Below are 57,671 nucleotides of genomic sequence, written 5' to 3' on the forward strand. Positions count from 1 at the left end.
CTGGGGGTCGCCCGGCATCGCCCGGCTGATCCAGGCGATCGACGAGCGGTTCGCCAACGGGCGGGGCTCGCCCGGCCTCACCGCGGTGCTGCGCCGCATCGGCGTCACCCACCTGCTCATCCGCAACGACATCGACCGCGAGAAGATCGGCACCGCCTGGCCGGCCCGGATCCACCAGGCGCTCGAGGACTCCGGCCTGACCCGGACCGCCGAGTTCGGGCCGCTGGTCGGGCAGCTCAGCAGCGTCACCGCCTCCGGCTGGCTCGACCAGCCCTACCCGGCGCTCGAGGTCTACCGGGTCCCCGGCGCCGCCCCGGTCGCCGGCACGGTCCCCCGCGAGGACGCGCTCCACGTGGAGGGCGCGCCCGAGGCCGTGCTCGCCATGGCCGAGCAAGGGCTGCTCACCGACGACCGGCCGATCCTCCTGGGCGACGAGCCGGGCGCCGAGAAGATCTCCAGCGCGGACACCGTGCTCACCGACACCCTGCGCAAGCGGGACCTGATCTTCGGGGACGTGCGGCGCAGCACGTCGGCCACGCTCACCGACGAGGAGCGGCCGAAGACCACCGACCTGCTCGACCCGAAGTGGACCGGGGCCATGTCGACCGCGCGGTACCTCGACGTCAAGGAGGTGATCGCCTCCTCCTCGGACGGCTCCATCGACGCGAGCGCGTCCGCGCGGGACCCGGGGCGCCTGCCGTACGCGGCGCTCGACGGGGACCTGCGCACCGGGTGGCGCTCCGACGGGTGGAAGGGCGCCGTGGGGGAGTGGCTCGAGGTCCGCTTCACCGGGCCCGTCGACCTGCACGAGTTCGAGGTGGCGTTCGAGATGTCCGCGATCGGCCCGCCCGTGGCCGAGGTCGCGGTGGAGACCGAGCGCGGCACCCGGCGCGCGGCCGTGCAGCAGACCGACGCCCTGCAGCGGCTGCGCCCGGTCACCGGCCCCACCTCCTGGCTGCGCATCCGGATCACCAAGCTCGCGTACGCGCCGAAGTCGAGCTTCGGCACCCGCGTCGGGATCCTGGAGGTCCGGGTCCCGGGCGTCTCGGCGGTGCGGACCATCGCGCTGCCCGCGTCGGCCAAGGACTCGCCGGGGACCGTGCTCCTCACCAAGCAGGGCCACGCCGCCGCCTGCATGCGCGGCTCGGCGACCTGGACCTGCAACGCCCAGCTCCAGATCCACGGTGAGGACCGCTACGGCTTCGACCGGCTCTTCCCGGTCACCCGGGACGAGGTCCGCACGGTGAGCGGCAAGGCCGTCCTCACCGACCCGCGCTCCGCCGACCTGCTCACCTCGCTGCCGTCGCTCTTCCCCCACGTCGGCGGGTCGTCCACGGTCACCGACCACCCGGCCGTGCTGGGCCGCCAGGCGATGGACGGCGACGTGAAGACCCTCTGGTACGCCCAGCCGTTCGACCGGCGCCCCACGCTCTACATCGACCTGGGGAAGGTCCACCGGTTCGACCAGATCCAGGTGCTGTTCCCGGACACCTTCCTCGGCCAGCCGCCGGTCAAGGTCACCGTGCGCGCGGGGACGCGGACCGTGCAGGGCTGGGTGGGCAAGGACGGCAGGGTCCGGTTCCCGGCGATGCGGGCGAGGCGGCTGGCGATCGAGTTCACCGCGCCGGCGTCCCGGTCGCTCCAGGTGGCCGAGCTCCGCATCCCCGGGGTCAAGCCGCTCGGCGCGCTCGGCGGCTTCCCGCTGCGGCTCCCGTGCGGGTACGGGCCGACCCTGTGGGTGGACGGCAACGCGGTGCCGACCAGGATCGTGGACGGCACCCTCAACGACGTGCTCAACGGCCGCCCGCTGACCTTCGCCGGGTGCGCGCCCATCCGGCTCTCCGAGGGCCGGACCAGGGTGAGCGTGGCGGCGACCGACGCCTTCCGGGTCGAGTCGGTCGCGCTGCGGACCGACGACGCCGCGGCCGAGCGGACCGGCCGGGTGAAGATGACCCCGGCGAAGGTGCTCTCCTGGGGCCCGGACGAGCGCCGGCTGCGCGTCACGGCGGACGAGCCCGCCTACCTCGTGGTGAACGAGAACGCCAACGCCGGGTGGCAGGCCTACCTCAACGGCGAGCGGCTCACCCCGGTGCGGCTCGACGGGTGGCGGCAGGCGTGGGAGCTGCCCGCGGGCGGCGGCGAGGTCGTGCTGCGCTACGAACCCGACGCGCCGTACCGGGCCGCGTTCGCCGGCGGGGCCGCGGCCGCGCTCCTCGTGCTCGCCCTCGCCCTGATCCCCGCGCGCCGGCGGCCGTCCCCCGGCGCGGTGGGCCCGGGCCGGGCGTCCACGGTGCTGATGTGGGCGGCGGCGGTGGCCGCCGGCCTGTGGAGCGCGTGGCTCGCCGGCGCGGCCGTGGCGGTCGCCGTGCTCCTGCTGGTCCGGTGGCAGCGGCGGATCCTCGACGCCCGGCACGCCGGCCCGACGCGGCTGCGGTGGATCGCCCGGCGCGTCTCCTCGGCCTGGCTGCTCGCCGTGCTGCTCGCCGCGGCGGGCGTGGCCCAGGCGCTCGGGCACGGCATGGCCGCGCAGCTCCTCTGCGCCGGGACGCTCGCCGTGCTCGCCGCCGTGCTGGGCGACCGGGAGGAGGCGCGATGGTCCGGCTGAACCGGGTGGTGCGCGACCTGCTCATCGTCACCGCGATCGCGTTCATGATCACGGCGGCCGTGCTGCTGCGCTACTACGTCTACCCGGCGACCCTGGTGCTCCCGCTCGAGCAGAACCGGACCTACCGGCTCGAGGCGTCCTCGGCCGTCTACCTCGACACCACCACGTACGAGCTGCGGGCCGGCGTGCCCGTGGTGCAGACGGTCACCCTCCTCGGCGACCCCGCCGCCGGCGACGACCGGGTGGCCGTGTGGACGGAGGCCTCCTCCCTGGAGACCGAGCAGGGGGAGCGCATCGACTACCACGAGCGCCGCACCGCCTTCGACCGGCGGACCGGGATGATCGTCGACTGCTGCGAGGGCTACGTCGACTCCGACCCGGCGGCGGCGCAGCGCGGGCTCGCGTTCCGCCTGCCCTTCGGCGCCCGGCCCCAGGGGTACCCGATGTACGAGCCCCTGGTGAAGCAGGAGGTGCGGCTGCGCTTCGACGGGACGGAGACCGTCGCCGGCGTGGAGACCTACCGGTACACCTACCGGGTGGGCCCGGTGAAGATCGAGGACCTGCCCGACCCGGTCCCCGGGCGGTCGGTCGGGCTGCCGTCCTGGCGGAGGATCACCGTGGCCAGGTACACCGAGGTCGACCGGACCCTGTGGGTGGAGCCGGAGAGCGGCCTGATCGTGAAGACGCTGCTGCGCCGCCACGACACGCTGCGCACCCCCGACCAGGTGGAGCGGCAGACCAGCCTCCAGGCGGAGCTCGTCACCTCCGAGGGGGACGTGCGCGCCCTGGCCGAGGAGGCGCTGCGGTGGCGGCGGTGGGCGCAGCTCGTGCGCGACGTGGTCCCGGCGCTGTGCCTCGGGATCGGCGGCCTGCTCGCCGCGGTGCTGGTGGGGCTGCGCGCCGCCCGCGCGGTACGGCGGTCAGCGGCGGCGCAGCACGAGCAGCAGGTTCCAGGTCACGAACTCGCGGACGCCGGGTAGATGGACCACCGCGGTCGCCCAACGAGGGTGGTAGCGCGGCCGGGCGTCGATCAGCTCCACGTCCGGCCGGCGCCTCGCCCATGCCAGGGCCTTGGACACCGAGACCGGGAACAGCGTCGTGCCGTACAGGTTCTTGGGCGGCCTGCCGTACCGGCGCTCATACCGGCGCGCGGCGAAGCGGCCGCCGAGGTAGTGCCAAGGGGAGGTCTCGTGCCCGCCCCAGGGCGAGAGCCAATTGGTGAACGACAGGTAGATGATCCCGCCCGGCTTGGTCACCCGGACCATCTCCTCCGCCATGCGCCACGGGTCGGGCACGTGCTCGAGCACGTTGGAGGAGAAGCACACGTCGACCGACCCGGTCCGCAGCGGCAGGTCCAGGGCGCTGCCGAGCACGGAGCCGTCCGGGATGACACCGGTGCGCGCGCTCATCTCCCCGGCGTCGCAGTCGATGCAGATCGCGCGGGCGCCGGCGGCGCGCAGCACCTCGGTGAAGTACCCGGGGCCGCCGCCGACGTCGGCGACGAGCGCCCCGTTCAGGTCGGTGTACGTGCCGAGCTGGGCCACCGTGTCCCTGGCGAGCAGGCCGTAGAAGTAGTCCGGATCGGTCTGCTCCTTGCGGAACGCGCGGAACAGCCGGATCGAGCGAGCCAGATCTGCGCGGAAGGGCTCGGTCTGCACGGCGACTCCCTTCGTCCGGGTGCGCCGTACCTTAACACTTCGTCCAATAAACGTGGAGGCCGTGCACAGCCCACGACGATCGGCGTAGGGAGGTCGGCATGACACAGGTCGCGGAGAACCGGGGTGCGGAAGGGACCACCCTCACCATCACCCTGCCCCGATGGCTCGCCGGCCTCGCGCACCCCGTCATCGCCGTGGCGGTGCTGCTCATCCTGCTCGCGCTCGGGCTGCGGATCCCCATCCTGCTCGGCTCGTACTTCGTCGAGGACGACTTCCTGTTCCAGGGCGACGCGTACGAGAGCGGGCTCACCTTCGACTTCATGTTCCGGGTGCACAAGGGCCACCTCATGCCCGGCGCGCTCGCGCTCACCTGGGTGCTCGCCCGGATCTCCGCGTACAACTGGGCGCTGGTCGCCTCGGTGACCTTCGCCGCGCAGGTCCTCGTCTCGGTGATGACGCTGCGGCTGCTGGTCCGGCTCTTCGGCGTGCGGCCCGGCATCCTCATCCCGCTCGCGATCGCCCTGTTCTCGCCGCTCACCTTCCCCGCGTTCGGCTGGTGGTCGGCGGCGATCAACGCGGTGCCGCTCCAGCTCGGCATGGTCATGGCGCTCAGCGCGCAGGTCCGGTACGTCCGGGAGGGCCAGGCCAAGTACGCCCGCCGGGCCTTCCTGTGGGTGCTCTTCGCGATGGCGTTCAGCACCAAGGGGGTGTTCGTCCCGTTCGTGCTGTTCGCCGTGACCACCGGGTTCCTCCGCCGCTGGGCGGGCGGCTGGATCGGGCTCATGCTCCGGGAGGCCCGGCAGCACTGGCGGCTCTGGGGCGCGTACCTGCTGCTCATCGCCGGGTACACCGCCCTCTACCTCTCCCGGCGGGACACCGCCCCCGGCGAGGGCGCCACGATCCCCGACCCGGGCGACGCGTTCGACCTCGTCACCAAGCTGCTCGGCTCGACCTTCCCCGCCGGCATCGTGGGCGGGCCGCTCTCCTGGGGCCCGGTGCCGCCCACCGGCGGCATGGCCAACCCGAGCGGCCTCCTCATCGCGGTGGCGTGGACGGTGATCGCCGCGCTCGTGATCGGCTCGCTGATCCACCGGCGGCGGGCCGGGCGGGCGTGGGTGCTCATGGCCGGGTACCTGATCGCGGTGGACGCCATCCCCACCGCGATCGCCCGCGGGACCGGTCTCGCCCAGATCGTCGGCGCCGAGACCCGGTACGTGGCCGACGCGGTGATCGTGTTCGCGCTCTGCCTCGCGCTCGCCTACCTGCCGCAGCCGGGCGAGCCCGAGCCGTACCGCAGGCCGCTCCCCACGGGGAGCGGGGTGGCGGCCGCGGCCGGGGTGGTCGCCGGGGTGTACCTGGTCACCGCCACGGTGTCGATCCAGAACTACCGCGACACCCTCTCCGGGGACCGGGTCCGCGCCTACCTCGCCAACGTCCGCGCGGCCCTGGCCAAGGCCCCCGACGACACCCCGATCTACTCGAGCCCGCTCCCCGAGGACATCGTGCTGCCGTGGAACGGCAACCGCCGCTACAGCCACCGGCTGCTCGCCCCGCTCGCCCGGCCCACCCTGCGGGAGCGGATGCGCGCGCCGGAGCCGTCCGAGGACGCGGTGGTCTTCGACGAGAAGGGGAGGCTGGTGCCGGTGAGCGTGCAGCCGGTGATCGCCCGGGTGCCCCCGCCGGGCCGCACCTGCTTCCCGCTGCTCGGCGACGCCATCTTCTTCCCCGACGTCCCCTCCTTCGGCGGCATCGGGCCGATCGCGGGCCTGGCGTACTCGGCGAAGCGGCCGGTGACCGGCAGCTACGAGATCGGGGAGTACCGCGGCCGGCTCACGTTCCGGGCCACCGAGAGCGGGCTGCTCCACTTCCCGGTCACCGCGCCGGGCAAGGGCCTGCTGATCCGGCTCGACGACCCGGCGGCGCCGATCTGCCTCAAGGGGTTCGCCTTCGGGGACCCGGTGCCGATGAAGCCGCCCGCCGGGCAGGACCAGGGGAAGGCCCAGGGGCAGCCGGCCCCCACGGCGGAGCCGTCCCCGGCGGCCTCCCCGGCGGCGTCCCCATCGGAGCGCCGCTCGCCCGCTACCGGGCGGCGGTCCCCGCAGGCGTCTGCGCAGACCGTTCCGGCCGCTTCGTGAAGAAGCGGACCAGCCCGCGGGCCGGCTCCTCGACGTACCGGTAGGTGAGGTCGGCGAGCAGCACCGTGATCGCGGTGATCGCGATGAGGTTGCCCACGAAGTTGCCGCTCCACGGCTGCTGCTCGGTGAACTCGTACCAGAGGTAGAGGACGACGAACTGCCAGAGGAAGACGCCGTAGGAGATCCGGCCGAAGTACCGCATCACCCGGCTGGAGAGGAACCGCTCGACCACCCGCGCCACGCCTTCGGTGGGCGAGGTGAGCAGGGCGGCCGGGGCGACCAGGCCGACCGCGATGGTGGCGTAGAGCAGGAGCTCGGCGATGTCGGCCCAGACGCTGTCCACGCCGGTGAACCGGGTCCCGGTGAGCGGCGAGGCGGCCACGGCGTAGGCGAGCGCGGCGACCGCCAGGAAGGAGCCGGCGGAGGCGTTGGCCGCGCGGATGAACCGCCGGGCCGGGCCGTCCTCGTCCGGGTCCTCCCGCGCCCAGGCGAGCACCACGGCGATCGCCATGCCGCAGGCGAAGTACACCATCGACCGGGGGAGCCACATGTTGAGGTTCGGCCGGTAGACCGGGTAGTAGGTGAAGATCGCCCAGAGCAGCGAGATGGAGGCGAGCCCGGCCAGCCCGATGAGCAGCCGCCTCGCCCGGCCGCCCACGTCGTCGCCGGCCCGCCGCGCGTACGCGGCGAGCGCCGCGGCGAGCAGCGGCAGCACCAGGTAGAACGCCATCTCCACGCAGAGGCTCCACATCTGGGCGAGCCCGCGCGGGCCCAGGCCGTACCACCAGGGGTCGGGCTCGTAGTTCTGCACGAGCAGGAGGAGCTCGGCCCACGTCTTGAGGTCGCCGAGGTGCTCGTCCGCCCAGAGCAGCATGGCGACGACCACGACGATCCAGTAGGCGGGGAGGATGCGCAGGCACCGCTTGATCAGGTAGAGCCGGGTGTCCGGCGGCGGGGAGCCGCGCAGCGTGGCCTGGGCGTACGGGCGGTAGAGCAGGAGGCCGGAGAGCACGAAGAAGACCGGCACGGCCACGTCGCCCCGGGCGAGCAGGGCGCTGAAGAAGTGGTCCCGCAGCCCGGCGGCCGACTCGATGGCGACGTGGAACGCGAGGACGGCGAACGCGGCGATGGCCCGCATCCCGTCGAGCGCGTCCAGGTGGCCGGTGACCGTGGGGAGCGTCACGCCCCCGGGCGGCAGGCTCTGGCTCGGGCGGAGGACCTCCACCGGAACGGCGGCGTGCGGCGGCATGGCACCATTACCGGAGGGTTGACTCGGGGGCCCGACCTCACCCTGGTCCGCCCACGAGCTAGAACCTGTTTCGGTCACTTTTCTGCATCCCTCGTGACGTAGGTCACTGCCGTCGTTAACATATCGCGAAATAGAACTTTGTTTCAGGGCAATTAAGTTGTAAACCCCCAGCCCTTCGGGAGGAGCTATGCGCCGCGGTGTGGGACTGGTCCTCTTAGCGATCGGGGCGTTCCTCGTCGTACTCGCGCCGTTGCTCAGGTTCCCCGTCGCCGGCCGGCTCGTGCAGGCGCCGTCGGATCAGTACAACATCATCAAACTGACCGCGGAGAACGCGCAGTACTTCAGCATCGCCGACCTGAAGGTGCTCAACGCCAACCTCGACGTGACGGTCACCGTACGGGGGGACGTGTCCCAGGCCAAGGACGACCACGTGGTCTGGGACCAGTTCCAGGCCACCAACGACGTGACCAACAACCGGCCGGGCATCGACTTCTTCGAGTTCCGCAGCGCGTTCAACAAGTACGACGGGACCGGGGTCACCTGCTGCGGCGTGAACGTGAACAAGACCCCCGTCACCATCGAGGGCCAGGTCTTCCTGTTCCCCTTCGGCGTGGAGAAGAAGACCTACAAGGTCTTCAACCCGGTGACCAAGCAGGCGTACGACGCCGAGTTCGCGGGCGAGGAGGTCATCGAAGGGCTGGACGTCTACAAGTTCCGGGTGAAGGTCCCGCCGACGGTCACCGAGACCCTCACCGCGCCGGCCTCGGTGCTCGGCATGGACGAGCCCGGTGACATCCAGGTCAGCCGGGTGTACGAGGCGACGATCACGTACTGGGTGGACCCGATCACCGGCCTGCCGGTCAAGCAGCAGCAGGAGCGGCGGGAGATGCTCCGGACCGCGGACGGGGTGGACCGCATGCCGGCCCTGATCGGCACCTTCACCTACACCCCGGAGACCGTGCGCGACCTCGTCAGCACCGCCCGGACGAACGCGGACCAGATCCGGCTGATCACGACCACCCTGCCGCTCAGCTCGCTGATCCTCGGCCTGATCGCGCTCGTCGCGGGTTTCGTCTTCCTGCGGGGCGCGTCGCGGGGCGCACGCTGACGGAGGACGCGCTGAGCACGGAGGGCGCCGGGGTGCACCTGGCCTCGGGGACCAGACCCCCGGGTGAGACGGCCCGGGCCGGAGGCGGCTTCGGCGCGGTGGCCGCCGGGCTGCTGCGCGCCTGCCGCCCCCGGCAGTGGCTGAAGAACGGGTTCGTGCTGGCCGCGCCGGCTGCCGCGGGGGTGCTCACCACCGCCGACGGCCTGCGCGGCTCGCTCATCGCCGTCGCCGCGTTCTGCTGCGCGGCGAGCGGCACGTACCTGTTCAACGACGCGGCCGACGTGGCCGCCGACCGGCTCCACCCCCGCAAGCGGCTGCGGCCGATCGCGGCGGGGATCGTGCCGGTCCGGCTCGCCAGGATCGCCGGGACCGTCCTGCTCGTGCTCGGCGTGCTCATCGCGCTCGCCGCGGGCTGGCGGCTCGCCCTGGTGGTCGCCTGCTACCTGGCGCTCACCTTCGCCTACACCCACTGGCTCAAGCACCAGCCGGTCGTCGACCTCGTCGCCGTCGCCGCCTGCCAGGTGGTCCGCGCCTTCGCGGGAGCGGTCGCGGTCGGCGTCCCGGTGACCGGGTGGTTCCTCGTGGTGGTGTCGCTGGGGTCGCTCCTCCTGGTCGCCGGGAAGCGCGACGCCGAGCTCCGCGCGCAGAACGGCGGCGAGGTCACCCGGGCCACGCTCGCCGTCTACACCCCGGGCTACCTCGCCCACGTCCGCGCCATGTCCGCCGGCGCGGTGATCGTCACCTACGGCCTGTGGGCCCTCCAGGAGCACACCGGCACCGCGCAGGCGTTCCTCGCGGCGAGCCTCGTGCCCTTCGTCCTCATGGTCCTGCGGCATGCTCTTCTGGTGGAACGGGGCCAGGGCGAGGAACCGGAGGAGCTCGTCCTCCGGGACCGCCCGCTCCAGGTCTTCACCGCCATGACCCTGCTCCTGCTCGTTCTCGGGATCTATCTGCCATGACGCTGCTCACCGGGTGGGGACGGACCGCGCCGACGCCGGCCACGGTGCGGCGGCCGCGCTCGGCCGAGGAGGTCGCCGAGCAGCTCCGGGCGGCCGGGCCGCGCGGCGTGGTCGCGCGCGGCCTGGGCCGGGCGTACGGCGACGCGGCGCAGAACGCGGGCGGGCTGGTGCTCGACTGCACGGGGCTCGCGCCCACGTGGTCGCACGACCCCGCGACCGGCCTGGTGACCGCGTCGGCCGGGCTCAGCCTCCACGAGCTCATGCTGGAGCTGGTCCCGCGCGGCTGGTTCGTCCCGGTCACGCCCGGCACCCGGTACGTCACCGTGGGCGGGGCGATCGCCGCCGACGTCCACGGCAAGAACCACCACGTCGACTCGTCCTTCGGGGCCCACCTCCGCACGCTCACCCTGGTCACCGCGGACGGCACGCGGCACGTGCTCGGCCCGGGCGACGACCTGTTCTGGGCCACCGTGGGCGGGATGGGCCTCACCGGCGTGATCGTCGAGGCGTCGTTCCAGTGCATCCCCATCGAGACCGCGTGGATGGTGGTGGACGTGGAGCGGACGCGCGACCTCGACGAGACCCTCGAGGCGATGACGGCGCGGGACCGCGGCCACCGCTACACCGTGGCCTGGATCGACCTGCTCGCCCGGGGGCGCGCCATGGGCCGGAGCGTCATCACCAGCGGCGAGCACGCCCGGCTGGAGGACCTGCCCGCCCGGCTGCGCCGCGACCCGCTCGCCTTCCACCCCCGCCCCCGGCTCGCCGCGCCGGGCTGGGTGCCGGGCGGCCTGCTCAACCGTGCGACGATCCGCGCGTTCAACGCGGTCTGGTACGGCAAGGCGCCCGCCCGCCGCAAGCGCGTGGTGCAGGGGATCGCGTCCTTCTTCCACCCGCTCGACGGGGTGGAGGGCTGGAACCGGCTCTACGGCCCGCGCGGGTTCATCCAGTACCAGTTCGTGGTGCCGTTCGGCGCGGAGGAGACGCTGCGCCGGGTGGTGGCCGCCCTCTCCGCCGAGCGGGTGCCCTCGTTCCTCACCGTGCTCAAGCGGCTCGGCCCGGGGACGAATGGGATGCTCTCCTTCCCGATGCCGGGGTGGACGCTGGCGCTCGACATCCCGGCCGGGCTGCCCGGGCTCGCCGGGCTGCTGCGGAGGTTCGACACCTGGGTGGCCGAGGCGGGCGGCCGGCTCTACCTGGCGAAGGACTCCCGCATGCCGGCCGAGATGCTGGCCGCCACCTACCCGCGGCTGGGGGAGTGGTTGGCGATCAAGCGGCGGGTGGACCCGGAGGGCCGGTTCACCTCCGATCTGGCCCGGAGGCTCGGGCTCTGCGACGGCACGGCGGCGGAAAGGTCATGAGGAACGCACTCGGCTCGGTGGACTCGGTGCTCCTGCTCGGCGGGCGGAGCGAGATCGGCCTCGCCATCGTCGAGCGGCTGGTCAGGAACGGGGCCCGGAAGGTCATGCTCGCGGCGCGCGGCGGCACGGCCCCGGCGGAGCGGCTGCGCGCGCTCGGCGCCGAGGTGCACGTCGCCGAGTTCGACGCGGCCCGGCCGGAGACCCACCCGGCCCTGATCGACGAGGCGGTCGCCAGGCTGGGCGACCTGGACGTGGTGATCCCGGCGTTCGGCGTGCTCGGCGACCAGGCCCGCTACGAGGAGGACCCGGTCGCCGCGGCCCGGGACGTCGCGGTCAACTTCGGCGGGCACGTCTCGGTCGGCCTCGCCGCCGCCCGGCGGCTGCGGGAGCAGGGCCACGGCACGCTCGTGGTGCTCTCCTCCGTGGCCGGCGTGCGGGTGCGCAAGGCGAACTTCGTGTACGGCTCGGCCAAGGCCGGGCTCGACGGGTTCGCCCGCGGGCTCGCCGACTCCCTGCACGGCACCGGGGTGCGGGTGCTCATCGTCCGGCCGGGGTTCGTGATCGGGCGGATGACCCAGGGCATGACGCCGGCGCCGTTCAGCGTGACCGTGGACACCGTGGCCGACGCCGTGGTCGGCGCGATCGCCTCCGGCCGGCGGACGGTGTGGGTGCCGGCCGTGCTCGGCCCGATCTTCACGGTGATGCGGCACCTGCCGGGATGGGCCTGGCGCCGCCTGCCCCGGTGACGGACGGCCGCCGGCCGGGCCGGGAACCGGGGATCCCGGCCCGCGGGACCGGTGCGCCGCCTCCGTGACGCCTCATCCGGTGACCAGGGTGAGGCCGTAGGCGGAGAGGATCTCGTTCACCGGCTGGATGTAGGACGTCCCGCCGCGGACGCAGTCGCCCGACCCGCCGGAGAGGACCCCTTGGGCCTGATTGCCCGCGACGACCGGACCGCCGGAGTCCCCGGGCTCGGCGCAGATGTCGGTCCTGATCAGCTCGTGCACGGTGCCCTGCGAGTAGTGCACGCTCACGCCGAGCTGCCGGATCGTGCCGCAGCGCCAGCCGGAGGTCGCCCCGGCCCGGCAGACCGCGGCGCCCACGAGCGCGGGCCGCGACCCGCGCACGGTGAGCAGCCCGGTGCCCGTGACCACCCACGGCCGGGCCACCCAGTTCTCGTTCACCGCGACCCAGGCGTGGTCGTCGCCGGGGAACGACCAGCCCTGGAAGGTGCCCTGGCGCACGCGGTTGGGGCCGGTCGTGGTGGCGCCCGCCGTGGCGCAGTGGCCGGCGGTCACGAACCCGCTCGTGCCGCCGCGCCGTACCGAGAAGCCGACCGAGCAGCGGATCGAGCCGCCGCCGAGGTAGAAGGGGTCGCCTCCGCGCAGGTCGTACCGGAGGGGGAGCGGCCGTTCCCCAATGAGGGGGCGCGGCCGTTCGCCCGACCGCACCACCCGGACCGCCCGGGGGTCGGCGCCGCTGCGGGCGACGAACGCCTCGGCCCGCGCCGGGTCCGCGGCGTGCACCGTGACGAGGTTGCGCCGCACGTCCACGTACCAGAGGGGGGTGGCGGCCGGTGCGCGATCGGCCGCCGCCCGGTCGAGCGCCCGCTTGGCCGCGGTGAGCTCGGCGAGCGACCGGCGGACGATCACCGGGTGGGCGCCCTCGGCCCGGATCACGCCGGCCTGGCCGGCGTCGGTGGTGGCGACCATCAGGTGCTCCGCGGTGTCGCCGGTGACCCAGGCACCGGCGAACGCGCCTCCGAGCCGCGCGCGCAGCCTCGCCTCGATCTCGGCGGCCCGGGATTCGTTGGCGAGCCGTGCCGCGGCCTGCTCGGCCGTGAGGCCGAGATCACGCTGCATGGCCTCGACCACGGTGGCCGCCGGGTCGAGCCCGGGGACGGGCGCCGTCTCCGGGCCGGGGGCGGTGGGAAGCCCGGCCCGGGCCGGTACGGTGAACAGGGCGAGCGCGCACGCGGCGAGGCCACATGCGAAAGCGGCCGTGCGTCGGATGACCATCGACCTCCTTGCCGTCGGGTGCGGTCACCGTAACGGCCGCCCTCCGGCGGGCGGGGTGAGCCACCCGCCCACATCACGGAGTCATGACAGGGCGCCGACGCCGCCATTGGCCGCCGGTGACCCGGCGATGGCCATCGACCGCGGCCGTCCGCCCGCGCCGGCCGGGCCGGGGATCATTTGATTTGTGAAATCCGCGCGGCGCGGAAGGTGAATTCGATAAAGCGGCGGCCGGGCATTTCCGGGATCACGCGCGCGGGCCTACCCGCGGGTAGGGGTGGCCCGGGAAAACGCCAGGTTAGAACGTGTTGCAGTCAGCCGCCGAGGAGCGCGGTGAGCAACGCGGCGGTCGGCGGTGGATCGGGAGGCTCCCCGTACGTCGCGGCGAAGACCCGCCGGGTCGACCCGGGCAGCGGCACGGTGCGGATCCCGGGGTGGCGATGGGCGGTGAGGGCGAGCTCGGGCAGCACCGCCACCCCGAGCCCGGCGGCCACCATCGCCTGCACCGCGACGTAGTCGTCGGTGGTGAACGAGACGCGCGGCTCGAACCCCGCCTCCGCGCAGAGCCGGAGCAGGTGCGCGCGGCAGCGCTCGCAGCCGGCGATCCAGCGCGAGCCGGCGTGGCCCGCCAGGGTCTCGGCGCCGGGCTCCGCGGCGGGCAGCACGAGGAATCCCGGCTCGTCGAAGAGGTGGGTCAGCCGGACCCCCTCCTCGTCCGGCTCGGCCTCGCCGTACCGGAAGAGCACGGCGACGTCGACCTGCCCGGCCCGGAGCATGCGGAGCGCCTCCGGCGGCTCGGCCTCGGTGAAGCACAGCTCCAGCCCCGGGTGCCGCTCGGCGAGCCGGACCGCCGCGGTGGGCACGAACGTGCCGAGGGCGGAGGGGAACGCGGCGAGCCGGACCCGGCCGGAGCGCAGCCCGACGTACGCGGCGAGCTCGGCGGAGGCCGACTCGATCCGCCCGAGGATCTCCTCGGCCCGCTCGGCGAGCAGGCGGCCCGCCTCGGTGAGCCGGATGCCGCGGCCCACCCGCTGGATCAGCTTCGCCCCGGTCTCCGCCTCCAGCCGGGCGAGGTGGTGGCTCACCGCCGGCTGGGAGTAGTGCAGTTCCTGGGCCGCGGCCGTGACGGAGCCGGTCCGCGCCACGGCGACGAGCACGCGAAGCCGCATCGGGTCGAGCATGACCTCAACTTATCAACGCTATTTATGGGTTATCCGGAAAATTTCAGTTGGACCTATCATGATCCGGCGCGCCAGGCTGGGCGTATGGCGGATATCCAGGACATCCTGACGGCGCGGCGGCGGCTGATCGCCCGGCACCTGCCCGAGACCCCCATGTGGTCCTATCCGGTGCTCAACGCCACGGTGGGGGCGGAGGTCTACGTCAAGCACGAGAACGTCCAGCCCACCGGGGCCTTCAAGGTCCGGGGCGGGATCAACCTCCTCGCCCGGATGGACGACCGGTCCCGCGGGGTGCTCACCTACTCGACCGGCAACCACGCCCAGTCGATCGCGTACGCCGCCCGGCTGTACGGCGTGCCGTGCTCGATCGTGATGCCGGAGAACCCGAACCCGGTCAAGGTGGCGGCGCTCAAGGCCCTCGGCGCCACCGTGGAGATCGGCGGCGCGACCATGGTCGAGGCGGCGGAGCACGCCCGGGAGCTCGCCGGCCGGACCGGGATGCGCCTGATCAGCCCCGGGGACGAGCCCGAGCTCATCATGGGCGTGGCCACCCTCTACTTCGAGATCCTCACCGCGCAGCCCGACCTCGACGCGATCTTCGTGCCGGTGGGCAGCGGCAGCGGCGCGGCCGCCGCCTGCCTGGTCTCCCGGCTCCTCGCCCCGGCCTGCCGGGTGATCGCCGTGCAGTCGTCCGCCGCGCCGGCCGCCCACGACTCCTGGCGGCTCGGCGAGCTGGTGAGCCGGCCGATCAAGACCTGCGTGGAAGGGCTCGCCACCGGGTGCGGCTTCGAGCTGCCGCAGTCGATCATGCGCGACGGCCTCGCCGACTTCGTGCTCGTCACCGACGAGGAGATCGCCCGGGCCCAGCGGACGCTCCTGGAGGACGCGCACACCCTGGCGGAGGGGGCGGGTGCCGCGGCGCTCGCCGGCCTGCTCGCCCGGCGGGAGGAGTTCGCGGGCCGGAAGGTCGCGGTCGTCTGCACCGGTGGCAACGCCGGATCCGCCGAGCTCGGCCGCGTGCTCGCCGCCTGACCGCCGGCCGTTCCGCGGCCGCGCGTGCGCGGGCGGTGGCGGAGCAGGACGCCCCCGGGGCGGCTGAGGCTCGCGGCCGCGCGTGCGCGGGAACGGTGTGCGTGCGCTCCGCTCCCGGGCGCGGCGCGGGGAGCGGAGCGCAGGGGTCACGGGCCGAGCTCGCCGCGCGTGGCCTCCTCGATCTCGCGGAGGCTCTCCCGGGTGAGCTCCAGCTCGGTGGTGAGCTCGTCGAGCACCCGCAGGCCGTCCGTCTCGGCCGAGGTGGCCGCGAGCGCCGAGAGCTCCACCGCCCGGGCCACCAGCCCCTCCAGGGTGATCGCCCCCGACTCGAGCCGGGCGAGCAGCCGCTGCCGGGTCCCGGACAGCCGGTCATAGGCCTGCTGCTGGGCCTCGACCGCGGCGAGCGACCGGTCGAGCTCCGCCACCACCTCCGGACCGGCCGCCTCCCGGGCGGCGGTGAGCCGTTCCCGCTCGCGCCGGAGGAAGCCGGGGTCGAACCGGGCGAGCGCCGCGCCGGTGACCGAGGCGTGCCCGGCGAGCCGCCGGAGCGCCGCCACCGTGTCGTCCACCTGCGGGCGCATCGCCGCGATCCGGTCGAGCAGGAGCCGCCCGCGCATCGACTCGGTGAGCTCGGCGAACGAGGCGGCGGCCCGTTCGGCGCGGCGCAGCCACGCCTCCTCGGCGCTGCCCTTGGCCACCTGCGGCCCCGCGGCCCGGACCTCTTCGCCGGCCGACTGCCAGGCCGCGGCGAACGCCTTGGCCAGCCAGACCACGACCCCGACGGCGGCGGCGCCCGCCGGCGGCACGTCCACCGCCCACGCGGCGCCGCCCGCGGCCGCGCCGAGCAGGACTCCCCAGGGGTCGCGCAGTTCCTCGGTGAAGCGGGACACGGCCTCTCCCGGTCAGAAGTTGGAGAGCACGGCGGTGAACACCTGGTCAATGCTCCCCGGCTCACGGGAGTCGTAGGCCGCCGCGTCGGTGACCTGGGAGATCTGCCGCAGCACCTCGAGGTCGGCGTCGTTGCCGTACGCGATCGTGAACACCCGGACCGTCTCCTGGCCGGTCTCGGTGCGCAGCTCGGCGAGCAGATCCTCGAGGGAGATCGAGTTGTCGTCCTCGTTCTTGCCGTCGGTGAGGACGACCACCGCGTTGATCACGTCGTTGCTGTGGCGCTCGAGGACGGTCCGGTAGGCGGCCCGGGTGGTGTCGTACAGGCCGGTGCCGCCGCCGGGGATGAGGCCCTGGATCCGCTTCTTCAGCAGGTCCCGGTTGTTCCGGCCCATCGGCACGAGCTCCCGGTAGTCCTTGCCGCCGTCCTGGTTGGTGGAGAACATCCACAGCCCGACCTGGTCGTTCGGCCCGAGCTGCGGCAGCGCGTTGATCGCCGCCTGCTTCGCGAGCTCGAGCTTGGTCTGGCCGGTGCCGGGGACGTCGGCGCCCATCGAGCCGGAGACGTCGATGACCATGAGCACGTGCGCGGGCTTGCGCAGCTCGTCCCAGCTCCGCAGGATCCGGTCGAGCACCCGGGGCGCCGGGACGCTGAGCGTCTTGGCGGGCTCCTTGGGGTTGAGCCCGTTCTCCGCCGTGATCAGCTCCCCGGGCTTGCCGTCGTGGGAGCGGAACGCGTGCTCGGCGAAGAGCCGCTGCTGCTCCGGCGCGCGCAGGTAGTTGAGGAAGTCCTCGGCCACCGGCTTCTTCTCCGGATCGATCCAGGAGAGCACGGCGTACGGGTTGTCGGAGAGCAGCGTGCCCTCCTTGGGGTAGATCGCGACGAGGGGCACCTTCGGCTTGGGGTGCTTGCCGAGCGTCCGCGGATCCCCGGTCGGGTTGCCCTGGTTGTAGTCCCAGACCGACTTCTCCTCCACGGCGACCGCGGAGACGTAGGAGAGCGCGACACCGGCGTCGTCGGCCTCCTGGAGGTTGGACAGGAAGGTGAGCGTGGTGTCGCCGTAGTGGACGATCGACCGCTCCACGCCGCGCACGAAGTCGCGGGTCCGCCGGTCGGCGAGGTTCGCCTCCCCGAGGTCACCGGAGAGCCCGGTGGCCGCGAAGTACGTCCCGATGGTCGCGTTCAGGCCGGAGGTGGAGAAGTGCGGGTTGGTCTTGCCGAGCCGGAACCGGCCCCACTCGGGGTGCCCGTACTTGGCCCAGCCCTCCGGGTCGTTGGCGAGGCTGAGGATGTCCGACCAGCCGATCTTCTTGTCCGGCCAGCCGAGGGCCTCGGCCATGGGCTTCGGCATGGCGATCACCAGCGGGGAGGTGGCGATCGACGGGTTGTCGGCGGACACCAGGCTCGCCCGGTCGTTGTCGGCCGCCCGGCGCTGGAGCATGGCGATCCAGCCGCTGCTCGCCGGGGTCCACACGTCGGGCTTCGGCCCGTCCCGCCGCTCGTCCCAGCCCCGGGCCAGGGCGAGCATGGCGCTCCCCGACGCCTTGGGGTTCACCACCACCTCGGCGCAGCGGCCGTTCACCTCGCGGCCGCTGTACGCCTCGGCCATGGTGCGGAGCAGCTCGGCCTTCTCGCTCGAGACGGTGATGTTCAGCGTGATGGCGCCCTCGGGGCAGGCGCTGCGCCGGGCCTCGGGGCTCCGGTCACCGCCGTGTCCGCCGCCCCCGCCTACCAGGGTCCGTAACGCCACGATGAGTGCTCCGGCGATGATGATCGCGACGATGAACGGTGCGAATCCGCGGCGGCGCTTGGGCTGTGGCGGGGGTGGGGGGTACAACGCGCCTCCTCTACCGAACTGTCAGGGGATCTCAGCACTTATCCCGACGAATATCGGTCGCGATTAGTTGCGGGATTCTCCCACCTTTCCCCGCGCGGTACGGCCGGTACCCGATTGCCTCCGGAACCCGGCCGCCCGGGCCGTGAGCGCCCGCGGAGGATGAAAGGTTCAACCGCCGTCCCCCGGCGTACAGGCCGTGCCTCGGGGCCGGGCGGTGCGGCCTGCCGGCATCCTTGACCGGCCTTCGTCCCGTTCGTACGGTCCGCGTGGGTTCGGACAGGTGAACGGCTTCCACTCAGACGTGATCGGCCGATCGGTATGGCGGTCCGGACCGCCATATTCGGTCGGGGCCCGTCGGACCGAGCGAGGAGTGCGAGGTGAGACGGAGACAGCGAACCGGTGCCGGGATCATCGGCGTGACCGCCCTGGCCCTCGGGATGGCGACCGCGGTCGCCGGGCCGGCCCATGCGGCGGAGCCGGAGCCGGGGGCGTACTGGCTGGTCAACTCCGCCAGCGAGCTGTGCCTCGCCGTGGCCGGCGCGCGCACGGAGGACGGGGTCCAGCTCGTGCAGGAGCGCTGCGACGGCGCGGCCCACCAGACCTGGCGCCTAGAGCACGACAAAGACGGCTTCCGCATGGTCGCGGCGCACAGCGGGAAGTGCGCCGGGGTGAAGGACGCCGCGACGTCCGCGGGCAAGGCGGTACAGCAGGAGCGGTGCACCGGGGCCGCCTCGCAGACCTGGCGGTTCGTGCCGGTGGCCGGCGGTTCGGCATACCAGGTCGTCAACGTCCACAGCGGCAAGTGCCTCAACGTCAAGGACAGCTCGACCGCGGTGGGCGCGGTGGTCCAGCAGAATTCCTGTGACTCGGTCGCCAGCAAGGCGTGGCTGATCAAGCAGGGCGCCGTCCCGCTGCCGTCGCCCACCATCCCCACGGCCGGCCCGACGACTCCCCCGCCCTGGGAGCCTCCGGCCACGGACTGGCCCGCGCCGACCGGCCAGGTGGCGGTGAACTCGACCATCAACGTGTCGGGGACCTTTGACGGTGGCATGAGGCGCTACTACGGCACCGGTGACCTCGGCGACGGCGGGCAGAGCGAGGGCCAAGACCCGATCTTCAAGCTCGCCGACGGCGCGGTCCTGAAGAACGTCATCCTCGGTGCCCCGGCGGCCGACGGCATCCACTGCACGGGCTCGTGCACCCTGCAGAACGTGTGGTGGGAGGACGTCGGCGAGGACGCCGCCACGTTCAAGGGCACCTCCGCGTCCCAGACCATGGTCATCGACGGCGGCGCGGCCCGGGCCGCGAGCGACAAGGTCTTCCAGCACAACGGCCCGGGGACCATGTACATCCGCAACTTCCGGGTGGAGGACTTCGGCAAGCTCTACCGGTCCTGCGGCAATTGCTCCAAGCAGTACGACCGCCACGTCGTCATCGAGAACGTGACCGCGGTCTACCCGGGCAAGTCGCTCGCCGGGATCAACGTCAACTACGGGGACACCGCCCGCTTCTCCAACATCACGATCGTGGGCGACTCGAACCGGAAGATCATCATCTGCCAGAAGTACCAGGGCACGACGAAGGGCGAACCCAAGGAGATCGGCAGCGGCGCGGACGGTGTCAACTGCGTCTACTCCGCGTCCGATATCACCTACCGGTGATGCGCCCGAACCGGTGACGCAGCCGGGGGTGATCCGCTCGTCCCGCCGGTGACGTCACCGCAGGACCGATCTCTCCCAGGCCGGGGCCCGGCGCCGCCGCCGGGCCCTTCCGCGTCTTGGAGCCCGGCCTCGTACGGCCCAGCGGCGGCACGGGAGTGACCGAGGGGCCGGGTGGCCGCCCGTGCCCGGAGCCGGAGGCGGGAGCGGGTCCGCGCCCGGGCCCCGTCCCGTCCCCGGCCGGGCCGCCGACCGGGTGGCCGGGCCGGCCCGCCGGCCGCGCTCCCGAGAAGCCGGCGGGCCGTGTCTCCGGCCGGTCGCCTGGGCGCTTCGCCGGGCCGTGGCCACGGCCCGGCGTGATCCCGGTGGAACGCGCCGCCCGGGCACCCCGGTCAGCCCTTGGCGTACTCGGCGAGGAAGAGCGCCTCGGTGGTGATGGTGCGGCGCAGCTCCTCGAGGTCCACCCGCTCGTTCGGGGCGTGGATCGAGGCGTGGTCGTCCTCGGGGCCGAAGAGCAGGATCTCGGCCTCGGGGAACTGGCGGGCCAGGGCGGCGACCAGCGGGATCGAGCCACCCTGCCCGACCTCGCGCGGCGGGCGCCCGAACGCGCGCGCCATCGCCCGCTCGACGGCCGCCCGCGCCCGGCCCTCCCCGCGGGCGCGGAACCCGGCCCCGGTGGTGAAGTCGCTGAACGTGACGTGCGCGCCCCACGGCGCGACCTTCTTCAGGTGCTCGGTCACCACCTCGATGGCCTGGGCCGGGTCGCCGGAGGGCGGGACCCGGATCGTGACCCGGGCCCGGGCGACGGCCTGGACCGCGTTGACCGCCTGCGCCACGCTCGGCACGTCGAGCCCGGTGACGGTGATCGCGTACGAGGCCCAGAGGCGGTCGGCGAGGCTGCCGGTGCCGACGAGCGACACCCCGTCGAGCACCCCGGCCGTGGCGCGGAACTCCTCCTCCGAGTAGGCCTCACCGGGGAAGGTGCCGCGGGGCAGGCCGGGGACGGCCACGTCGCCGTTCTCGTCGTGGAGGGTGGTGAGCATCCGCATCAGCGCGGCGAGGGCGTCGGGCGCGGCACCGCCGAACGCGCCGCTGTGCACCGCGCCGGCGAGCGTGCGGACCTCCACGGTGAACGCGGCCATCCCGCGCAGCGAGGTGGTGAGCGCCGGCTCGCCCACCCGGGGGTTGCCCACGTCCGCGACGACGATCGCGTCGGCGCGCACCAGGTCGGGGGAGGACTCGATGAAGCGGGCGAGGCTCTCCCCGGCGTACTCCTCCTCGCCCTCGATGATCACCTTGATCCCGACGGGCCACCGGCCCTGCAGGGCGCGGAGGGCGGCGACATGCGTGATCACGCCGCTCTTGTCGTCCGCCGCGCCCCGGCCGTACAGCGCCCCGTCGATCACGGTCGGCTCGAACGGCGGAGTCTTCCACAGTGCCGGATCACCGGGCGGCTGCACGTCGTAGTGCGCGTAGAGCAGCACGGTCGGCGCGCCCGGCGGCGCCGGCGCCTCGCCGTACACGGCGGGGAAGCCGCCGTCGAGGTCGATCCGCTCCACACGGGGCAGGCCCGCCGAGCGGAGCAGGTTCTCGGTGAGCTCTGCGGCCTTGTGCACCGGCTCCTCGGGGTGGCCGGGGAAGGCGATGGACGGGATGGCCACGAGGGCCTTGAGGTCCTCGATCGTCTGGGGCATTCCCGCTGCTACGGCGTTCTCGATCTCCTCGGGTGTCACGGCGTCTCTCTCGGTCGGTGACGGGTCGAACGCCGTCGGCTGACGGCGCCCTCATTGGACCACACGAGCCGGCGGGACGTCCTCGCCGGCCCGCCGTCGGTGCTCCGAAGGAGTTCGCGGATTTCGTCGTCTTTACACGATGGCATCACGGATTTCAAACATCTTGCATGCCGAAGCCACGTAATCCCTTGGCAAAGGGTGCATAAGCCATGCATAGTGAAGAGACCCCGAGACGTGAGGAAGGTTGCGATGACGGAGCGGGACGTTCTCAAGGCCGCGCAAGACCATCTTTGGATGCACTTCACGCGTCACAGCTCATATGCGGACAGTGAAGTGCCCATGATCGTGCGCGGCGAGGGCGCCTACGTCTATGACATCCACGGCAAGCGCTACCTCGACGGGCTCGCCGGGCTGTTCGTCGTCCAGGTGGGACACGGCCGCGCCGAGCTCGCCGAGGCAGCCGCTGCACAGGCCAAGGAGCTCGCCTTCTTCCCGATCTGGTCGTATGCCCACCCCAAGGCGGCCGAGCTCGCCGAGCGCCTCGCCCAGCTCACCCCCGGTGACCTCAACCGCGTCTTCTTCACCTCCGGCGGTGGCGAGGCCGTGGAGTCGGCGTGGAAGCTCGCCAAGCAGTACTTCAAGCTCAAGGGCAAGCCGCTGAAGACCAAGGTCATCAGCCGGACCGTCGCCTACCACGGCACCACCCAGGGCGCCCTCGCGATCACCGGCGTCCCGGCGCTGCGGCAGACCTTCGAGCCGCTCGTCCCCGGCGCCACCAAGGTGCCGAACACGAACCAGTACCGCGCGGACCAGATCTCCGGCATCCCCGGGATGGACAAGGACCCGCAGGCGTTCGGCCGGTGGGCCGCCGACCAGGTCGCCCGGGCGATCGAGATGGAGGGGCCGGAGACCGTCGCCGCGGTCTTCGTCGAGCCGGTGCAGAACTCCGGCGGCTGCTTCCCGCCCCCGCCCGGCTACTTCCAGCGGCTGCGGGAGATCTGCGACGAGTACGACGTGCTCCTCGTCTCCGACGAGGTCATCTGCGCCTTCGGCCGGCTCGGCACCATGTTCGGCGGCCACAAGTTCGACTACGTCCCCGACATCATCACCTGTGCCAAGGGCCTGACGAGCGGTTACTCCCCGCTCGGCGCGATGATCGCCTCCGAGCGGCTCTTCGAGCCGTTCAAGGAGGGCACGAACATGTTCGCCCACGGCTACACCTTCGGCGGCCACCCGGTCTCCGCCGCCGTGGCCCTGGCCAACCTCGACATCTTCGAGCGGGAGAACCTGCTCGAGCACGTCCAGGCGAACGAGCAGGTCTTCCGGAGCACGCTCGAGCGGCTGCTCGACCTGCCGATCGTGGGCGACGTCCGGGGCAGCGGGTACTTCTACGGCATCGAGCTCGTCAAGGACAAGTCCACCAGGGAGACGTTCAACGCCGAAGAGTCCGAGCGGCTCCTCCGCGGCTTCCTCTCCAAGGCCCTCTTCGACGCCGGGCTGTACTGCCGCGCCGACGACCGCGGCGACCCGGTGATCCAGCTCGCCCCGCCGCTGATCTGCGGGCCCAAGGAGTTCGAGGAGATGGAGTCGATCATCCGGAGCGTGCTCGTCGAGGCCTGGTCGCGCATCTGAGCGCGGCGCATCCCGAGGGCGCATCACCGCAGTGCCCGGGTACGGCCCTCGCTGGACGGGCGGCGGCCGTACCCGGGCGCAGCGAAAGGACGACCTGTGAAGATCGGTATCCCCACAGAGCTGAAGAATCACGAGTACCGGGTGGCGGTCACCCCGGCGGGCGTGCACGAGCTGGTCAAGCACGGCCATGAGGTCGTGGTGCAGCGCGGCGCGGGCCGCGGCTCGCACATCCCCGACGAGGAGTACCTCAACGCCGGCGCCAAGCTCGTGGACGACGCGGACGCCGTCTGGGGCGACGCCGAGATGATCATCAAGGTGAAGGAGCCGATCCCGGAGGAGTACCACCGGCTCCGCGAGGGTCAGGTGCTCTTCACCTACCTCCACCTCGCCGCCTCCCGGTCCTGCACCGACGCGCTGCTCAACGCGAAGACCACCGCGATCGCGTACGAGACCGTCCAGGTCGGCGGGGCGCTCCCGCTGCTCGCGCCGATGTCGGAGATCGCGGGCCGGCTCGCCCCCCAGGTCGGCGCCTACCACCTCATGCGGTTCAACGGCGGCCGGGGCGTGCTGCCCGGCGGCGTGCCCGGGGTCGCCCCCGCCAAGGTCGTGGTGATCGGCGGCGGGGTCGCCGGGTGCAACGCGACGCAGATCGCCGTCGGCATGGGCGCCGAGGTGACGGTCCTCGACGTCAACCTGGAGCGCCTGCGCCAGATCGACGCCCTCTACCGGGGCCGGGTGCGCACGCTCTACTCGACCGCCTACGCGATCGAGCAGGCCGTGCTCGAGGCCGACCTGGTGATCGGCGCGGTGCTCATCCCGGGCGCGAAGGCCCCCAAGCTCGTCTCCGAGGACCTCGTCCGCCGGATGAAGCCGGGGTCGGTGCTGGTCGACATCGCGATCGACCAGGGCGGGTGCTTCGAGAACTCCCGCCCCACGACCCACGCCGAGCCGACGTTCCAGGTGCACGGCTCGGTCTTCTACTGCGTGGCGAACATGCCGGGGTCGGTGCCGAACACCTCCACCTACGCGCTGACCAACGCCACGCTGCCCTACGTGCTCAAGCTCGCCGACAAGGGCTGGAAGGCCGCCCTCCGCGAGGATCCGGGGCTCCGGCTCGGCCTCAACGCGCACGCCGGCCTGCTCACCAACGAGCCCGTCGCCGCCGCGCACGGCCTGCCGTACACCCCGATCGACGAGGTGCTCGCCGGCTAGCGGCCGGCGGTCGATGATCGCGGCCCCGGTCCCCGCCGGGGTGCCGCCGCCGATCGGGTCCGTCCCCCGGTGCGCGGGGCCGGTCCGGTCCCGGCGGCCCGGCCCGATCGCCCGCGGCATCCTCGGCCCCTCCTCCTGCCGCGGGCGGTCCGGGCCTCACCGGGGGTGACGGCGCGGCGGGCCGGAGCCCGGCCCGGGTCAGCGCAGGCCGAGGCGGCAGCGCAGCTCGCGGGCGGTCCCCACCGCGTGCTCCACCTCGGCCCGGGTCGGCCACGGGGCCGTCCCCGGGAGGAGCACCGTGGACCGCACCGAGCCCAGGTGCCCGATCGCCGCCGCGTGCAGCCCGCTCACCCCGGCCAGCCAGCCGATCGGGTCGGCGTCCGCCGGCACGTCCCTGGTGATCAGGTCCCAGGTGCCGAGGATCTCGATGAGCTGGTCGGCGTCGGCGGCCGGGTCGCCGCGGTGCGCCACGGCGGCGACTGCGAGCTCGGCCCGCGCGGTCAGCTCGGGCGCGACCGGCCGATCCCAGTACGGCGGGGGCGGGTCGGTGAGGCAGGGCTCCCCGTGCGGGCAGTACCCGGTGACGGAGAGCAGGGTGCGCAGCTCGATCGCCGCCCCCCGGTGGCCGCGCGAGGCGGCCTCCCGGAACCAGTGCTTGGCGCTCGCCAGGTCGTGATGCTCCGCTACCAGTAACAGCCCGAACCGGTAGGCGGCCTCCGGGTCCCCGGCCGTGGCGGCCCGGCCGAACCACAGGCCGGCCGCCTGCCGGTCGCCGAACTCGACGCAGACCAGGCCCGCCATCCGCTGGGCCGGCACGTGCCCGGCGCGGGCGGCCAGCTCGAAGAGCGAGCGGGCCTCGGCGAGATCGCCCCGGGCGAGGGCGCGCGCGCCGAGCCGGAACGCGGCGCCCGGGTGCTCGGCCCGGACGGCGAGCCGGAAGAACGTCTCGGCGCCCTGCTCGTCGCGGCGCGCCTGGTGGAGCAGGCCCAGGTGGTAGGCGGCCTCGGCGTGACCACCGCGGGAGGCCAGCTCCCACCAGTGCTGGGCCTCGGCCTCGTCCCCCGCCGTGTACCCGATGAACCCCAGGTAGTGGGCGGAGCGCAGATCGCCGGCGATCGCCGCCGCGCGATGCCACCGCCGGGCCCCGGTGTAGTCGCCCGTGTCCTCGCAGAGCAGGGCGAGCCGGTGCGCCGCCTCCCGGGAACCGTCCTCCGCCGCCCGCTCCAGCCAGAGCCGGGCGGCGGCCACGTCACCGCTCCGGTCGAGCAGGAGCATGGCGAGCCTGGTGGCGGCCTCGGCGTCCCCGTTGCCCGCCGCGAGCTCGTACCAGCCCATCGCCTCCTCGGCCGTGCCGTGCCGCTGATGCCAGACGCCGAGGTTGAACGCGCTGTCGACGTTCCCCAGCCGGGCGGCCCGCTCCCACCAGTGGCGGGCGCCCCACGTGTCCCCGCGCTCGGCGCAGAGCCGGCCGAGCCGGTGCGCGGCGGCCGGGTCACCCTCCTCCGCCGCGGTGATCAGCCGGGCCTCGGCGGCGTTCTCCGGCTCGGGTGAACGGGGGACGGGAATCCCCGGAGCGGCCGGAGCCGCCTTGGTAGCTCCCACGATCGTCATGCTAGACAGGGTGACACGTAATCGAGCGATCACGGAGGGTTATCACCAAGTCTGATGACTCTCATGACGAACGCTCGAAGTTGATGAAACCTCTGTGCATCCCCATCGCCCGGGTATAGCGGTGCCGTCCGGGGCGGCGCGGGAGCCGGGCACGGCGCGGCGGAGCGCGCCGGCCCTGGTCAGCGGGGTGCCCGGAGCGCGGCGATCAGCCACTCGTAGGCGGGCACGGCCGACGGGAAGGACGGCGCGCCGCTCAGCACGCCGAGCAGCCGCCAGTACCGCTCCACCCGGCGGTCGGTGAACGTCTCGATCCGGTCGGCGAGCCGGGCCCGGTCGTCCGGGCTGAGCCCGGGTCCGGTCAGCCGGTCGACGATCTCCCGCGCCCGCGCCGAGTCCGGGGCGACGCCCTCGGCGAGCGCGGCGCCGGCCTGCTCGAGCACGGCCTGCGGGTCGAGCCCCGGCCCGCCCTCCCCGCCGCCCGCGGCGCCGGCGAGCGCCATCTCGCGGACCCGCCGCCGGAAGCCGGGGTCGGCGACGAGCCGGGCGAGCTCCACCCAGGCGTCCACCTGCTCCGGCGCGGGGTCCTCGGGCAGGTCGGGCAGCCGGCGCATCGCCTGCGCGATCCGCGCGCCCGGCGCCTCGGGGTCGATGCCGGCGAACACCTCGCCGACGAAGTCGTCGATGATGCGCTGCCGTTCCTCCGCCGACAGCCGCGCGAGTTCGTGCATGAGCCTCAGCTCCTCGGTCGTGCCACCTCGTTCCGCGACCAGCCGCAGCACGGCCCGGCGGAGCCGCAGCACGCGGATCTCCGCGTCGAGGGCGGCGGCGTGCGCCCGGGCGACCTCGGCGATCGTGGCCTGCCGGGCGAGGATCCGCTGCACGGTGGCGAGGTCGATCCCCAGCTCGCGGAGGGTCCGCACCAGGCCGATGCGGGCCGGCGCCTCCGCGTCGTAGAGCCGGTAGCCCGCCGCGGTCCGTCCGGCCGGCGGGAGGATCCCCAGGTCGGACCAGAAGCGGATGGTCCGCACCGGCACTCCCGTCCGGCGGGCGAGCTCCCCGATGGTGAGCAGCCGGTCGTTCACGTCCTCACCCTGCACCTTCCAGTCGCTGGAGACTCAAGCCGGCCGCGCCGCGCGGCGGTACGCGGGGAGCATTCCACTTCTGACTCCGCTGAGTCATGCTTGTGAGATCAAGCGGTAGAGGGGAGGTCGTGGATGAGAGCCGCCGGTGCGATCGCCTCGCTGATCCTGGTCGCGGTGACCGGCCTCGTGGGCCCGCCCGCACAGGCCGCGGCGCCGCCGGGCAAGCCGCCGGTCAAGCGGCCGGTCGCCGAGGGGTACGGCGGGGCGGTCGCCACGGTGGACCTGGACGCGAGCCGGGCGGCGCTCGAGATCCTCAAGCGCGGCGGCAACGCCATGGACGCCGCGATCGCCGCCGCGGCGACGCTGGGGGTGACCGAGCCGTACTCGGCGGGGATCGCCGGCGGCGGCTTCCTCCTCTACTACGACGCCCGCACCCGGCAGGTGACCACGATCGACGGGCGGGAGACCGCGCCCCGGGCCATGACCTCCACCGCCCTGGAGGGCATCCCGTTCGACGAGGCGGTGACGAGCGGGCTCTCGGTCGGGGTGCCCGGCACGGTCGCGCTGTGGGACGCCGGGCTGCGCAAGCACGGCACGCTCCCGCTCCGGGAGGTGCTGCGCCCGGCGATCGTGACCGCGGAGCGCGGGTTCGTCGTCGACCAGACCTTCCACGACCAGACCCGGCAGAACGCCGACCGGTTCAAGGACTTCACCTCGACCGCCGCGCTCTTCCTGCCGGGCGGCGAGCCGCCCCGGGTGGGCTCGATCTTCCGCAACCCCGACCTCGCGCGGACCTACTGGGAGCTCGCCCGGCGCGGTCCCGGCTGGCTGTACGGCGGCGAGCTGGGCCGGGAGATCGTCGCCACGGTGAAGCGGCCCCCGGTCGCCCCGGGGGCGACCCGCGTGGTCCGGCCGGGGCTGATGGAGCTCTCCGACCTGCGGAGCTACCGGGCGATCGAGCGCCCGCCCACGAAGGTGACGTACCGGGGCTTCGAGGTGTACGGCATGGCGCCGCCCTCGTCCGGCGGGGCCGCGGTGGGGGAGGCGCTCAGCATCCTCGAGGCGCTGCCCCGCGTGGGCCTGCACGAGTACCTGGAGGCCTCCCGCCTCGCGTTCGCCGACCGCAACGCCTACGTCGGCGACCCCGCGTACGTGCGGGTCCCGCTGGACGGGCTGCTCTCCGACGTCTACGCCAAGGAGCGGGCCTGCCTGATCGGCCCGGTGGCGATGCCGCACCCGGCCGCGCCGGGGTCGCCGGAGGGCCCGCACGCCGGGTGCCCGTCCCCGGCCCGGTCGCCGGCCGCGGGCGGGAAGGGCGAGCGGCCCGAGGGGCCGGAGACCACCCACCTGGTGGTCGCCGACCGGTGGGGGAACGTGGCGGCCTACACGCTCACCATCGAGCAGACCGGCGGCTCCGGCATCGTGGTGCCCGGGCGGGGGATCCTGCTCAACAACGAGCTGACCGACTTCACCTTCGGCCCCGCGCCGGGCGACCCCAACCTGCCCGGGCCGGGGAAGCGGCCGCGCTCGTCGATGGCGCCCACGATCGTGCTCAAGAACGGCAGGCCGGTGCTCGCGGTGGGCTCGCCCGGTGGGGCGACGATCATCACGACCGTGCTGCAGATCCTGGTGAACCGGATCGACTTCGGGATGCCGCTGCCCGAGGCGATCGCGGCTCCGCGGGCCTCGCAGCGCAACCTCGCTGCCACCCAGGCGGAGCCGGAGTTCATCGAGCGGTACGGCGCGGAGCTGAGCGCGCTCGGCCACGAGTTCACCGTGTTCCCCGGCCCGCCCGCCGGAGAGATCGGCGCGGCGACCGGCCTGGAGTTCCTCGGCGGCGGACGGGTTCAGGCGGTGGCCGAGCCGTCCCGGCGCGGAGGCGGCAGCGCGCTCGTCGTCACCCCCGCGCCGCGCCGGTGAGCCCGCACCCCCGCCGGGGGTCATCCGGCCCGCGCGCCGCGCAGGTGAGTGATGCGGTCCCGTGCTGCGCCCGTGAGCGATCCGATCCGCGCGCCGCGCCGGGGAGTCATGCGCGCGCCGCGCCGATCAGCTCGAAGGCCTCGGGCCGCATCCGCCGGGTCCACGCCCAGTACTCGAAGGTGAAACCCGGCCAGATCGTCGGGTTGTTGCCGTTCGCGTCCAGGTACCAGCTCCGGCAGCCGCCCTGGTTCCACACCCGCCGGGAGAGCCGGCGCTGCAGCCGCTCGGTGAAGCGCCGCTCCACCTCGGGCCGGACGTCGAGCGCCTTCGCCTTGGTGCGGGAGAGCAGGCGCAGGCAGTCCATGATGTACCGGACCTGGCACTCGATCATGAAGACGACCGAGGTGTGGCCGAGCCCGGTGTTCGGGCCGAGCAGGAAGAAGAGGTTGGGGAAGCCGGCGGTGGTGATCCCCAGGTAGGCGTGCATGCCGTCCCGCCAGGCGTCCTGGATCTTCAGGCCGTTCCGGCCGATGAGCGTGAAGTCGCTCAGCGCGTCGGTGACCTTGAACCCGGTGCCGTAGATGATCACGTCGACCTCGTGCTCCCGGCCGGTCGCGTCCACGATGGAGCGCTCGCGGATCTCCGTGATCCCGTCGGTGATCAGCTCGACGTTCTCCCGGGTGAGCGCGGGATAGTAGTCGTTGGAGAGCACGATCCGCTTGCAGCCGATGGTGTAGCCCGGGGTGAGCTTGGCGCGCAGCTCCGGGTCGGGGACCTGCCGGGCCAGGTGCCGCGCGGCGATCCGCTCCTGGGTCTTCATCAGCCGGGGGTGGATCGCGAAGCCCGCGCCCCGGGCCTCGAGGAACCAGTAGATCACGTAGCGGAGCGCGCGGGCCGCGCCCGGGAGGCGGAGGTACTTCCTGATCTCGTCGAGCCGGATGTCCGGCCGCGGCTGGACCCACGGGGCCGTCCGCTGGAACACGTACAGCCGCCCCACCCGGGGCGCGATCTCGGGCACGAACTGCGCCGCCGAGGCGCCGGTGCCGATGACCGCGACCCGCTTGCCGGTGAGGTCGCAGGAGTGGTCCCAGCGGGCCGAGTGGAAGGCCGGCCCGGTGAAGCGCTCCCTGCCCGGGATCTCGGGGTAGGAGGGGATGTGGAGCGGGCCCATGCCGAGCACCACGGCGTGGGTGGTGAACCGCTCGCCGCCGGCGGTGGTCACGTGCCAGAGCGCCCGGTCGTCCGCGTACTCCAGCGCGGTGACCTCCGTGCCGAACCGGATGTGCGGGGCCAGGCCGTACTTGCGCACGCAGTGGCGCATGTAGTCCCAGATCTCCTGCTGGGGCGCGAAGAGGCGGGACCACTCGGTGTTGAGCTCGAAGGAGAACGAGTACAGCGGGGAGGGCACGTCGCACGCGCACCCCGGGTAGGTGTTGTCCCGCCAGGTCCCCCCGATGTCGTCCGCCTTCTCCAGGATGACGAAGTCGTGGTAGCCCGCCTCCTTGAGCTTGATCGCCATGCATAAACCGCCGAAGCCGGCGCCGATGATCGTGATGCCGGGGTTCCGCACGCGCCCCTCCCTTGCGGACAGGGAGTTATTGGATCTCCTGTCGAACAAGTTAACCGCCGGGTAGGGGGCCGGTCCAGCCTCAGGTCACGGCGCCGCCGGAACGCGCACGGCCGTGCGGCGCGTGCGGTGCCGGATGGGAACGGTGCAAAACAAGGGAGACGTGGAACGGGCACGGCGCGCGGTACGGGCGCGCCGGCGCGGCGGAGAGGCGGGAGGGTGGCGGGGTGACGGCGGCCAGCGGCCGTTGGCCCGCGCGGCGGGCGGCATGAATGCCGCCGACGGGCGCGGACGTCGGCGGCAGGCCGAGGTATGTCAACCCGCCAGGAGGAAGACGACGATGGCGAGGACCACCACGAGCGCCGCGCCCACGGCGATCCACATCGTCCGGCGAGACTGCCGCTCCTCCGCCTCGGCGGCCGCCTCCGCCTCACGACGCTGGGCGAAGGCACGGAACGCCTGAGTGCTCCCTGCGGGGTCGAACTGCGGGTCGGACATGCGGCCCACTTTATCGGTCCGGAACCGGAAGGATGAAGTGAAGTGCCAGATTTCATGACAACCGCCCGCCCCGGGCGGGGCCGGGACCGGTCACCGGTGCGGATAGCGTAGAAGCATGCTCCGGACCCTCTTCGCTCCCCGGCTCATCCTGCTCCACCTGCTGGTGATCGGGGTGCTGGTGGCGTTCATGTTCCTCGGGCAGTGGCAGCTCGGCGTGTTCCAGGCGTCGGGCGCCAAGCCGGCCGACGACCCCGCGCCCGTGCCGGTCACCCAGCTCAGCCAGGTCGGCCGGTACATCACCAAGGAGCAGGTGAACCGCCAGGTCACGGCGACGGGGGAGTACGTGGCCGGCGACCAGCTCCTCGTCGCCGACCGCGTCGCCGACGTCACCGCGCCGGGCGGCCGGGCGGCGAAGGGGAAGGGGTACTGGCTGCTCACCCCGCTCCGGCTCGAGGACGGCACGCTCGTCCCCGTCGTGCGCGGCTGGGTGCCCACCCCCACCGACCCCGCGGTGGCGGTCCCCGGCGGGACGGTCACCGTGACCGGGCGGCTGCGCGCCTCGGAGGAGACCGGCGACGTGGTCCCGTCCGGCCCGCTTCCCGAAGGCCAGGTGGCCCTCGTGTCCACCGCCGAGCTGATCAACCTGTGGACGGACGCCCCGCTGCGCAGCGGCTTCATCGTCGCGGCCTCCCAGGACCCGCCGCTGGCGGCCAAGCCCGTCGCCGCCCCCCGCCCGATGGAGGATGTGGGGTTCTCCTGGCGGAATCTCGCCTACGCCGTGCAATGGTGGATCTTCGCGGGCTTCGCCGTCTTCATGTGGTACCACTTCGTCCGCGAGGCCGTCCGTTCCGATCAGCGGAGACGGCAGGCCGCCGTGGGCCGGGAGCCCGCGGCGACCGAGCCGACCGGCTGACGGCCCGCCGGGCATCCTGACCGACCCTCTCAGCGAAGGTATTGATCGACGTGGACTCCGCGCTCAAGTTCTACCGGGTGATGGCGTATCTGACCGGCGTGATGCTCCTCATCCTCTGCGCCGGCATGGTCGTCAAGTACGGGTTCGGCAACGGCATCGTGGTATCGATCGTCGGCCCGATCCACGGGTTCCTCTACATGGTGTACCTCGCGGCCGCGTTCAACCTCGGCGTGCTCAAGGCCCGCTGGCCGATGGGGTACCTGCTCTTCGTGCTGCTCGCCGGCACGATCCCGTTCGTCTCCTTCATCGCGGAGCGGAACGTCACCCAGCGCATGCGCCAAGGGCTCGCCGGGACCGAGGCGGCCTGACCCGGCGCGCGAGCCCGGCCCGCCGCGCACCCGGGGCCGGGCCGCCCCCGGCCACGGCGCGCGGGCCGTACCGGCCGAGGGCGGCCCCAGGTCAGCGGCCGAGCTGCCGGCGCCGGATCCTGCGGAGCCGGGCGCGCTGCGACTCGTCGAGCATGAAGTACCCGGCGACCGGCGCCCCGAGCAGGCCGAGCACGATCAGCCAGGTCAGGATCGACGGCAGCGGCAGCAGGATCGCGATCACCGAGGCGATCGCGGCACCCACGTAGTACTTGCCGAGTGGCGACATTGTCCGGCCTTTCTTCGGAATCCCGCGGCATGGGGCCGTGGCGACGCGTCCGCGCGACCCCGGCCTGGTCCTGTCGTCCTGGCAACGTCCCGTGCCGGGCCGGAGTTCCGGGGGTGACGTGAACCAGGCGACGCCGCCGGATCCCTCGCCCGCGCGGTACGGCCGGCGGGCGACCGGATAGCCGGATGAAAGGAGGCGAGCGGCACACCGCCCTGCGGGGACGGCGGGCGCCGGGACCGGCCGCGGCGGCGTCCACCCGCGGGAGGCCGCCGTGTCACCCGTGGGCGAGCGGAGACCTCTGTCTCACCGTGGGGCACCCCGGGCACCCCCGTGGGGAAGCCTCTCCCTCAAACCGTGGGGAAGCCTCTCCGATCCCCTGCCGCCCCGAGCCCTTCCGCGGGCGGCGTCCCCGGCGCGGGCTCGGCGGCGAGGGCGGCCATGGTCTCGGCCGCCTGGACGCTCACCGCCATCGTCCGCCGGTCCTCCTCGCTCATCGCGGCCCGCAACAGGGAGAACTCGTACCGTTCCTCCGCCGCGAAGTGGGCGAACAGGGCCGTCCGGAACCGCTCGAACCCCGCGGCGAACTCCGGAGACCCCGGGTCCAGCCCGCCGAGCCCGTGGAGCAGCCGCACCGCCTCGTCCTCTTCTTTCAGGCGTTCCGCGACGATCGACGCGCCGCCGGCGAGCCGGTGCCGCGCGTACGCGTGCACGATCTCCCGCTCCGCCGCCTCGTGTATGGAGATCTCCTTCGTCAGCCGGGCGAGCGCGTTCCTCCGCTCCGCCCCGCGGTACCGCTCGACCTCGTCCACCAGCTCCCGGATCCGGGTGTGCTGCCGCATGAGGAGGTCGATGATGTCGGTCTCCGGCATCGTGCCCGGCCGTGACAGCGGATCGGCCCGCTCGTCCGCCCAGCCCGCGTCGTCCCAGTTCATACCTGCGGGCTACCCCCACCCAGGCGGCGAAACCCGGCCCGGCGCGCGGCCCGCCGCGGCCGCCCGGCCGGCGGGGAGAAACCGGCGGGAGAAATCCGCCTCACCGTCGCCCGCTCGGCGCTCCGCCCGGCTCGGTGCGATCTGCGGCCGACCGGCGGCGGGCAAGCGGCGCAGTGTGATCGACATCGCGGCCCGGTGATGCGGTGCCCCCGCCCCCGCTGGGTAGGGATCCCAGCAGATGCGCGTGGCCACGCTGGCGCGACGCGAGCCGGAGGGAGGCGAGCCGCGATGTTTCTAGATCGCCGTGACGCCGGGAGACGTCTCGCCGAGCGCATGCGCCAGGTGATCCGCCCGGAGAACGCGCTGGTGCTCGGGCTGCCCAGGGGCGGGGTGCCGGTGGCGTTCGAGGTGGCCAAGGCCCTGAACGTCCCCCTCGATGTGATCGTGGTGCGCAAGCTCGGCGTGCCGTTCCAGCCGGAGCTGGGCTTCGGCGCCGTCGGGGAGGGCGGGCTGGTCGTCATCAACGAGGACGTGGTCCGGATGGCGAACCTCACCCCGCGGGAGATGGCCGCGGTCGAGGAGCGCGAGCGCGCCGAGGTTGAGCGCCGGGCCCGGCGGTTCCGCGGGGAGCGCGCCCCGGAGGGGCTGACCGGCCGCACCGTGATCGTGGTCGACGACGGGGTCGCGACCGGGGGGACAGCGCGCGCGGCGTGCCAGGTCGCGCGGGCGCGCGGCGCCGAGCGCGTGATCTTCGCCGCGCCGGTCGGCGCCCCCGAGTCGATCCAGAGCCTGCGCCGGGACGCCGACGAGGTGGTCTGCCTGGAGACCCCGGCGCAGCTGCACGCGATCGGCGCCTGGTACGCCGACTTCACCCAGACCACGGACGAGCAGGTCGTGGAGCTGCTCCGGGAGGCCGCCTCCTTCGGCCGCCCGGGCGAGCGGGCCGGTGCGGGCGACCCGTCGTACGCCGAGGACGTGTGGGTGGACGCCGGGCGGGTCCGGCTGCCCGGCCGGCTCGTCGTCCCGGAGAACGCGAAGGGCGCCGTGGTGTTCGTGCACGGCAGCGGCAGCAGCCGGCACAGCCCGCGGAACCGGTACGTCGCCGATGTGCTCAACCGCGCCGGTCTCGCGACGCTCCTGTTCGACCTGCTCACCCCGGAGGAGGAGTTCGACCGGGGGAACGTGTTCGACATCGGGCTGCTGGCCGACCGGCTCGTCCACGTGACCGGGTGGCTGCGGCAGAGCCGGGCGGCCGGGCTCCCGGTCGGATACTTCGGCGCGAGCACCGGGGCGGCGGCCGCGCTGTGGGCCGCGGCCGAGGCGCCGAACGAGGTCGTCGCCGTGGTCTCCCGCGGCGGGCGGCCCGACCTCGCCGGGCCACGCCTCCCGGCCGTGCAGGCGCCGACCCTGCTCATCGTGGGCAGCCGCGACGAGGCGGTGCTCGAGCTCAACCGGGAGGCCATGCGGCACCTGCGCTGTGAGAAGACGCTCGAGATCGTCCCCGGTGCGACCCACCTGTTCCAGGAGCCGGGGGCGCTCGAGACCGTCGCCGCGGTCGCGCGCGACTGGTTCCTCGATCACTTCACCCGCCTCCCCGTCTGAGGCGGCGGGTCCGAGCGGAGGCGCGATGCAGGTGCGGATCGTGGCCGGCACGGCGAACCGGGCGCTCGCCGCCGCCGTGGCCGCCTCCTTGGAGAAGGTGCCGGTGGTCCCGGAGGTGGAGCGGTTCCCGGACGGCGAGCTGCGGCCGGCCGTGACCGGGCTGCGCGGCGCGGACGTGTACGTGATCCAGCCCACCGGTCCACCGGTCGGCGACAACCTGATGGAGCTCCTGCTGCTCTGCGACGCCTGCCGCCGCAGCGGCGCCGCGCGGATCACCGCGCTCGTGCCGTACTTCGGGTACGCGCGGCAGGACCGGCGCACGCGGCCCGGTGAGCCGGTCGGGGTCAGGGTCGTGGCGGACGCGCTCGTGTCGGCGGGCGCGGAGCGCATCGTCGTGGTCGATCCGCACACGGTCGAGTTCGAGGCGGTGTGCGGGGTCCCGGTGGAGACGCTCACCGCGATCCCGCTGCTCGCCGACGCGCTGCGGCCGGCACCGGACTCGGTGGTGGTCGCGCCCGACCTCGGCGCGGTGCCGATCGCGGAGCGGTACGCCAAGCTCCTCTCCCGGCCGGTCGCCGTGGTGCGCAAGACCCGGCTGAGCGGGGCGAGCGTGCTCGCCGGTGAGGTCGTGGGGGACGTGGCCGGCCGCCCGGTGATCGTCGTCGATGACATGATCAGCACCGGGGGGACGATCGAGGCCGCGGTGGAGGCGGTGGTCGCCCAGGGCGCGGCCCGGGAGATCGTCGTCACCGCCACCCACGGCCTGTTCACCGGCGAGGCGGTGGACCGGCTCGCCCGCCTGGGGCTCCGGCAGCTCGTCGTCACCGACACCCTCGCGCAGCGGGACACGCCGCGGCTCCCGCTCGAGGTCTGTTCGGTGGCCCCGTTGCTCGCCGAGGCCGTGCGCCGCCTGCACCGGGACGAGCACCGCGACGACCTGCTGATCCGCGCCTGAACCCCGTGACGACCCGGCCGGCCGATCGCCGGCCGGCGGCCGCGGGGGTCTGCCGGGCGGCGTTGCCCGGACCGCGGAGCGGGCCGCCTGCGGCACGAGCCGTGGGCGCCTCACACGTCGACGGTGACCTCGCAGGTCCAGGTGCCATCCGGCCCTTGCTCGAAGCGGAGGTTCTCGAGGGCGATCCCCTTGGGGGACGCCCCGGTCTGCGTGACCGCGCCGAGCTCGGTGTGCCAGAGCCGCAGGGAGATCCCGTTCTCCTCCTCCCGGGCCTCCGCGCGGAAGGGGACCCGGGCGGTCGTGTCGAGCTGGAAGATCACCTCGTCGAGCGCGGCGAGGAGCTGGTCCTCGGGAGGCCCCGGCTCGAGGTGGAGCGTCTCGGCACCCCGGCACGGGGGGTCGCCGCCGAGATCGGTGAAGCTCTCCGCCACGCCGAGAACGGCCTCGGCGATGCACTCGGCCCGGGTCGGCGCCCACGCGGCCACGCGCATGTCCGCGGTGTGCGGGAGGGTGCGGTGCCCGCGCCGGGCGGCCGGGCCGCCGATCGTCTCAGGGGACCGCGGATCGGTCATCCCGGCTCACCCCTTCACCACGCCGAGCGGGACGAGCCGGGCCACGGCCCGGCACAGCCCGGCGCCCGTGCTCGCCGCGATCACCGCGTCGATGTCCTTGTACGCGGTCGGGGCCTCCTCGCTCAGCCCGCGCAGCGACGAGCCGCGGACCGCGATGCCCTGCGCCTCCAGCCGGTCGCGCAGCTCCCGGCCGGAGACCATGCGGGCCGCCTGATGCCGGCTCTGGGTGCGGCCCGCCCCGTGACAGGTGGAGTGGAAGGCCTTGCCGTCGGGCACGCCGGCGAGCACGTACGAGGCGGTCCCCATGGTGCCGGGGATGAGCACGGGCTGGCCGAACGGGGCGAGGTCCGGCGGCAGGTCGGGGTGGTGCGGCGGGAGCGCCCGGGTGGCGCCCTTCCGGTGCACGCACAGCAGCCTGCCGTCGTGCCGCTCCAGCTTGGCCAGGTTGTGGGAGACGTCGTAGACCAGGTCCAGGCGCGCGCCGGTGACCTTCTGGAACGCCCGCCGGGTGGCCTCGGCGAGGAGCTGCCGGTTCGCCCGGCTGTAGTTCGCGGCCGCGGCCATGGCGCCGAGGTAGGCGCGGCCCTCCGGCGACTCCACCGGGGCGCAGGCGAGCTGCCGGTCGGGGACGCTGATGCCGTACCGGCGCATCGCCTTGTCCATCACGCGGACGTGGTCCGTGCAGATCTGGTGTCCCAGGCCGCGGGACCCGCAGTGGATCATCACGCACACCTGGCCGAGCCGCAGGCCGAAGGCGGCGGCCACCTTCTCGTCGTAGACCTGCTCGACCGCCTGCACCTCGAGGAAGTGGTTGCCCGAGCCGAGGCTGCCGACCTGGCCGAGACCGCGCTTGATCGCGCGGTCGCCCACCTGGTCCGGGTCGGCGTCGGCCACCGCCCCCTGGTCCTCGCAGCGCTCCAGGTCGCGGGCGACGCCGTGCCCCTGCTCGACGGCGTAGCGGGCGCCCTTGCGGAGCAGCTCATCGAGCTGGGCGCGGCCGGACAGCTTCCACACGCCGCCGGGGCCGGCCCCGCGCGGGATGGTGGCGTCCAGGATGTCCATCAGCCGGGTCAGCCGGGGGGCGAGCTCCTCGCGCTGCAGGTCGGCGGCGAGCAGCCGGACCCCGCACGAGATGTCGAACCCCACCCCGCCGGGGGAGACCACCCCGCCGGCGCGGACGTCCGTGGCGGCCACCCCGCCGATCGGGAAGCCGTACCCCCAGTGCAGGTCGGGCATGCCGTACGACGCCTCGACGATCCCCGGGAGGGTGGCGACGTTGACGACCTGCTGCAGGGCCTGGTCCTCGGCGATGAGGTCACGGGAGGCGAACACGACGCCGGGGACCCGCATCGGCGGGCGCCGTTCGATCCGGAACCGGAACGGTGCCTCCTGAACGAGTTCCATCACCATACCGCCTTCGCCATGACCATGCCTAACCCGGTGATCGACATTATCGGCGCGCGCCGGCGCGGGCCCGTCCGCCGCGCCGCCGCGGGCGATCCCCGGGCGGCGCCCATCGGGGTGGTTCTACCCGCGGGGCCGCTGCCCGGGTCTCGGATCGGGCCGTTCTCCCGGCCGCGCGGGGCCGTGCCCGAGGCCGCGGACCGGGCGGTTTCGGGCCGGTACCGAATCCGCGGCCCGCGGGGGACGAAAGTCCCGGACGGGGAGGACCGGAGACCCTGTCCCCTAGGCGGTGGGTGCGGGAGTGTGGAGTCACGGCATCCGCCGGCGCGGAGACCGGACGAGTCCAGGGGAGCCCGCTCCCCGGGATGACGGTCCGGTCGGCGGGCGGAGCGGGAGACGTGGCCTGCGGGCCGAAGACCCGCCGTCGCCAAGACGGTCGATCCGTCCCGCCGGGCGGACCCGTCCGGTCGGCGGATGTCCTTCCTATGGCAGGTCCACGGCAGGCGAGGGCCTACGCGGCGGGCCCTCGCCGCGCCGTCCTGTCCCGGAGCCTTCGCAGCACGGGAGCGCGGTTGCCGGGAGCCGGTCATGGAGACCGTGACGCTCGCGCTCTGCGGCGACGTCATGCTCGGCCGTGGCGTCGACCAGATCCTGCCCTGCCCGGGAGACCCGGAGCTGTGGGAGCCGTGGGTCCGGGACGCCCGGGACTACGTCGAGCTCGCCGAGGCGGTGAACGGCCCGGTCCCCCGTCCGGCCGGCCCCGCATGGCCGTGGGGGGACGCCCTGGGCTTCCTCGCCGAGGCCGGCGTCCGGGTGGTGAACCTGGAGACGAGCATCACCCGGGACGGACGCCCGGCCCCGGGCAAGAGCGTCCACTACCGGATGAACCCCGGCAACCTTCCCGCGCTCACCGTGGCGCGGCCCGACGTCTGCGCGCTCGCCAACAACCATGTGCTCGACTTCGGGCCGGACGGCCTCCGCGACACGCTCGGCGCCCTCGCCGGTGCGGGGGTGCGGTACGCGGGCGCGGGGCGGGACGCGGAGGAGGCACGGCGACCGGCGATCGTCCCGGCCGGTGACGGGACCCGCGTGGTGGTGCTCTCCGTCGGAATGTCCTCCAGCGGCATCCCCCCGTCCTGGGCGGCGGGCCCGGGCCGCCCCGGGGTCGGCCTGGTGCCGGAGCCGTCCGGGGCCGTGGCCGCGGAGATCATCGAGCGGGTGCGGCGGGCCGTGCGGCCGGGTGACCTCGTGGTCGTCTCGATCCACTGGGGCTCCAACTGGGGGTATGACGTGCCGCCGGAGTGGGCCGGGTTCGCCCGCGCGCTCATCGACGGCGGCGTGGACATCGTGCACGGCCACTCCTCGCACCACCCGCGGCCGATCGAGATCCACCGCGACCGGCTGATCCTGTACGGGTGCGGCGACCTCGTCAACGACTACGAGGGCATCGGCGGCCACGAGGAGTACCGGGACGACCTGCGGCTGCTCTACCTCGCCTCGATCGACCGGGGCTCCGGCGCGCTCGCCGGGCTCCGGCTCGTCCCGCTGCGGGCCCGGCGGCTGCGGCTGGAACTCGCCTCACCCGGCGACGCGGAGTGGCTGCGCGCGCTCCTCGGCCGCATCTGCCCGGGCCTGCGGTTCCGCCACGCCCCCGATGGCACCCTCGCCGCGTCCCGGGCGTGACGCCCGGCGGTGCCGCGGAGGTCTTTTCCCGCGCACTCGGCGAGCCCGGGCATGCCCGGCCCCGGCGGCCCGGGGGAGGCCGCTCGCCGCACCGCCCGGCCCGCGCCCCGATCCCGAACGTCGCGCGCGCCAGGGGAGAGGCTTCGCATCCCCGGCGATCCGGCCGGCAGGCTCCTGAGCCTCGCCGCGCCGGGAGGTATGTCCGCCCTGGCGGGGACAGCCCCGCCTCAGGGCCCTGACTCGCCGCGCCGGGAGGTACGGCCCGGCCTGACGTCCCGGAAGGTTCGGACCGAAAGACCCTGGGCTGCCCGGCCCGGAACCGGGAAGAGTTTGAGAGCGGGCGGCGCGCGGGCGCGCGATCGTGCGCCCACCGGCCCGCGCCGGAGGACAGCCGGCGCGTGGGCGCGCCACGGCCTCGCACCCCGCCCCAGGCGGGTGAGCGCGGGGCGGCCCGTCGCCAGTGCTGAGCGGAGGTGATCCTGAGTGAGCCGTCGCCACCACACCCCCGTCGCGCTCGATGCCGAAGACGTGCAGGTGGTCACGCGCGGAGAGGTGCCCCGGGCAGCCGTGGACGAGGCCAAGGAGGCGATCGCCGCGGTCACCCTCGCCGCACATGAGCCGGTGCTGTACGCGCGGGTGAAGCTGAGCAAGCTGCCCGACCCCGCGGTGGATCGCCCGTACGTGGCCCAGGCCAACGTCGACGTGAACGGGCGGCTGCTCCGGGCCCAGGCGGTGGCCGAGTCCATGCACGAGGCGATCGACGAGCTCCAGGACCGGCTCCGGGTCCGGCTCCGCCGTACCTCCCGGGACTGGGAGTCGCTGCGCGGCCGCGTGCCGAGGGACGTGGACGAGGAGTGGCGGCGGTCCAGCCCGCCCCGCAAGCCCTTGCCGTACTTCCCCCGCCCGGCCGAGGAACGGCAGATCGTCCGGCGCAAGACCTACGAGCTCGCCGTCGCCACCCCGGACGAGGCCGCCTTCGACATGGAGCAGCTCGACTACGACTTCCACCTCTTCACCGAGGCGGACACCGGTGAGGACAGCGTGATCTACCGCGCCGACGGCGGTTACCGGCTCGCCCAGGTCCACCCACGGCCGGACCGGCTCGGGCCGGTGGCGATCCCGCTCACGGTCGACCCCGACCCGGCGCCGGTGCTCACCGTACGGCAGGCGATCGACCGGCTCGAGCTGAGCGGGGAGCCGTTCGTGTTCTTCGCCGACGCCGAGACCGGCCGGGGATGCCTCCTCTACCACCGGTACGACGGCCACTACGGGCTGATCACGCCGAGCGCGTGACCGCTCAGGCCGACTCCCGCACCACCAGCTCGGTGGGGAGGATCACCGGGTCGGCCGGTCCGCCGTCGAACAGGTTGAGCAGCAGCCGGACCATCGCGGCGGCCTGCTCGGCGACCGGGTGGCGCACCGTGGTGAGCGGGGGCTCGGTGTACCGGGCGGCCTCGATGTCGTCGAACCCGACCACGGCCACGTCATCGGGCACCCGCCGGCCCGCCTGCCGCAGGGTCTGCAGCGCCCCGATCGCCATCATGTCGTTCGCGGCGAACACCGCGTCCAGGCCCGGGTCGTCCTCCAGCAGGTGGCGCATGGCGACCGCCCCCGACTCCCGGGTGAAGTCACCGACGGCCACGATGGAGCGGCGGTCCGACCCGCGCAGCGCGTTGCGGTACCCGGTGAGCCGATCCTGGCCGGCGATCATGTCCTGCGGCCCGGCGATGGTCGCGATCCGGCGGCGGCCCCGCTCGAGCAGGTGGCGCACCGCCAGCTCCGCGCCGCCCACGTTGTCGTTGTCCACGTACGGCAGCGGCACCGGGACGGCGGGCCGGCCGTACGAGACCACGGGGACGCCCATGCGGGCGAGGGCGGCGGGCAGCGGGTCGGCACCGTGCATCGAGATCAGCATGACGCCGTCGACGTGGCCGCCGGCGATGAAGCGCTCGATCCGGGCGTGGCTCCGCGGCGAGCTCGCGAGCATGAGCACCACCTGCCGGTCGGCCTTCTCCAGCTCCAGGCTCGCCGAGCGGATCACCGTGGAGAACATCGGGTCGTCGGAGAAGACCCTGGTCGGCGGCTCGGAGACCACGAGGGCGACCGAGTCGGTGCGCTGGGTGACCAGGCTGCGCGCCGCCGAGTTGGGGACGTACCCCAGCTCCTGGATCGCGCGGAGCACGGACTCCCGGATCTCCGGGGTCACGGTCTGCCGGCCGTTCACCACCCGCGAGACGGTCGCCCGCGACACCCCGGCCCGGGCCGCGACCTCCTCCAGGGTGGGCCGCTTCACTCGCCGTTCCGCAGACCATTGCGCCGCACGACGTCCCGATACCACAGCGCGCTCTCCTTGGGTATGCGCCGCATGGTCGTGTAGTCCACGTACACGATGCCGAACCTCTTGTGGTACCCGTAGGCCCACTCGAAGTTGTCCAGCAACGACCATACGAAATACCCGCGCAGATCGGCACCGGCCATGATCGCATCGTGGACGGCCCGCAGGTGGCCGTCGAGGTAGGCGATGCGCTCCGGGTCGTGCACCCGGTCGCCGTCCGCCCGGTCGTCGAACGCGGCCCCGTTCTCGGTGATGATCAGGCCGACCTCCGGGTAGTCGCGGGAGAGCCGCAGCAGCAGGGTGCGCAGCCCGTCCGCGTCGATCGGCCAGCCCATGGCGGTCACCGGCCGGTCGGGACGCTCGAACCGGATGCCCTCGCTCCCGGGGAAGGCCGGGTTCGCCGGCTCGCCCTCGGCCGCGGAGACGTACGTGGGGGAGTAGTAGTTCACCCCGAGCAGGTCCAGCGGCTGGTGGATCGTCTCCAGGTCCCCGTCCCGGATGTGGCCGAGCCCGCCGTGCCCGGCCATGATCTTGAGGACCTCCTCCGGGTAGCGGCCGCGCAGCGCCGGGTCGAGGAACTGCCGGTTGGCGAGCGCGTCCACCCGGGCGGCCGCCTCCCCGGACCCGGGGCGGGCCTCGATCACCGGGGAGAGGCTGAGCGTGAGCGCAAGCTGGGCGGCGCCCGCCGAGCGCAGGGCGGAGGCGGCGAGGCCGTGACCGAGCAGCAGGTGGTGCACGGCGCGGAAGGCGGCGGGCACGTCGCGGCGCCCCGGCGCGTGCTCCCCGGTGGCGTAGCCGAGGAAGGCCGCCACCCACGGCTCGTTCAGCGTGATCCAGCACCGGACCCGGTCGCCGAGCCGCCGGTGGACGGCGAGCGCGTACTCGGCGAACCGGTACGCGGTGTCGCGCGCCGCCCAGCCGCCCCGGTCCTCCAGGGTCTGCGGCAGGTCCCAGTGGTAGAGGGTGGGGTACGGCGTGATGCCGTGCCCGAGCAGCTCGTCCACGAGCCGGTCGTAGAAGTCCAGGCCGGCCGGGTTGACCGGGCCCGACCCGTCCGGGACGATCCGGGGCCAGGCCACGGAGAACCGGTACGCGGTCAGGCCGAGGCCGGCCATGAGCCGCACGTCGTCGGCGTACCGGTGGTAGTGGTCGCAGGCGATGTCCCCGGTGTGGCCGCTCGCCACCTTCCCCGGGGTGTGGGAGAAGACGTCCCAGATGGACGCGCCCCGGCCGTCCTCGGCCACGGCGCCCTCGATCTGGTAGGCGGCGGTGGCGGCCCCCCAGATGAAGCCGTCAGGGAAGACCAGGTCCCCCCGGGCCGCGTCCGGCTCGCCGCGCGTGTCCCTGGACGAGCCCGCGGCCACGAGGTCGCCCCCGTCGTCCTCGGCCCGCCCCCGTGATGTCATGGCCGATTCGGTCATCCCTTGACCGCTCCCTGCATGATCCCTCCGATGATCTGCTTGCCGAGAAGGATGAAGATGAGCACGAGCGGCAGGGTCGCCACCGCCGTGCCGGTCAGGCCGAGCGCGAAGTCCTGGACGTAGCCGCTCGCGAGCTGGGAGAGCGCCACCTGCACCGTGGGGTTGTCCGGGGTGAGCACCACCAGCGGCCAGAAGTAGTCGTTCCAGGCCGTCATGAAGGTGAGCATCCCGAGCACGGCGGCGGCCGGCCGGGCCACCGGGAAGACGATGTACCGCAGCAGCCGCCAGCTTCCGCAGCCGTCGATGCGGCCCGCCTCGAGCAGCTCGGTGGGGAGCGCCCGGCTCAGGTACTGGGTCATGAAGAACACGCCGAACGCGCTCACCAGGGACGGCACGATCACCGCGTACAGCCGCCCGGTCCACTCCAGCTTGATCATGAGCATGTAGAGCGGGATGATCCCGAGCTGGGTCGGGACCATCATCGTGACCACGAGCAGGGTGAGCAGCGCGTTCCGGCCGCGGAACCGCAGCTTGGCGAAGGCGAACCCGGCGAGGGTCGAGAAGAACACCACCGAGACGGTGATCGACCCGGACACCACGAACGAGTTCACCAGCGCCAGCGCGAACGGCGCCGTGTCGAAGACCCGCCGCACGTTGGCGAAGAAGTTGCCGCCCGGGAGCAGCGGCGGCGGGACCTCGGCGAGCGCCGCGTTGTCGTGCGAGGCGACGACCAGGCTCCAGTAGATGGGGAAGGCGGAGAAGAACGCGACCGCCATGAGCGTGAGGTAGACGAGCGGGTGCGCGCGCAGGGGTCTCATCCACCCTCCTCGATGGTGTGGCCGGGCAGGCCGGCCGTACCGGAACGTGCGGCCGGCCGGGCGGCCGGCCGTGGGGCCCGCGCGGGGCGCCGCTCACGAGCGCTGGTCATCGAGGCCTCCCCGCATGCGGCGGACGATCAGGTAGTTGACGCCCACGACGAGCGCGACCAGCAGGAACATCACCCACGCGGCCGCGGACGCGTAGCCGAACTCGAAGCTCCGGAACCCCTTCTCGTAGAGGTAGAGCGCGAGGGTCTGGAACTGCCGGTCGGTCCCGCCGGTGACGGCGGCGCCGGCGCTGACCTGGGCCCCGAACAGCAGCGGCTCCGCGATGATCTGCATCGAGCCGATCGTGGTCACGATGACCGTGAAGATGATGGTCGGGCGGATCATCGGGATCGTGATGCTCCGCAGCTGCCGGAGGCTGGACGCGCCGTCGAGCGTGGCCGCCTCGTACAGCTCCCGCGGTACGGCCTGCATGGCGGCGAGGTAGATGAGGGCGTTGTAGCCCGTCCACCGCCACATGATCATCACGGCGATGGCGATGTGCGAGCTCGCCACGCCCGCCTGCCAGTTCACCCGCTCGAAGCCGAGCGCCTCGAGGATCAGGTTGATGAGGCCGAAGTCGCGGCCGAAGAGCTGGCTGAAGATGACGACCACGGCGACCACGCTGGTGACGTTGGGGAGCAGGAGCGTGATCCGCCACACCGTCTGCGCCCGGAGCGGCCGGTTCAGCATGTGCGCGAGCAGCAGCGCGAGCAGGAGCTGGGGGACCGCGGAGATGACGCCGATGGAGAGCGTGTTGAACGCCGCGTTCCAGAAGTACTCGTCGGCCAGCAGCTCGCGGTAGTTGTCCAGCCCGATGAACGGGCTCTCGCTGCTCAGCAGGTTCCGGTCGTGGAGCGAGACCCACGCGGTGTAGAGCAGCGGGAACAGGCCGAACGCCGCGAAGAGCAGGTAGAAGGGCGCGATGTAGACGTACGGCGAGACCGACAGGTCGAGCCGGTCGAGCCGGGCCCGCCAGGTCCGGAGGGCCCGGTGAACCGCTCGATCGGCCCCCCGCCCGGCCGGTCGCCGTTCCGCGCTCACGGTTCCGTCGGGGGCCATCGCTTACTTGATCTTCTCGACGTCCTTGAGGACCTGGGCCCAGGCCTCCTCGGGCGTCTGCTTGCCCTGCTCGACGCGGCCGAGGCCGTTGCCGATCGCGGTGCGCACGTCGCCCTCACGCGGGCCGAGGTGCTGCGGCTGGAGCTTCTTCGCGGCCTCGGAGTAGATCTTCCCGACCGGGGCGCCGTTGAAGAAGTCCTTGGTGAAGTTCTGGATGTCCGGCTGGTCGTAGAGCGACGGGATGGACGGGAAGTTGCCGGTGGTCTTGAAGACCTTGGCCTGGCTCTCCGCGGAGGTGAGGAAGTCGACCAGCTCGGCCGCCTCCTTGGGGTGCTTGCTCTGCTTGGGCACGGTCAGGTGGCTGCCGCCGGAGTTGCCCGCGCCGCCGGGGATCGCGGCGATGTCCCACTTGCCCGCCGCGTTCTTGGCCTGGTCCTGGATGTACGCGGTCATCCAGGCGGGGCAGACCACGGTGGCGAAGGTGCCCTTGCTGAAGCCGGTGTTCCACTCGGGGGTGAACGCGGCGATCTTCGCGGAGAGGCCGGCCTGGATCATCTGGACCGACAGGTCCCAGGCGCGCTTCACGTCCGGGTTGGTCGCCACGACGATGTTGTCGTTCTGGTCGTACACGCCGACCGGGGCCTGCGCGATGATCGCGCGGAGGATCTCGCCCGGGCTGTCGATGAACGCCGTGCCCTTGGGCGCGGACTTCATGAACTTCTTGCCGGTCTCGATGAAGTCCTCCCACGTGGGCCAGAGCGCGGAGACCTCGTCCCGGTCCGTGGGGAGGCCGGCCTTCTCGAACAGGTCGGTCCGGTAGCACATGGCCAGGCCGCCGACGTCGGTGCCGAGGCCGATGAGCGCGCCGTTCGGGGCGACGCCCTGCTGCCACTTCCAGGGGAGGTACTCCCCCTGCCGCTTGTCGAGCCCGTACTCGCGCAGGTCGTGGAACTTGTCCGGCTGGGCGGTGAACTGGCTGATGTAGCCGACCTCGATGGCCTCGACGTCCGCGGCGCCCGCACCGGTGGCGAGGTGGGCGGCGAGGTTGGTGTGGTGGTCGGCGAAGGACGCCTGGCGCTCCTCGATCTCGATGTTCGGGTGGGTCTTCTTGAACTCCTCGTACAGCGGCTCGAAGCCGAAGTCGCCGAACAGGCCCACCGTCAGCTTGATCTTCTCCTGGCCGCCGGAGCCGGTCTGGGTGGAGCCGTCGCCGCCGCAGGCCGCCGCGGTGGCGATGAGGGTGGCGGCGAGCATGGGGGCGGCGAGCCGGCCGATCCGGCGTCCCACGTGGCGAGTGCCCATGAACCCTCCCTGGGTTCGCGCTTCGAAATTAGATGATCATGAAGAGAGCGCTCTCTCACCACCTTGCGCATGACGGAGGGTGAGGTCAAGGCGCAGAACGGTAACGTTCGTCACCATCCGTTCACGAAGCCGTAACGAAATGAGAGCGCTCTCACACTCCTGGCTCAGTCCGGGCCCGGAACCCGGCGTGGCGGCCGCACCGGCGGCCGGCCGCGCCGGCGGCCGCCGTGACCTGCGATGTCGTACGGCCGGCCGTGCCTGCGGACCTGGCCGCCCAGGGCCGGGCGGCGGGCATCGGCGGGCGGATGGCAGGGGAGAGAGCGCTCTCGTGGTCGGCCTGGTCAGCCAGTAGAAGGTGAGAAAGCGCTCTCACAAAATCTGGAAACCTTCTTGACCGAAGTCAGATCGCGTAGGAAAGTGACGGCGAACCGGTCCGCGGCCGCAGGGAACGGCCGGACGCCGGCGCCCGCGCGGCCACCCCCATGGCCCGGGCACCGGCCGGCATCCCGGTCGCGGCCTATCGGGGCGGACGCCGACAGGGACAAGCCCGACCCCGCCCCGGCCCGTCGTGACGCCACCGCACGCGGGCGGCGATCACGGCGCGGCCCAACCCCCGGATTCCCCCCACGGCACGCTCAGGAGAGCAGCGATGCGACTACCGCTCCCCGTACCCCTCGCGAGGCTCCGGCATCCGATCCTCGCCCTGCTCCTCGCGAGCGCCGCGCTCCTCGCCGTCGCGGCCCGGCCCGCCTCGGCCTCCGTGCCCGGCACCCCCTCCGGATGGACGCTGATCTGGGCGGACGACTTCAACGGCCCGGCCGGGTCGCTGCCCTCGTCGAGCGACTGGATCATCGACACCGGCCACTCGTACCCCGGCGGCCCGGACCGGTGGGGCACCGGTGAGATCCAGCGGTACACCGCCGACCCGGCGAACGTCAGCCTCGACGGCAACGGCAACCTGCGCATCACCCCGATCCGCACCGCCAGCGGTGAGTGGACCTCCGCCCGGATCGAGACCCGCCGGGCCGACTTCAAGCCCGCCCCCGGCCGCATCCTGCGGATCGAAGGCCGCATCCAGCTGCCGAACGTGACCGGCAACGCCGCGCTCGGCTACTGGCCGGCCTTCTGGGCGCTCGGCTCGCCGTACCGCGGCAACTACTGGAACTGGCCGGAGATCGGCGAGTTCGACATCATGGAGAACGTCAACGGGCTCAACACCGTCTGGGGCGTGCTCCACTGCGGCGTCAACCCCGGCGGACCGTGCAACGAGCCCAACGGCATCGGCAACAGCCGGGCCTGCCCCGGGTCGACCTGCCAGTCCGGCTTCCACACCTACCGCTTCGAGTGGGACACCAGCGTCTCGCCCAACCAGCTCCGCTGGTACGTCGACGGCCAGCTCTACCACACGGTGAGCCAGAACCAGCTCGACGCGACGACCTGGTCGAAGATGACCTCCCACTCCGGCTACTTCCTGCTGCTCAACGTCGCCATGGGCGGCGCCTTCCCCGACGGGGTCGCGGGCTTCCCCACCCCGACCTCGGCCACCGTCTCCGGGAAGCCGATGCTCGTCGACTACGTCGCCGTCTGGCAGAGCGGCTCCGGCTCGTCCCCGTCCCCGTCCCCGTCGCCGTCGACGAGCCCGCAGCCCGGCGGGTTCGACGCGCGGTCCATCATCCAGGCCGAGCACTACAGCGCGCAGAGCGGCACGCAGCTCGAGCCGTGCAGTGACGAGGGCGGCGGCCAGAACGTCGGGTACATCGCCAACGGCGACTGGCTCCGCTTCGACAACGTCGACTTCGGCTCGACCCCGGTGACCCAGTTCAAGGCGCGGGTCGCCTCCGGGGCGCCGGAGGGGATCAGCGGGCTGGTGCAGGTGCGGCTCGACAGCCTCACCGCGCCGCCGATCGGTGACTTCGCCATCGCCAACACCGGCGGCTGGCAGAGCTGGCGCACCGTGCCGGCCAACATCAGCCCGGTGACCGGCAAGCACACCGTCTACATCACCTTCAGCAGCGGCCAGCCGGCCGACTTCGTGAACCTCAACTGGTTCACCTTCGAGTGACCCCGGGCGGGCCCTGACCCACGGGCGGGCCCGCCGATGAGCGGCGCGGCACCTCGCGTGCCGCGCCGCCTTCCGCGTTCCAGGCGCGTCCGCCGGGCCTCAAGGACGCGCCCGCCGGCACGCGAACCGGCCGTTCCGGGGGCCGGCGTCCGCCGGGGCGCCCCGTGGCCCGGCGGTCCGGCGTCACCGGGGCCCGTCCGGTCCCTCACCGTGGACCGTCCGGTCCCGGGCGCGCCCCGGACGGGGTCAGCTCTGCTCCGGTTCGGGCGCCGGCGTGATCTCCGTGGGCTCCGGGGTCCCCGGTCGCGGCGAACCGCCTCCGTGCCCGGCCGGCCACTTCGGCCGGGTGAGGTCCACGATCATCACCGCGGTCTGGCCGTCCCGGTCCCGGGTTGCGATCACCCACGCCTGGTCCCCGGTCCGGATGCCCCGGAGGCCCTCCACCCCGGCGCACACCCGGGTCGAGCCGTTCACCCGGTAGGTGTGCGCGCCGGACTCGCCGGCGATCGTGATCGCGTCCTCCGAGACGGAGGTCACCCGGCCGGTCTCCGAGGTGAACGTGTGGCGGCCGTCCGCCGGCGAGGGCGTCGCGGTGGGAGTGGGCTGGAGGTGGTGGCCGGGCGGGCTGACCGCCTCGTGAGCGGGCCGGCTTCCCGCGGCCGCGACGCCGGTACCCGCCGCCAATGCCAGAGCCGTGGCGAGCCAGACGATCAGCCGGTGCGTTCCTCCCCGGCGCGTCGGCCGCGGGCTCGGCGGGCCGGGTGCGTGGATTCCGGGGTCAGGCATTGCAGCGCTCCCTCCACTCGTCCGCGGTGCACCGCCTCCGGCGGAGGCCTCCGCCGGGGTGCCGCTGCTCCGCGAGGGCGGCACGCCGCCGCACATCCCGCTCCGCGGGCCGCACGCTCCACCGGCCCGGGCGCATCGGCGCGGCCGGGCGCCGTGGAGTTCGCCGTACCCCGGAGGCCGCAAGGTTCACGCGGCATCTGTAAAGAAGCCGTTCAGATACCGGCCGCGGCCGCCGGGCCACGGCCGTGGGGCGGAAGCGTCAGCCACGCGAAAGGAGCGTCAGGCCGAGCCGTCGCTCTCGGCGAGCTCACGCACGATCTGGATGAGCTCGGCGGGGTCGAACGGCTTGGTGACGTACGCGTCCACCCCGATGCCGAGGCCCCGCCGCCGGTCCTCCTCCTGGGCGCGGGCGGTGATGAGCACGACCTTGATGTGGCGGGTGCTGGGATCGCTGCGGAGCCTGGTTGCGGTCTCCCAGCCGTCCAGCCGGGGCATCATCACGTCCAGAGTGATCACATCGGGGTCGATGTCATGGACCCGGTCCAGGCAGTCCTGCCCGTCGCACGCGGTCGCGACCTCGAACCCCTCCAGCGTCAGATTGACCGCTATGAGCTGTCTGATGACCTCGTCGTCATCGACGACCAGCACTCGCCCCACGACTTCCTCCACGGCGGCAAAGCTAACCCTTCTCTGAGGTACCACGCGCCGGTTCGGCGACCTGGGACCGCGGGCGAGGCAGGGCTCGCCGGCGCGAGAGCCCTCCGGACGGCGGCGGCCCCTCTGAAGGCCGGTGCGGTGGGCCGCACACCCGGGTCGCCGCACCGCCCGGGATCATCGCGCATGATGCCGCGGCTCCGTGCGGACCGCGCCCGTCCGTCGCACCCCGCCGCCGCGCCGTCCGTCGCAGCACCCCGCCGGGCCCGCCCGCCCCGGGGCGCGTACCGCCCGGTGGGCCCGCCCGCGCCGGGCGCGTACCGCTGGGCCCGCCCGTGCCCGCCCCACGACCCGGCCCGGTCTCCCGCGCACGCCTCGCTTGGGCCCGCGCCGGGCCTCCCCGCGGGCCGGGCCGTACGGCGGAGCGGATCGGGAAGAAGGCGGGGGAGGGCGGGCGTTGACGGGTGCGGGACCGCCGCGGGCGGACGGGAGCGGCCGCCGGGCGGGCCGTGTCCGGGACGTTACGGCGATCGGCGTGACGAGCCACCCGGAAAAGCTGGTAGCCTTATCTCCGCCACGCCCCCTTAGCTCAGGGGATAGAGCACTGGCCTCCGGAGCCAGGTGCGCAGGTTCGAATCCTGCAGGGGGCACCACATACCGGCCGGTCGATCCGGCCACTGATCACGGCGGATGGGACAGGAGCCTCCTGCGGATTCCCGCCGTTTTTCTTTTTCGGCGTACGCCGGCTCCGGCAGGCCGTCACTGAGATCTTCACCACATTGTGATCGGAGGGCGCCCGGCCATGGCCGGCCGGTGCGGCGCTCCGCCGCGACGGCCGCTCACCGCACGAACACCTTCTTCGGCGTGATCCGCACGATGACCCGCTGACGGTCCGGTTCGGCGGGCCACGGCCGGCCCGTGTACTTGCGGGAGAGCTCCTGGATCAGGCTGCCCTCGGGGTCGTCGATGACGGTCGCGGTCCCCCGGACCTCGGCGTACCGGTACGGATTCGCCGAATCGAGCACCAAGATCGTGACGCGCGGATCCCGGAGGATGTTCCGGTACTTGCGGCAGCTCTTCAGCGTGGAGAACAGGACATCGTCGCCGTCGGTCTTCACCCAGACCACGGAGGCGTGCGGCGAACCGTCCGGGTTCAGGCACGCGACCGTCGCGCAGTGGGTGCCGTCGAAGAGTTCACGGGCGGCATCCGGCAGCACCGCATCCCTCCTTTGCGCGGCCGTGACGAGCAGATCATGCCATCCCACCCCGGCGGTCCCGTGGCCGCCCCGAGCCATCCACGGATCCCGGCATCGCGGGAACGGATCCGTCCGCCCGATATCCGAGGTCGCCACCGGCAGGGACACCGTCCCCGCTGCGGGGTCCGGGCACGGCCGTGCCGGCCGGCGCACGCCGCGGCCCGCCCGCCACACGGGCGGGCCGGCGGCCCACCGGAACGCCACGCGGAACCCGGATCGCGCGGTCGCCAGCCCCGACCTGGTGATCCAGGGCGACCGGGTGCTCCACCTGCGCTACCGGGTGCGCCGGTGACCGAGCCGGCGCTCCCCCCGGGGCTGGGGAACCGGGTGATCGGCCTCGGGCCGCCGGCCTCCGGCGGTGCGCGGCGAGAGCCACCGCGCCCGGTGAGACCGGCTCCGCGGGCGGTTCCACCGCTCCGCGCACGGCCGGAGGACGCGGCCCGCCGGCACGACCGGCGGTGTGGCCTGGAATGCGCGCGAGCCGGAGCGGGCCGTCACGTGTGATCGCCGCTGCCGAGCATGCCGTTGAGCGAGGTGTCGCAGAAGGCCGGGAGCGTCTCCGCCTCCTCCCCGGTACGGCCGGCGCTCGGCGGCAGGGCGGTGGTCCGGCGGATGATGTCGGCGACCAGGTCGGGCGCGTCGTTCATGGGCACGTGCCCGCACCCGGGCAGCCACTCCAGCCGCGCCCCTGGGATCGTGACCGTCGCCCGGAGCGCCTGGCGCCGGGGCAGGATGTGGTCAGCGGTGCCCCAGGCGATCGTCACCGGGACGTCGGGGATGTCGCCGATGAACAGGTCGCGGGCCCGCCCGGCGCGCAGCGTGGCGGTGAAGCCCACGGCCTCGCGGAGCGTGCGGAGCGAGGTGATGACCTGCTCGGGCAGGACGCACTCGGGGTGGGCGTACAGGGTGCCGCTCAGGACGGCCCGGCCGAGGAGCGTGGTCACCAGCCGGCCCACGAGCGGCTCGGGCAGGTGGGAGATGCGCCGGGCGGCGGCGAGCACGGCGAACGCGTACCGCCGTTCGACCTCGTTCCAGAACCCGGCCGGGGCGAACGCGGTGACGCTCCGGGCCAGCCCGGCCTGGGCGAGCCGCAGCGCGATCAGCCCGCCGAGGGAGTGGCCGACGACGTGCGGCCGGCTGCAGCCGAGCTCGGTGAAGACCGCCCCCAGCTCGTTCACCATGGTGGGCAGGTCACGCGGCAGCGACTCCGGCAGGTCGGCGGACTGCCCGAACCCCGGGAGGTCGATGGCGATCACATGGTGGTCGTCGGTCAGCAGCGGAACCACCGGGTCCCAGACGCGCCGGCACGACCCGATGCCGTGGAGGAAGACCACCGGCCGGCCCGCGCCGTGCCTCTCGTACGCCACGGTGATCGACGGCAGCCCGTCCGGGCGCCCGTCCACGAAGAGCGGGGAATGCATCCGGTCCGCGAAGGAGGCCAGGGGGTCGGTGCCGCCGGCCCCGGTGAAGAGCGATCGCATGAGCTCTCCCGTCATCCTGCCGACCTGGTTGAGCGCCCGCGTTCCCGTTCGTACCGCTTCATTGCTGATCTGTGCGGCGGCCGCCAGCACGGTACCCGTGACGATCGCCGGTGCGAAGTTCCACATGTCCGGCGGCGCTCGGTAGGCGCACTCCTCCTTCTGCTCTCGGCACTCCATGAAGCCTTCGCAAGGCTTACTTTCGATAACAACGTCCTTGGTCCCGGGCATGGCAGAAGCGAGGCACAGCCCTCAGATGATGTTCGTGCCCGGTCATCGGCACTTGAGGCGTTTAGCGGGGTGCGGCGTTCGGTGCGTTCCAGAGCTCGCGGGTTCGGGAACCGGCGCGGGCGTCCGGTCTCCGTGCGCCCGGGCGAGGTCTGATCCAGGGCGCGAAGTGTGGCGCGGCCGGGGCGCGGGGTTCGTGTGGCGCGGGCGCCCGGTCGGCTCAGGCGTCGCGGCTGCGCAGCAGGAGCATGGCCGCGTCGTCGTGGAGGGGGCCGTCGACGTGGGCGACGAGGTCGCGGCGGAGCGCTTCGAGGGCCGCCTCCGGGTCGTCGTCCTTCAGCAGCGAGACCCGCTCTTCGAGCGGGTAGAAGTGGCCCTTGCGGTCGCGGGCCTCCACCACACCGTCGGTGTAGAGGAGGATCTGGTCTCCCGGCTCGAACCGAACCGTGTACGGCCGGGGGCCTTCGACGGCGAGCATCGCCATGCCGAGCGGGGGCGCCGGCTCCTTGGGCTCGGCGAACTCGACCTTGCCGTTGGCGCGCAGGATCAGCGGCGCCGGGTGGCCGTAGTTGAGCAGGGTGAGCGTTCCGCCGGGGTGGGCCTCGGCCAGGACGGCGGTGACGAACTCCTCGCCGGACAGCCGGCGGTTGAGCGCCTTCTCCAGCCGTTCGCTCACGCCCAGCAGCTCCGGCTCGTCGTGCGCCGCCTCCCGGAAGGCGCCGAGCACGAGCGCCGCGGTCTCGACCGCCTCCAGGCCCTTGCCCTGCACGTCGCCGACGATCACGCGGACGCCGCTCGGCCCGGTCACGACCTCATAGAGATCGCCCCCGATCCGCGCCTCGGCCTTGGCCGAGGTGTAGGAGACCGCGGCCCGCAGGTGACCGGCCCGCCGCGGCACCGGGCGCAGCAGGACGTTCTGGGCCACCGCGGCGATCGACCGCACGTCGGCGAGCTCCCGCTCCCGCCGCTGACGCTCCCTGGTCGCCAGGACGCCGGCGGCGGTGACCCCGCTGATCGTGATCAGGCTCATGTTGCCGGGGCGCCGGCCCAGGAGGTCGTTGTACAGGGAGAGGGCCACGGAGAGCGCCAGGGCGATGAGCCCGATGAGCAGCGTGCGGCGCACCCCGCCGACCAGGCTCGCGAAGGCCGGCCCCAGCGCGAGGAGGGAGATGTAGCCGACTCCCGGTCCGGTCGATAAGTCGACCGCGGCCACGATGGCCATCATGACGAACGGGAGGGCGCCCATGATCAGCTGGGACCTGCGGTTCGTCTGGCTCACGGACTTCACGGGCTCTGGTGCGGGGGAACCCTGATAGCGGCCGCTTGTCACGTGCTGCCTCCGGGGCGTGTCTGGTGCATGCTTCTGACTGCCCGGCGCGCCGTGGTCACTCTAACAATCCGTAGTGCTGCGTGGACGCCGGACGAACAAGTCGGACCGTAAAAAACGGTTGTGACTCCTAGTCGATTACATACTGCCGCCTGCATGGCCAGTCGCCCCGTAGTGAGGTAAACGAGCCCATGCGGGCACAGCTCGGTGAGGCGGCCGTCCGGCGGGATAACGCGGGTGAAGCGGGCGGGGCCGATGGGCGTGGGCGGGGACGAGCGCCCGTTCGGGGCGCGGCGGGTACGGCGGCGGGGACGCGCAGGGCCGCCCGTACCGGTCGCGGCATCGGCCCGCTGCTCGGGTCCGGGGCGGGGAGGTCCGGACCCGGGGGAGCGGTCGGGACTCGCCATCGGGTGCGCACCGGTCGCCGGCTGCGGGCGACGGCCGGGGCGGGATCACGCGGAGACCGGCTCGACGTCGGCGACGATGCAGGAGATGTTGTCCGGGCCTCCGGCCTCGTTCGCCAGGTCGATGAGGCGGCGCACCGCCTCCTGGGGGTCCTCGACGGTGGTGAGCACGTGGTGGAGCTGCTCGGGGCCCACCACCGAGGTCAGCCCGTCCGAGCAGATGAGGTAGCGATCCCCGGGGAGCGCCTCGCGCAGGGAGAGGTCGGGGTCGGGGAGGCCGGTGGTCTCGACCGCGCGGAGGAGCAGGGAGCGGCCCGGATGCTTGGCCGCCTGGTCCGGGCTCATCTGCCCGTCGTCCACCAGCGACTGGACGAGCGTGTGGTCCCGGGTGATCTGGTAGAGCGCGCCGTCCCGGAGCATGTACGCCCGGGAGTCGCCGACGTGGGCCACGGCGAAGCGGCTGTGCCCGTCCCAGAGCATCGCGGTGATCGTGGTCCCCATCCGCGCGAGCGAGGGGTCGCGCGCCGCCATCTCGCTGAGCCTGCGCCCGGCCTCCTGGACCGCGCCGTCGAGCGCGGCGACGAGGGCCTCCGGGTCGTCGGGGAGCGGGCCCCCTTCCAGCTCGGCCAGGGCTTCGATCGCCACCGAACTCGCGATCTCGCCGTGGCCGTGTCCCCCCATGCCGTCGGCCACGGCGAGCAGGTGTTCGCCCGCGAACACCGAATCCTCATTCTTACTGCGGGACCGTCCCACATCCGATCCGGCGGCGTAGCGAAGGCGATTGTGCGTCATGGTTTTGAGTTAACCACTGGTTGAATGGCTTCACAAGTATGACCTAACCTGAAAAATTATGAGCCAGGACGCCACGGTGAACGCGGGCGATATAGCGCGGCTGGCCGACGTCGGCAGAGCTGCGGTGAGCAATTGGCGACGTCGTTATGAGGATTTTCCCCGCCCGGTCGGCGGCACCGCGTCCAGCCCGCTGTTCTCGCTGCCGGAAGTCGAGGAATGGCTGCGCAGAAACGGCAAACTCCGCGCGGTCTCCCTCGGTGATCGAATATGGCAGCGGCTCCGGGCGTCGGCCGGTGATCTCAGGCTCGGCGACCTGCTCGGTCAGGTCGGAGCCTTTCTTTTGTTTCTCAGCAGAGACCCGGAGGGCTGGAAGCGGCTGGCCGCCGAGGACGACCCGGCGGCGCGGCTGCCCCGCCTCCTCGCGGAGGCGACGCCCGACCTTCCCGTGACGGCGGGCGGGCCTCGCCCGTCCGGCGAGCTGCTCCGCCTCATCGCCGAGATGGCGGAGCGCGAAGGCGCGATCGAGACATTCGAGTTCCTCTGTGAGCGGTTCATCGAGGTGCACAGCCGGCGTCTCGGCCTCACCCGGCCGGACGTGGCCGGCCTCATGATCCGGCTCGCGGCCGCGGACGCGGAGTCCGTGCTCGACCCGGCGTGCGGCATGGGCGGGCTGCTCCTCGCGGCGGGCGCGCCGAGACTGCTCGGCCAGGACGTCAACCACACCGTCGCCCAGCTCGCCGCCGTACGGCTGCTGCTGCGCGGCAGGGACGCCCGCATCGTCGCGGGCGACGCGCTCCGCGGCGACGGGTTCCCCGGCGAGCAGGTGGACGCGGTGGTGTGCGACCCGCCGTTCAACGAGCGGGCCTGGGGGCACGCCGAGCTGGTCGGCGACCCCCGCTGGGCGTACGGCGTGCCGCCCCGGGGCGAATCCGAGCTCGCCTGGGTGCAGCACTGCCTCGCCCACGTACGGCCCGGCGGACTGGTGGCGATCCTCATGCCCTCCGCCGCGGCCGCCCGCCGTTCCGGCCGCCGGATCAGATCCGGCCTGCTGCGGGCGGGCGCCCTCCGGGCCGTGATCACGCTCGCGGCCGCCGGCCCGGACCTGTGGCTGCTCCGCCGCCCGGCGCGCGGAGAGCCGTTGCCGGCGTCGATCCTCGTCGCCGACGCCACCGGCGACCTCGGGCTGGCCGAGGCGGCGTGGCGCGCCCACCTCGCCGGGGAGGACCTCCCGGACCGCGCCCGGGCGGTGCAGATCATCGACCTCCTCGACGACGAGGTCGACGTGGGCCCGGTGCGGCACCTCGCGTTCCGCGGCAGCGCCCGCGACTACTTCCGGGTGCGGGACCGGTTCAGCGCGGCGTCGGCGGCGCTCACCGCCGCCCTGCCCGACCTCGAGGCCCTGCCGGAGCCGGCCCCCGGATGGGAGGCGTCGGTCACCACCGTCGCCGAGCTCGCCAAGGCGGGGCTGGTCACCATCCACCATTCGTCGCTGAAGAGCATGCCCGAGCCGGCCGAGCACCGCGGCGGCGCCCCCGGGCGGCACCGCGGGGACCGCGAGGGCGGCGGGTGCCCCGGTGAGGCGACCGGGGAGGGCGGCGGTCACCGCGAGCGGCGGCTGCCCCTGCTCACCGCCGACGACCTGATGGCCGGCGGCCGGCCGTCCGGCTCGATCCCCCCGGCGGCGGGCCTGGTCACGACCCGGCCGGGCGACATCGTGGTCTCCCCCGCCACGGCGCGGGTCGTCGACGAGGGCGGCGCCGTGCTCGGCCCGCACCTCAGCCTGCTCCGGGTGGACCGCACCACGATCGATCCCGACTTCCTCGCCGGATTCCTCAGGTTCTCGGCCGCGCGGACCCGGGCGCACGTCCACTCCACCCGGGTCGACGCCCGCCGGGCCCGGGTGCCGCGGCTGCCGCTCAGCGGCCAGCGCCTCTACGGCAGGGCGTTCCGGCGGCTCCTCGAACTGGAGGACGGGGTGCGCGAGCTGGCCAGCGCCGGTCAGGCCCTCGCCCGGGCCGGCCTCGAAGGGCTCGCCTCCGGCCGG

At 73.5% G+C, this 57,671-nt stretch carries 46 protein-coding genes and 1 tRNA gene (2 of these 47 only partly in view); 21 read left to right on the top strand and 26 right to left on the bottom strand.

All coding sequences use genetic code 11. From position 1 onward, the window contains the following. A protein-coding gene (locus TBIS_RS04015) for an alpha-(1->3)-arabinofuranosyltransferase (RefSeq protein ID WP_013131062.1) crosses the window boundary here: on the top strand, positions 1 to 2,605 show its 3' portion. 1,511 nt of this gene lie to the left of the window's left edge; 2,605 of the gene's 4,116 nt are visible here — the last part of the coding sequence; its start codon lies beyond the left edge, outside the window; it ends in the stop codon at positions 2,603 to 2,605. Beyond that, positions 2,593 to 3,585, top strand: a complete 993-nt coding sequence (gene pgfA, locus TBIS_RS04020; RefSeq protein WP_013131063.1) for a cell envelope lipid trafficking protein PgfA — start codon at positions 2,593 to 2,595, stop codon at positions 3,583 to 3,585. Before TBIS_RS04015 ends, pgfA (TBIS_RS04020) begins: the two co-directional genes overlap by 13 nt. Here pgfA (TBIS_RS04020) and TBIS_RS04025 read toward each other — a convergent pair. Beyond that, entirely contained in the window at positions 3,526 to 4,263 is a 738-nt protein-coding gene (locus TBIS_RS04025) for a class I SAM-dependent methyltransferase (protein ID WP_013131064.1), read from the bottom strand. The genes pgfA (TBIS_RS04020) and TBIS_RS04025 overlap by 60 nt on opposite strands. Before the next feature lie 98 nt (positions 4,264 to 4,361). Here TBIS_RS04025 and TBIS_RS04030 point away from each other — a divergent pair, with 98 nt between their 5' ends. Beyond that, on the top strand, positions 4,362 to 6,398 hold the full coding sequence (locus TBIS_RS04030; RefSeq protein WP_013131065.1) for a hypothetical protein: 2,037 nt from the start codon (positions 4,362 to 4,364) through the stop codon (positions 6,396 to 6,398). On the opposite strand, the gene TBIS_RS04035 is transcribed toward TBIS_RS04030, so the two are convergent. Beyond that, positions 6,343 to 7,647 carry an acyltransferase family protein gene (locus TBIS_RS04035; RefSeq protein ID WP_013131066.1) on the bottom strand — a complete coding sequence of 435 codons (1,305 nt, stop codon included), beginning with the start codon at positions 7,645 to 7,647 and terminating at the stop codon, positions 6,343 to 6,345. The two genes, TBIS_RS04030 and TBIS_RS04035, sit on opposite strands and share 56 nt — an antisense overlap. A gap of 199 nt (positions 7,648 to 7,846) precedes the next feature. Between TBIS_RS04035 and pgfA (TBIS_RS04040) the strand changes: the two genes are divergently transcribed. From pgfA (TBIS_RS04040) to dprE2, 4 genes are read left to right on the top strand one after another with little or no spacing between them, the layout of a single operon-like run. After that, a complete protein-coding gene (gene pgfA / locus TBIS_RS04040; protein WP_241019863.1) occupies positions 7,847 to 8,755 on the top strand; it encodes a cell envelope lipid trafficking protein PgfA in 909 nt (302 codons plus the stop codon). 32 nt (positions 8,756 to 8,787) lie between these two features. After that, a complete protein-coding gene (locus tag TBIS_RS04045; RefSeq protein ID WP_013131068.1) occupies positions 8,788 to 9,714 on the top strand; it encodes a decaprenyl-phosphate phosphoribosyltransferase in 927 nt (308 codons plus the stop codon). Then, the gene (gene dprE1, locus TBIS_RS04050; RefSeq protein WP_013131069.1) at positions 9,711 to 11,075 is read left to right on the top strand and encodes a decaprenylphosphoryl-beta-D-ribose oxidase; all 1,365 of its coding nucleotides are present in this window, start codon (positions 9,711 to 9,713) and stop codon (positions 11,073 to 11,075) included. Before TBIS_RS04045 ends, dprE1 begins: the two co-directional genes overlap by 4 nt. Then, on the top strand, positions 11,072 to 11,821 hold the full coding sequence (gene dprE2 / locus TBIS_RS04055; protein ID WP_013131070.1) for a decaprenylphospho-beta-D-erythro-pentofuranosid-2-ulose 2-reductase: 750 nt from the start codon (positions 11,072 to 11,074) through the stop codon (positions 11,819 to 11,821). The genes dprE1 and dprE2 overlap by 4 nt, the downstream gene beginning before the upstream one ends. A 72-nt stretch (positions 11,822 to 11,893) precedes the next feature. On the opposite strand, the gene TBIS_RS04060 is transcribed toward dprE2, so the two are convergent. Further along, positions 11,894 to 13,093: a S1 family peptidase gene (locus TBIS_RS04060; RefSeq protein ID WP_013131071.1), complete on the bottom strand. Its 1,200-nt coding sequence runs from the start codon at positions 13,091 to 13,093 to the stop codon at positions 11,894 to 11,896. Between the two features lie 311 nt (positions 13,094 to 13,404). Further along, positions 13,405 to 14,271 carry a LysR family transcriptional regulator gene (locus tag TBIS_RS04065; protein WP_013131072.1) on the bottom strand — a complete coding sequence of 289 codons (867 nt, stop codon included), beginning with the start codon at positions 14,269 to 14,271 and terminating at the stop codon, positions 13,405 to 13,407. 84 nt (positions 14,272 to 14,355) lie between these two features. Here TBIS_RS04065 and TBIS_RS04070 point away from each other — a divergent pair, with 84 nt between their 5' ends. Continuing rightward, entirely contained in the window at positions 14,356 to 15,303 is a 948-nt protein-coding gene (locus TBIS_RS04070; RefSeq protein WP_013131073.1) for a threonine ammonia-lyase, read from the top strand. A gap of 146 nt (positions 15,304 to 15,449) precedes the next feature. Here the strand turns inward: TBIS_RS04070 and TBIS_RS04075 are convergent, their stop codons facing one another. Then, the gene (locus TBIS_RS04075) at positions 15,450 to 16,193 is read right to left on the bottom strand and encodes a coiled-coil domain-containing protein (protein ID WP_013131074.1); all 744 of its coding nucleotides are present in this window, start codon (positions 16,191 to 16,193) and stop codon (positions 15,450 to 15,452) included. Positions 16,194 to 16,205: 12 nt separating this feature from the next. Next, positions 16,206 to 18,029, bottom strand: a complete 1,824-nt coding sequence (locus tag TBIS_RS04080) for a substrate-binding and vWA domain-containing protein (protein ID WP_013131075.1) — start codon at positions 18,027 to 18,029, stop codon at positions 16,206 to 16,208. A 377-nt stretch (positions 18,030 to 18,406) separates the two neighbouring features. On the opposite strand from TBIS_RS04080, the gene TBIS_RS19695 reads away from it, so the two are divergent. Next, positions 18,407 to 19,690 (top strand): pectate lyase, encoded by a 1,284-nt coding sequence (locus tag TBIS_RS19695; RefSeq protein ID WP_013131076.1) that lies wholly within the window; start codon positions 18,407 to 18,409, stop codon positions 19,688 to 19,690. A 389-nt stretch (positions 19,691 to 20,079) separates the two neighbouring features. On the opposite strand, the gene TBIS_RS04090 is transcribed toward TBIS_RS19695, so the two are convergent. After that, entirely contained in the window at positions 20,080 to 21,420 is a 1,341-nt protein-coding gene (locus tag TBIS_RS04090; protein ID WP_013131077.1) for a dipeptidase, read from the bottom strand. A 249-nt stretch (positions 21,421 to 21,669) separates the two neighbouring features. On the opposite strand from TBIS_RS04090, the gene TBIS_RS04095 reads away from it, so the two are divergent. Then, positions 21,670 to 23,052, top strand: coding sequence for an aspartate aminotransferase family protein (locus tag TBIS_RS04095; RefSeq protein ID WP_013131078.1), 1,383 nt, complete (start codon positions 21,670 to 21,672; stop codon positions 23,050 to 23,052). 96 nt (positions 23,053 to 23,148) lie between these two features. After that, complete coding sequence (gene ald / locus TBIS_RS04100; RefSeq protein ID WP_013131079.1) at positions 23,149 to 24,264, top strand: alanine dehydrogenase; 1,116 nt, start codon at positions 23,149 to 23,151, stop codon at positions 24,262 to 24,264. A gap of 198 nt (positions 24,265 to 24,462) precedes the next feature. Here the strand turns inward: ald and TBIS_RS04105 are convergent, their stop codons facing one another. Then, positions 24,463 to 25,875, bottom strand: coding sequence for a tetratricopeptide repeat protein (locus TBIS_RS04105; protein ID WP_013131080.1), 1,413 nt, complete (start codon positions 25,873 to 25,875; stop codon positions 24,463 to 24,465). A gap of 179 nt (positions 25,876 to 26,054) precedes the next feature. After that, positions 26,055 to 26,957: a MerR family transcriptional regulator gene (locus TBIS_RS04110; RefSeq protein WP_013131081.1), complete on the bottom strand. Its 903-nt coding sequence runs from the start codon at positions 26,955 to 26,957 to the stop codon at positions 26,055 to 26,057. Positions 26,958 to 27,089: 132 nt separating this feature from the next. Here TBIS_RS04110 and ggt point away from each other — a divergent pair, with 132 nt between their 5' ends. Further along, positions 27,090 to 28,877 carry a gamma-glutamyltransferase gene (gene ggt / locus TBIS_RS04115; protein WP_013131082.1) on the top strand — a complete coding sequence of 596 codons (1,788 nt, stop codon included), beginning with the start codon at positions 27,090 to 27,092 and terminating at the stop codon, positions 28,875 to 28,877. Positions 28,878 to 28,983: 106 nt separating this feature from the next. Here ggt and TBIS_RS04120 read toward each other — a convergent pair whose 3' ends face one another. Both TBIS_RS04120 and TBIS_RS04125 read right to left on the bottom strand, forming a co-directional pair. Continuing rightward, complete coding sequence (locus tag TBIS_RS04120) at positions 28,984 to 30,447, bottom strand: flavin-containing monooxygenase (RefSeq protein WP_013131083.1); 1,464 nt, start codon at positions 30,445 to 30,447, stop codon at positions 28,984 to 28,986. Positions 30,448 to 30,759: 312 nt separating this feature from the next. Continuing rightward, a complete protein-coding gene (locus tag TBIS_RS04125) occupies positions 30,760 to 30,942 on the bottom strand; it encodes a hypothetical protein (RefSeq protein WP_013131084.1) in 183 nt (60 codons plus the stop codon). A 115-nt stretch (positions 30,943 to 31,057) separates the two neighbouring features. Here TBIS_RS04125 and TBIS_RS04130 point away from each other — a divergent pair, with 115 nt between their 5' ends. Both TBIS_RS04130 and TBIS_RS04135 read left to right on the top strand, forming a co-directional pair. After that, the gene (locus tag TBIS_RS04130; RefSeq protein ID WP_013131085.1) at positions 31,058 to 31,855 is read left to right on the top strand and encodes an SURF1 family protein; all 798 of its coding nucleotides are present in this window, start codon (positions 31,058 to 31,060) and stop codon (positions 31,853 to 31,855) included. A gap of 50 nt (positions 31,856 to 31,905) precedes the next feature. Continuing rightward, entirely contained in the window at positions 31,906 to 32,223 is a 318-nt protein-coding gene (locus TBIS_RS04135) for a DUF3817 domain-containing protein (protein ID WP_013131086.1), read from the top strand. A gap of 91 nt (positions 32,224 to 32,314) precedes the next feature. Here the strand turns inward: TBIS_RS04135 and TBIS_RS04140 are convergent, their stop codons facing one another. Next, positions 32,315 to 32,509: a hypothetical protein gene (locus tag TBIS_RS04140; protein WP_013131087.1), complete on the bottom strand. Its 195-nt coding sequence runs from the start codon at positions 32,507 to 32,509 to the stop codon at positions 32,315 to 32,317. Between the two features lie 347 nt (positions 32,510 to 32,856). Then, positions 32,857 to 33,441 carry a hemerythrin domain-containing protein gene (locus TBIS_RS04145; protein WP_013131088.1) on the bottom strand — a complete coding sequence of 195 codons (585 nt, stop codon included), beginning with the start codon at positions 33,439 to 33,441 and terminating at the stop codon, positions 32,857 to 32,859. Positions 33,442 to 33,729: 288 nt separating this feature from the next. On the opposite strand from TBIS_RS04145, the gene TBIS_RS04150 reads away from it, so the two are divergent. Continuing rightward, positions 33,730 to 35,043, top strand: coding sequence for a phosphoribosyltransferase family protein (locus tag TBIS_RS04150; protein WP_013131089.1), 1,314 nt, complete (start codon positions 33,730 to 33,732; stop codon positions 35,041 to 35,043). 25 nt (positions 35,044 to 35,068) lie between these two features. Then, positions 35,069 to 35,998, top strand: a complete 930-nt coding sequence (locus TBIS_RS04155) for a ribose-phosphate diphosphokinase (RefSeq protein WP_013131090.1) — start codon at positions 35,069 to 35,071, stop codon at positions 35,996 to 35,998. A 110-nt stretch (positions 35,999 to 36,108) separates the two neighbouring features. Here the strand turns inward: TBIS_RS04155 and TBIS_RS04160 are convergent, their stop codons facing one another. Next, positions 36,109 to 36,570, bottom strand: coding sequence for an archease (locus TBIS_RS04160; protein WP_013131091.1), 462 nt, complete (start codon positions 36,568 to 36,570; stop codon positions 36,109 to 36,111). A gap of 6 nt (positions 36,571 to 36,576) precedes the next feature. After that, entirely contained in the window at positions 36,577 to 37,974 is a 1,398-nt protein-coding gene (locus TBIS_RS04165) for an RtcB family protein (protein WP_013131092.1), read from the bottom strand. Between the two features lie 588 nt (positions 37,975 to 38,562). Between TBIS_RS04165 and TBIS_RS04170 the strand changes: the two genes are divergently transcribed. Both TBIS_RS04170 and TBIS_RS04175 read left to right on the top strand, forming a co-directional pair. Continuing rightward, positions 38,563 to 39,657, top strand: a complete 1,095-nt coding sequence (locus TBIS_RS04170) for a CapA family protein (protein WP_013131093.1) — start codon at positions 38,563 to 38,565, stop codon at positions 39,655 to 39,657. 483 nt (positions 39,658 to 40,140) lie between these two features. Next, complete coding sequence (locus TBIS_RS04175) at positions 40,141 to 40,950, top strand: ribosome hibernation promotion factor (RefSeq protein WP_013131094.1); 810 nt, start codon at positions 40,141 to 40,143, stop codon at positions 40,948 to 40,950. A 4-nt stretch (positions 40,951 to 40,954) separates the two neighbouring features. On the opposite strand, the gene TBIS_RS04180 is transcribed toward TBIS_RS04175, so the two are convergent. From TBIS_RS04180 to TBIS_RS04200, 5 genes are all read right to left on the bottom strand, one after another. Next, complete coding sequence (locus tag TBIS_RS04180) at positions 40,955 to 41,950, bottom strand: LacI family DNA-binding transcriptional regulator (protein WP_013131095.1); 996 nt, start codon at positions 41,948 to 41,950, stop codon at positions 40,955 to 40,957. Continuing rightward, the gene (locus TBIS_RS04185) at positions 41,947 to 43,398 is read right to left on the bottom strand and encodes a GH1 family beta-glucosidase (RefSeq protein ID WP_148231449.1); all 1,452 of its coding nucleotides are present in this window, start codon (positions 43,396 to 43,398) and stop codon (positions 41,947 to 41,949) included. Before TBIS_RS04185 ends, TBIS_RS04180 begins: the two co-directional genes overlap by 4 nt. 11 nt (positions 43,399 to 43,409) lie before the next feature. Then, complete coding sequence (locus TBIS_RS18830; protein WP_013131097.1) at positions 43,410 to 44,231, bottom strand: carbohydrate ABC transporter permease; 822 nt, start codon at positions 44,229 to 44,231, stop codon at positions 43,410 to 43,412. Between the two features lie 93 nt (positions 44,232 to 44,324). Further along, complete coding sequence (locus TBIS_RS18835; protein WP_013131098.1) at positions 44,325 to 45,338, bottom strand: carbohydrate ABC transporter permease; 1,014 nt, start codon at positions 45,336 to 45,338, stop codon at positions 44,325 to 44,327. A 3-nt stretch (positions 45,339 to 45,341) separates the two neighbouring features. Then, the gene (locus tag TBIS_RS04200; protein ID WP_013131099.1) at positions 45,342 to 46,640 is read right to left on the bottom strand and encodes an ABC transporter substrate-binding protein; all 1,299 of its coding nucleotides are present in this window, start codon (positions 46,638 to 46,640) and stop codon (positions 45,342 to 45,344) included. A 649-nt stretch (positions 46,641 to 47,289) separates the two neighbouring features. Between TBIS_RS04200 and TBIS_RS04205 the strand changes: the two genes are divergently transcribed. Further along, positions 47,290 to 48,702, top strand: a complete 1,413-nt coding sequence (locus tag TBIS_RS04205) for a glycoside hydrolase family 16 protein (RefSeq protein WP_013131100.1) — start codon at positions 47,290 to 47,292, stop codon at positions 48,700 to 48,702. Between the two features lie 246 nt (positions 48,703 to 48,948). Here TBIS_RS04205 and TBIS_RS04210 read toward each other — a convergent pair whose 3' ends face one another. Continuing rightward, a complete protein-coding gene (locus tag TBIS_RS04210) occupies positions 48,949 to 49,488 on the bottom strand; it encodes a hypothetical protein (RefSeq protein WP_013131101.1) in 540 nt (179 codons plus the stop codon). 279 nt (positions 49,489 to 49,767) lie between these two features. Beyond that, complete coding sequence (locus tag TBIS_RS04215; RefSeq protein WP_041431179.1) at positions 49,768 to 50,136, bottom strand: response regulator transcription factor; 369 nt, start codon at positions 50,134 to 50,136, stop codon at positions 49,768 to 49,770. A 584-nt stretch (positions 50,137 to 50,720) separates the two neighbouring features. Between TBIS_RS04215 and TBIS_RS04220 the strand changes: the two genes are divergently transcribed. Further along, a tRNA-Arg gene (locus tag TBIS_RS04220) sits at positions 50,721 to 50,795 on the top strand. A 186-nt stretch (positions 50,796 to 50,981) separates the two neighbouring features. Here TBIS_RS04220 and TBIS_RS04225 read toward each other — a convergent pair. The 4 genes from TBIS_RS04225 to TBIS_RS04240 form a co-directional block, all read right to left on the bottom strand. Then, positions 50,982 to 51,359: a PPOX class F420-dependent oxidoreductase gene (locus TBIS_RS04225; protein ID WP_013131103.1), complete on the bottom strand. Its 378-nt coding sequence runs from the start codon at positions 51,357 to 51,359 to the stop codon at positions 50,982 to 50,984. Between the two features lie 533 nt (positions 51,360 to 51,892). Further along, positions 51,893 to 53,056: an alpha/beta hydrolase gene (locus TBIS_RS04230; RefSeq protein ID WP_206207209.1), complete on the bottom strand. Its 1,164-nt coding sequence runs from the start codon at positions 53,054 to 53,056 to the stop codon at positions 51,893 to 51,895. A 268-nt stretch (positions 53,057 to 53,324) separates the two neighbouring features. Beyond that, positions 53,325 to 54,383, bottom strand: coding sequence for a PP2C family protein-serine/threonine phosphatase (locus TBIS_RS04235; protein WP_241019867.1), 1,059 nt, complete (start codon positions 54,381 to 54,383; stop codon positions 53,325 to 53,327). A gap of 500 nt (positions 54,384 to 54,883) precedes the next feature. Next, positions 54,884 to 55,555 (bottom strand): PP2C family protein-serine/threonine phosphatase, encoded by a 672-nt coding sequence (locus TBIS_RS04240; RefSeq protein WP_241019868.1) that lies wholly within the window; start codon positions 55,553 to 55,555, stop codon positions 54,884 to 54,886. Positions 55,556 to 55,685: 130 nt separating this feature from the next. Here TBIS_RS04240 and TBIS_RS04245 point away from each other — a divergent pair, with 130 nt between their 5' ends. Next, positions 55,686 to 57,671, top strand: partial view of an N-6 DNA methylase gene (locus tag TBIS_RS04245; RefSeq protein WP_013131107.1) — the 5' portion only. 42 nt of this gene lie beyond the right edge of the window; 1,986 of the gene's 2,028 nt are visible here — the first part of the coding sequence; the start codon lies at positions 55,686 to 55,688; the stop codon falls past the right edge of the window.

The organism is Thermobispora bispora DSM 43833 (assembly GCF_000092645.1).
Taxonomy (GTDB): domain Bacteria; phylum Actinomycetota; class Actinomycetes; order Streptosporangiales; family Streptosporangiaceae; genus Thermobispora; species Thermobispora bispora.

Excerpts from the sequence above, each read along its gene's own strand:
- TBIS_RS04105 (WP_013131080.1), bottom strand. The coding sequence starts at position 25,875 with ATGACGATCGTGGGAGCTACCAAGGCGGCTCCGGCCGCTCCGGGGATT.
- TBIS_RS04165 (WP_013131092.1), bottom strand. The coding sequence starts at position 37,974 with ATGGAACTCGTTCAGGAGGCACCGTTCCGGTTCCGGATCGAACGGCGC.
- TBIS_RS04230 (WP_206207209.1), bottom strand. The coding sequence starts at position 53,056 with ATGGAGTGCCGAGAGCAGAAGGAGGAGTGCGCCTACCGAGCGCCGCCG.
- pgfA (WP_013131063.1), top strand. The coding sequence starts at position 2,593 with ATGGTCCGGCTGAACCGGGTGGTGCGCGACCTGCTCATCGTCACCGCG.
- TBIS_RS04140 (WP_013131087.1), bottom strand. The coding sequence starts at position 32,509 with ATGTCGCCACTCGGCAAGTACTACGTGGGTGCCGCGATCGCCTCGGTG.
- TBIS_RS04065 (WP_013131072.1), bottom strand. The coding sequence starts at position 14,271 with ATGCTCGACCCGATGCGGCTTCGCGTGCTCGTCGCCGTGGCGCGGACC.
- TBIS_RS04035 (WP_013131066.1), bottom strand. The coding sequence starts at position 7,647 with ATGCCGCCGCACGCCGCCGTTCCGGTGGAGGTCCTCCGCCCGAGCCAG.
- TBIS_RS04155 (WP_013131090.1), top strand. The coding sequence starts at position 35,069 with ATGCAGGTGCGGATCGTGGCCGGCACGGCGAACCGGGCGCTCGCCGCC.
- TBIS_RS04160 (WP_013131091.1), bottom strand. The coding sequence starts at position 36,570 with ATGACCGATCCGCGGTCCCCTGAGACGATCGGCGGCCCGGCCGCCCGG.
- TBIS_RS04095 (WP_013131078.1), top strand. The coding sequence starts at position 21,670 with ATGACGGAGCGGGACGTTCTCAAGGCCGCGCAAGACCATCTTTGGATG.
- dprE1 (WP_013131069.1), top strand. The coding sequence starts at position 9,711 with ATGACGCTGCTCACCGGGTGGGGACGGACCGCGCCGACGCCGGCCACG.
- ggt (WP_013131082.1), top strand. The coding sequence starts at position 27,090 with ATGAGAGCCGCCGGTGCGATCGCCTCGCTGATCCTGGTCGCGGTGACC.
- TBIS_RS04170 (WP_013131093.1), top strand. The coding sequence starts at position 38,563 with ATGGAGACCGTGACGCTCGCGCTCTGCGGCGACGTCATGCTCGGCCGT.
- TBIS_RS04200 (WP_013131099.1), bottom strand. The coding sequence starts at position 46,640 with ATGGGCACTCGCCACGTGGGACGCCGGATCGGCCGGCTCGCCGCCCCC.
- TBIS_RS04130 (WP_013131085.1), top strand. The coding sequence starts at position 31,058 with ATGCTCCGGACCCTCTTCGCTCCCCGGCTCATCCTGCTCCACCTGCTG.
- TBIS_RS04125 (WP_013131084.1), bottom strand. The coding sequence starts at position 30,942 with ATGTCCGACCCGCAGTTCGACCCCGCAGGGAGCACTCAGGCGTTCCGT.
- TBIS_RS04030 (WP_013131065.1), top strand. The coding sequence starts at position 4,362 with ATGACACAGGTCGCGGAGAACCGGGGTGCGGAAGGGACCACCCTCACC.
- TBIS_RS04185 (WP_148231449.1), bottom strand. The coding sequence starts at position 43,398 with ATGACATCACGGGGGCGGGCCGAGGACGACGGGGGCGACCTCGTGGCC.
- TBIS_RS18835 (WP_013131098.1), bottom strand. The coding sequence starts at position 45,338 with ATGGCCCCCGACGGAACCGTGAGCGCGGAACGGCGACCGGCCGGGCGG.
- TBIS_RS04070 (WP_013131073.1), top strand. The coding sequence starts at position 14,356 with ATGGCGGATATCCAGGACATCCTGACGGCGCGGCGGCGGCTGATCGCC.
- TBIS_RS04145 (WP_013131088.1), bottom strand. The coding sequence starts at position 33,441 with ATGAACTGGGACGACGCGGGCTGGGCGGACGAGCGGGCCGATCCGCTG.
- TBIS_RS18830 (WP_013131097.1), bottom strand. The coding sequence starts at position 44,231 with ATGAGACCCCTGCGCGCGCACCCGCTCGTCTACCTCACGCTCATGGCG.
- TBIS_RS04210 (WP_013131101.1), bottom strand. The coding sequence starts at position 49,488 with ATGCCTGACCCCGGAATCCACGCACCCGGCCCGCCGAGCCCGCGGCCG.
- dprE2 (WP_013131070.1), top strand. The coding sequence starts at position 11,072 with ATGAGGAACGCACTCGGCTCGGTGGACTCGGTGCTCCTGCTCGGCGGG.
- TBIS_RS04060 (WP_013131071.1), bottom strand. The coding sequence starts at position 13,093 with ATGGTCATCCGACGCACGGCCGCTTTCGCATGTGGCCTCGCCGCGTGC.
- TBIS_RS04150 (WP_013131089.1), top strand. The coding sequence starts at position 33,730 with ATGTTTCTAGATCGCCGTGACGCCGGGAGACGTCTCGCCGAGCGCATG.
- TBIS_RS04205 (WP_013131100.1), top strand. The coding sequence starts at position 47,290 with ATGCGACTACCGCTCCCCGTACCCCTCGCGAGGCTCCGGCATCCGATC.